Source organism: Paenibacillus woosongensis (genome assembly GCF_030122845.1).
In the GTDB taxonomy this organism is placed as follows: domain Bacteria; phylum Bacillota; class Bacilli; order Paenibacillales; family Paenibacillaceae; genus Fontibacillus; species Fontibacillus woosongensis_A.
Genome location: NZ_CP126084.1, coordinates 1 through 57,671, shown reverse-complemented (window position 1 = coordinate 57,671; position 57,671 = coordinate 1). Strand labels below are relative to the sequence as shown.

51 protein-coding genes, 3 rRNA genes and 2 riboswitches (1 of these 56 running past the window's edge) are annotated in these 57,671 nt (G+C 50.0%); of the genes, 4 read left to right on the top strand and 50 right to left on the bottom strand.

What is annotated here, in order from left to right:
• From QNH46_RS00270 to pth, 15 genes are all read right to left on the bottom strand, one after another.
• On the bottom strand, window positions 1-744 hold the 5' end (the start) of the coding sequence (locus QNH46_RS00270; RefSeq protein ID WP_283926446.1) for a methyl-accepting chemotaxis protein. 1,020 nt of this gene lie to the left of the window's left edge; only the first 744 of its 1,764 coding nucleotides appear in the window; it begins with the start codon at window positions 742-744; its stop codon lies off the left edge, out of view.
• Window positions 745-934: 190 nt separating this feature from the next.
• Window positions 935-1,023: riboswitch (cyclic di-GMP riboswitch) on the bottom strand.
• A 188-nt stretch (window positions 1,024-1,211) separates the two neighbouring features.
• The gene (spoIIE, locus tag QNH46_RS00265; protein WP_283926445.1) at window positions 1,212-3,713 is read right to left on the bottom strand and encodes a stage II sporulation protein E; all 2,502 of its coding nucleotides are present in this window, start codon (window positions 3,711-3,713) and stop codon (window positions 1,212-1,214) included.
• Window positions 3,714-4,088: 375 nt separating this feature from the next.
• A complete protein-coding gene (locus QNH46_RS00260; protein WP_155613550.1) occupies window positions 4,089-4,568 on the bottom strand; it encodes a S1 domain-containing RNA-binding protein in 480 nt (159 codons plus the stop codon).
• Between the two features lie 115 nt (window positions 4,569-4,683).
• Window positions 4,684-5,043 carry an FtsB family cell division protein gene (locus QNH46_RS00255; protein ID WP_283926444.1) on the bottom strand — a complete coding sequence of 120 codons (360 nt, stop codon included), beginning with the start codon at window positions 5,041-5,043 and terminating at the stop codon, window positions 4,684-4,686.
• A 13-nt stretch (window positions 5,044-5,056) separates the two neighbouring features.
• Window positions 5,057-5,632, bottom strand: coding sequence for a spore cortex biosynthesis protein YabQ (yabQ, locus tag QNH46_RS00250; RefSeq protein WP_283926443.1), 576 nt, complete (start codon window positions 5,630-5,632; stop codon window positions 5,057-5,059).
• Window positions 5,629-5,910 carry a sporulation protein YabP gene (gene yabP, locus QNH46_RS00245; RefSeq protein WP_155613553.1) on the bottom strand — a complete coding sequence of 94 codons (282 nt, stop codon included), beginning with the start codon at window positions 5,908-5,910 and terminating at the stop codon, window positions 5,629-5,631. The genes yabQ and yabP overlap by 4 nt, the downstream gene beginning before the upstream one ends.
• Before the next feature lie 118 nt (window positions 5,911-6,028).
• On the bottom strand, window positions 6,029-6,301 hold the full coding sequence (locus QNH46_RS00240; RefSeq protein WP_283926442.1) for an RNA-binding S4 domain-containing protein: 273 nt from the start codon (window positions 6,299-6,301) through the stop codon (window positions 6,029-6,031).
• Window positions 6,301-6,573 (bottom strand): HU family DNA-binding protein, encoded by a 273-nt coding sequence (locus tag QNH46_RS00235; protein WP_155613555.1) that lies wholly within the window; start codon window positions 6,571-6,573, stop codon window positions 6,301-6,303. Before QNH46_RS00235 ends, QNH46_RS00240 begins: the two co-directional genes overlap by 1 nt.
• A gap of 183 nt (window positions 6,574-6,756) precedes the next feature.
• Window positions 6,757-8,259, bottom strand: a complete 1,503-nt coding sequence (gene yabN / locus QNH46_RS00230) for a bifunctional methyltransferase/pyrophosphohydrolase YabN (protein ID WP_283926441.1) — start codon at window positions 8,257-8,259, stop codon at window positions 6,757-6,759.
• A 228-nt stretch (window positions 8,260-8,487) separates the two neighbouring features.
• Entirely contained in the window at window positions 8,488-10,173 is a 1,686-nt protein-coding gene (locus QNH46_RS00225) for a polysaccharide biosynthesis protein (RefSeq protein ID WP_430691866.1), read from the bottom strand.
• A gap of 242 nt (window positions 10,174-10,415) precedes the next feature.
• Window positions 10,416-10,958, bottom strand: a complete 543-nt coding sequence (gene spoVT, locus QNH46_RS00220) for a stage V sporulation protein T (RefSeq protein WP_283926440.1) — start codon at window positions 10,956-10,958, stop codon at window positions 10,416-10,418.
• Between the two features lie 354 nt (window positions 10,959-11,312).
• Window positions 11,313-12,458, bottom strand: coding sequence for a peptidylprolyl isomerase (locus QNH46_RS00215; RefSeq protein ID WP_283926439.1), 1,146 nt, complete (start codon window positions 12,456-12,458; stop codon window positions 11,313-11,315).
• Window positions 12,445-15,969, bottom strand: coding sequence for a transcription-repair coupling factor (mfd, locus tag QNH46_RS00210; protein WP_283926438.1), 3,525 nt, complete (start codon window positions 15,967-15,969; stop codon window positions 12,445-12,447). The genes QNH46_RS00215 and mfd overlap by 14 nt, the downstream gene beginning before the upstream one ends.
• A gap of 149 nt (window positions 15,970-16,118) precedes the next feature.
• Window positions 16,119-16,349: an anti-sigma-F factor Fin family protein gene (locus QNH46_RS00205; protein WP_213595351.1), complete on the bottom strand. Its 231-nt coding sequence runs from the start codon at window positions 16,347-16,349 to the stop codon at window positions 16,119-16,121.
• Between the two features lie 105 nt (window positions 16,350-16,454).
• On the bottom strand, window positions 16,455-17,015 hold the full coding sequence (gene pth, locus QNH46_RS00200; RefSeq protein WP_283926437.1) for an aminoacyl-tRNA hydrolase: 561 nt from the start codon (window positions 17,013-17,015) through the stop codon (window positions 16,455-16,457).
• A gap of 102 nt (window positions 17,016-17,117) precedes the next feature.
• Between pth and QNH46_RS00195 the strand changes: the two genes are divergently transcribed.
• Window positions 17,118-17,393, top strand: a complete 276-nt coding sequence (locus tag QNH46_RS00195; protein ID WP_283926436.1) for a hypothetical protein — start codon at window positions 17,118-17,120, stop codon at window positions 17,391-17,393.
• Between the two features lie 203 nt (window positions 17,394-17,596).
• Here QNH46_RS00195 and QNH46_RS00190 read toward each other — a convergent pair whose 3' ends face one another.
• From QNH46_RS00190 to QNH46_RS00130, 13 genes are all read right to left on the bottom strand, one after another.
• Window positions 17,597-18,550, bottom strand: a complete 954-nt coding sequence (locus QNH46_RS00190; protein ID WP_055105514.1) for a ribose-phosphate diphosphokinase — start codon at window positions 18,548-18,550, stop codon at window positions 17,597-17,599.
• A 210-nt stretch (window positions 18,551-18,760) separates the two neighbouring features.
• Window positions 18,761-20,161, bottom strand: coding sequence for a bifunctional UDP-N-acetylglucosamine diphosphorylase/glucosamine-1-phosphate N-acetyltransferase GlmU (gene glmU / locus QNH46_RS00185; protein ID WP_283926435.1), 1,401 nt, complete (start codon window positions 20,159-20,161; stop codon window positions 18,761-18,763).
• 123 nt (window positions 20,162-20,284) lie between these two features.
• Window positions 20,285-20,569: a septation regulator SpoVG gene (spoVG, locus tag QNH46_RS00180; protein ID WP_110930526.1), complete on the bottom strand. Its 285-nt coding sequence runs from the start codon at window positions 20,567-20,569 to the stop codon at window positions 20,285-20,287.
• Between the two features lie 183 nt (window positions 20,570-20,752).
• On the bottom strand, window positions 20,753-21,580 hold the full coding sequence (gene purR / locus QNH46_RS00175; RefSeq protein WP_283926434.1) for a pur operon repressor: 828 nt from the start codon (window positions 21,578-21,580) through the stop codon (window positions 20,753-20,755).
• Window positions 21,581-21,652: 72 nt separating this feature from the next.
• A complete protein-coding gene (gene ispE / locus QNH46_RS00170; RefSeq protein ID WP_283928302.1) occupies window positions 21,653-22,507 on the bottom strand; it encodes a 4-(cytidine 5'-diphospho)-2-C-methyl-D-erythritol kinase in 855 nt (284 codons plus the stop codon).
• Window positions 22,508-22,700: 193 nt separating this feature from the next.
• Window positions 22,701-22,877 carry a small, acid-soluble spore protein, alpha/beta type gene (locus tag QNH46_RS00165; protein ID WP_283926433.1) on the bottom strand — a complete coding sequence of 59 codons (177 nt, stop codon included), beginning with the start codon at window positions 22,875-22,877 and terminating at the stop codon, window positions 22,701-22,703.
• Between the two features lie 161 nt (window positions 22,878-23,038).
• Window positions 23,039-23,317: a biofilm formation stimulator Veg gene (veg, locus tag QNH46_RS00160; RefSeq protein WP_155613568.1), complete on the bottom strand. Its 279-nt coding sequence runs from the start codon at window positions 23,315-23,317 to the stop codon at window positions 23,039-23,041.
• A 261-nt stretch (window positions 23,318-23,578) separates the two neighbouring features.
• Entirely contained in the window at window positions 23,579-24,478 is a 900-nt protein-coding gene (gene yabG, locus QNH46_RS00155; protein ID WP_213595343.1) for a sporulation peptidase YabG, read from the bottom strand.
• A gap of 93 nt (window positions 24,479-24,571) precedes the next feature.
• Window positions 24,572-25,456, bottom strand: coding sequence for a 16S rRNA (adenine(1518)-N(6)/adenine(1519)-N(6))-dimethyltransferase RsmA (rsmA, locus tag QNH46_RS00150; RefSeq protein ID WP_283926432.1), 885 nt, complete (start codon window positions 25,454-25,456; stop codon window positions 24,572-24,574).
• Window positions 25,457-25,462: 6 nt separating this feature from the next.
• On the bottom strand, window positions 25,463-26,017 hold the full coding sequence (rnmV, locus tag QNH46_RS00145; protein WP_283926431.1) for a ribonuclease M5: 555 nt from the start codon (window positions 26,015-26,017) through the stop codon (window positions 25,463-25,465).
• A gap of 114 nt (window positions 26,018-26,131) precedes the next feature.
• A complete protein-coding gene (locus QNH46_RS00140; RefSeq protein WP_283926430.1) occupies window positions 26,132-27,268 on the bottom strand; it encodes a resuscitation-promoting factor in 1,137 nt (378 codons plus the stop codon).
• Between the two features lie 254 nt (window positions 27,269-27,522).
• Window positions 27,523-27,737: riboswitch (cyclic di-AMP (ydaO/yuaA leader) on the bottom strand.
• Between the two features lie 214 nt (window positions 27,738-27,951).
• A complete protein-coding gene (locus QNH46_RS00135) occupies window positions 27,952-28,719 on the bottom strand; it encodes a TatD family hydrolase (protein WP_283926429.1) in 768 nt (255 codons plus the stop codon).
• A gap of 19 nt (window positions 28,720-28,738) precedes the next feature.
• Window positions 28,739-30,025 (bottom strand): HD domain-containing protein, encoded by a 1,287-nt coding sequence (locus QNH46_RS00130; RefSeq protein ID WP_283926428.1) that lies wholly within the window; start codon window positions 30,023-30,025, stop codon window positions 28,739-28,741.
• A 341-nt stretch (window positions 30,026-30,366) separates the two neighbouring features.
• Between QNH46_RS00130 and QNH46_RS00125 the strand changes: the two genes are divergently transcribed.
• Window positions 30,367-30,621 carry an AbrB/MazE/SpoVT family DNA-binding domain-containing protein gene (locus QNH46_RS00125; protein ID WP_019640040.1) on the top strand — a complete coding sequence of 85 codons (255 nt, stop codon included), beginning with the start codon at window positions 30,367-30,369 and terminating at the stop codon, window positions 30,619-30,621.
• Window positions 30,622-30,778: 157 nt separating this feature from the next.
• Here QNH46_RS00125 and rsmI read toward each other — a convergent pair whose 3' ends face one another.
• The 10 genes from rsmI to QNH46_RS00075 form a co-directional block, all read right to left on the bottom strand.
• On the bottom strand, window positions 30,779-31,672 hold the full coding sequence (rsmI, locus tag QNH46_RS00120; protein ID WP_283926427.1) for a 16S rRNA (cytidine(1402)-2'-O)-methyltransferase: 894 nt from the start codon (window positions 31,670-31,672) through the stop codon (window positions 30,779-30,781).
• Complete coding sequence (locus QNH46_RS00115) at window positions 31,672-32,442, bottom strand: tRNA1(Val) (adenine(37)-N6)-methyltransferase (protein ID WP_283926426.1); 771 nt, start codon at window positions 32,440-32,442, stop codon at window positions 31,672-31,674. The genes rsmI and QNH46_RS00115 overlap by 1 nt, the downstream gene beginning before the upstream one ends.
• A gap of 65 nt (window positions 32,443-32,507) precedes the next feature.
• Window positions 32,508-32,885: an initiation-control protein YabA gene (locus QNH46_RS00110; protein WP_155613575.1), complete on the bottom strand. Its 378-nt coding sequence runs from the start codon at window positions 32,883-32,885 to the stop codon at window positions 32,508-32,510.
• A 45-nt stretch (window positions 32,886-32,930) separates the two neighbouring features.
• Entirely contained in the window at window positions 32,931-33,731 is an 801-nt protein-coding gene (locus QNH46_RS00105) for a PSP1 domain-containing protein (protein WP_155613576.1), read from the bottom strand.
• A gap of 126 nt (window positions 33,732-33,857) precedes the next feature.
• Window positions 33,858-34,832, bottom strand: a complete 975-nt coding sequence (gene holB, locus QNH46_RS00100; protein ID WP_283926425.1) for a DNA polymerase III subunit delta' — start codon at window positions 34,830-34,832, stop codon at window positions 33,858-33,860.
• A gap of 59 nt (window positions 34,833-34,891) precedes the next feature.
• On the bottom strand, window positions 34,892-35,335 hold the full coding sequence (locus tag QNH46_RS00095) for a YaaR family protein (RefSeq protein WP_213595329.1): 444 nt from the start codon (window positions 35,333-35,335) through the stop codon (window positions 34,892-34,894).
• A 58-nt stretch (window positions 35,336-35,393) separates the two neighbouring features.
• Entirely contained in the window at window positions 35,394-35,723 is a 330-nt protein-coding gene (locus QNH46_RS00090; RefSeq protein WP_019640047.1) for a cyclic di-AMP receptor DarA, read from the bottom strand.
• An 82-nt stretch (window positions 35,724-35,805) separates the two neighbouring features.
• Window positions 35,806-36,450, bottom strand: a complete 645-nt coding sequence (gene tmk, locus QNH46_RS00085; RefSeq protein ID WP_283926424.1) for a dTMP kinase — start codon at window positions 36,448-36,450, stop codon at window positions 35,806-35,808.
• Entirely contained in the window at window positions 36,440-37,972 is a 1,533-nt protein-coding gene (locus tag QNH46_RS00080) for an aminotransferase class I/II-fold pyridoxal phosphate-dependent enzyme (protein ID WP_283926423.1), read from the bottom strand. The genes tmk and QNH46_RS00080 overlap by 11 nt, the downstream gene beginning before the upstream one ends.
• Window positions 37,973-38,170: 198 nt before the next feature.
• Window positions 38,171-38,356 (bottom strand): sigma factor G inhibitor Gin, encoded by a 186-nt coding sequence (locus QNH46_RS00075; protein WP_155613580.1) that lies wholly within the window; start codon window positions 38,354-38,356, stop codon window positions 38,171-38,173.
• A 286-nt stretch (window positions 38,357-38,642) separates the two neighbouring features.
• Here QNH46_RS00075 and QNH46_RS00070 point away from each other — a divergent pair, with 286 nt between their 5' ends.
• A complete protein-coding gene (locus tag QNH46_RS00070; RefSeq protein ID WP_430691864.1) occupies window positions 38,643-39,110 on the top strand; it encodes a hypothetical protein in 468 nt (155 codons plus the stop codon).
• A 164-nt stretch (window positions 39,111-39,274) separates the two neighbouring features.
• Here QNH46_RS00070 and QNH46_RS00065 read toward each other — a convergent pair whose 3' ends face one another.
• The 6 genes from QNH46_RS00065 to gyrA form a co-directional block, all read right to left on the bottom strand.
• The gene (locus tag QNH46_RS00065) at window positions 39,275-39,703 is read right to left on the bottom strand and encodes a hypothetical protein (protein WP_244996894.1); all 429 of its coding nucleotides are present in this window, start codon (window positions 39,701-39,703) and stop codon (window positions 39,275-39,277) included.
• Between the two features lie 794 nt (window positions 39,704-40,497).
• Window positions 40,498-40,614, bottom strand: a 5S ribosomal RNA gene (rrf, locus tag QNH46_RS00060).
• Between the two features lie 138 nt (window positions 40,615-40,752).
• Window positions 40,753-43,680, bottom strand: a 23S ribosomal RNA gene (locus QNH46_RS00055).
• A gap of 367 nt (window positions 43,681-44,047) precedes the next feature.
• Window positions 44,048-45,603 (bottom strand): 16S ribosomal RNA (locus QNH46_RS00050).
• The 16S, 23S and 5S rRNA genes sit together here, the layout of an rRNA operon.
• A 283-nt stretch (window positions 45,604-45,886) precedes the next feature.
• Complete coding sequence (locus QNH46_RS00045; RefSeq protein ID WP_283926421.1) at window positions 45,887-46,996, bottom strand: HD-GYP domain-containing protein; 1,110 nt, start codon at window positions 46,994-46,996, stop codon at window positions 45,887-45,889.
• Window positions 46,997-47,428: 432 nt separating this feature from the next.
• Window positions 47,429-49,993: a DNA gyrase subunit A gene (gene gyrA, locus QNH46_RS00040; RefSeq protein WP_283926420.1), complete on the bottom strand. Its 2,565-nt coding sequence runs from the start codon at window positions 49,991-49,993 to the stop codon at window positions 47,429-47,431.
• 340 nt (window positions 49,994-50,333) lie between these two features.
• Here gyrA and QNH46_RS00035 point away from each other — a divergent pair, with 340 nt between their 5' ends.
• Entirely contained in the window at window positions 50,334-51,113 is a 780-nt protein-coding gene (locus QNH46_RS00035; RefSeq protein ID WP_283926419.1) for a YheC/YheD family protein, read from the top strand.
• A gap of 85 nt (window positions 51,114-51,198) precedes the next feature.
• Here the strand turns inward: QNH46_RS00035 and gyrB are convergent, their stop codons facing one another.
• From gyrB to dnaA, 6 genes are all read right to left on the bottom strand, one after another.
• Complete coding sequence (gyrB, locus tag QNH46_RS00030) at window positions 51,199-53,112, bottom strand: DNA topoisomerase (ATP-hydrolyzing) subunit B (RefSeq protein ID WP_283926418.1); 1,914 nt, start codon at window positions 53,110-53,112, stop codon at window positions 51,199-51,201.
• 50 nt (window positions 53,113-53,162) lie between these two features.
• A complete protein-coding gene (gene remB / locus QNH46_RS00025; protein ID WP_155613242.1) occupies window positions 53,163-53,411 on the bottom strand; it encodes an extracellular matrix regulator RemB in 249 nt (82 codons plus the stop codon).
• 16 nt (window positions 53,412-53,427) lie between these two features.
• A complete protein-coding gene (recF, locus tag QNH46_RS00020) occupies window positions 53,428-54,540 on the bottom strand; it encodes a DNA replication/repair protein RecF (RefSeq protein ID WP_155613243.1) in 1,113 nt (370 codons plus the stop codon).
• A 66-nt stretch (window positions 54,541-54,606) separates the two neighbouring features.
• The gene (gene yaaA, locus QNH46_RS00015) at window positions 54,607-54,822 is read right to left on the bottom strand and encodes a S4 domain-containing protein YaaA (protein ID WP_155613244.1); all 216 of its coding nucleotides are present in this window, start codon (window positions 54,820-54,822) and stop codon (window positions 54,607-54,609) included.
• 67 nt (window positions 54,823-54,889) lie between these two features.
• Window positions 54,890-56,032, bottom strand: a complete 1,143-nt coding sequence (gene dnaN / locus QNH46_RS00010; RefSeq protein ID WP_283926417.1) for a DNA polymerase III subunit beta — start codon at window positions 56,030-56,032, stop codon at window positions 54,890-54,892.
• Window positions 56,033-56,324: 292 nt separating this feature from the next.
• A complete protein-coding gene (dnaA, locus tag QNH46_RS00005) occupies window positions 56,325-57,671 on the bottom strand; it encodes a chromosomal replication initiator protein DnaA (RefSeq protein ID WP_213591803.1) in 1,347 nt (448 codons plus the stop codon).

Sequence of the window (57,671 nt, the reverse complement as noted above, 5' to 3'; positions counted from 1 at the left end):
GCTCAGCTTGTCCAGCGCGGCCATCAAATCCTTCACCGGGGCAAAGGTTCTTCTCATCAGGACATATTGCAGAGTAAGGATAACCAGCAGGGTTGCTCCAAGAGCTATCGACGCGTATTTAAGCAAACTCTGCTGTCCTTGCATAATCAAGCTTGCATCGATGTCCATTCCCATGTAAGCAATGACATTTCCTTGTCCGTCCTGGAACGGAAACAGCACCGTCAGCCATGTTCCATAATCGTCTTTATACGGCTTCGTATAAGTGATTGTCTTCGTTTGCATCATCTCGCGGACGCCCTGCACATGAAAATCCGGCTGTTCCAGCAAATCCCCCAAATGAAGGCCTTCCTCCGCAAACATATCGAGGATGAAACTAGGGAAAGCAATCATTAGCGTCTTATTGCCATCCACCAGTTCGGAACCGAATATATATCCTTGAGCGACATTCGGATGGGTGGCCGACAGTTCATCGAACAGGAGCGTCAGCTTCTCTTGAACAGGCGATTTGGGGTCTGTATTGCCCATGGCTTCGGCCACCTCGTCGGCGGTTACCTTTTTGCTCCAGGCTTCCATAACTTTAAGGGAATCGTTTCTTAACTGGTCCGTCAGAACTCCGCCTTGAATGTAGAAACTGGAGGCGATTAATATGACTCCCGTCAATATGATCGATAGACTCGTCAGCAGCACGTTTTTGGAAACAATGCTCAATTGTGTTAACTTTCTTAAAAAACTTGGTAGCTTCATGGCAATTCTCCTTCTCCTTCTCTCTGGATAGATCGATTAGATGTCCTATTTCCTTGCTTTAAAGCAAAAAGTGAACTACAGCGTAAAAGCAACCATAGTTCACTCATTTACCGCAGACACCTGCATGAAAAGCTGCCCTCGCTGACAAGGAGCATGAGAGCTCCTGCAGAGGGCCAATTCTGGCTTTTCTTATTGCAGCTGGCTGACATTTCTCCGATTGGAGAGTAAGTCCCTATAGCTTTGCGTCACTACCTTTCGATAGCTTTGCCGAAAAAATAAGAATATGAGATTAAGTCCTTTAGATGGAATATACCCAATAATAAGGTCGATATTACTATATAATTCAATACTTTTCCATCGAAAATAGCATTTTTTACGCATTTTTTACAAAACTAGTTCTTTAGACCCCCTACCTTTTCTCACGAAAAGTTCATATTTATACCATTCTCTGAAATGCATTCTCCTTTTCAGCTTACTGTCCGAGGCCGCTCTAGCCGGCTAATGCCTGGAATATGCAGTGTTGACCACTGCGGGCGTAAATGCTCTATTTGGGCTACAACGACGGTCATGTCGTCATGAATTACATTTTTCTGGTAGCGAATGACGGACTCGAGCAAATGATCCGCCATTTCCTGCGGGTCCTCCGTCTTCATCTCCAAAATAAGCCGCTTCATCCATAGTTCCTTGTTAACCGCGTAACCCGGCGCGTCATAAATGCCGTCCGTCATCATAATAAGCGTATCTCCGGGATGAAGCTGGACCGTTACCAGGTCGATGTCGATCTCTTGAATAATCCCAATGGGTAAATTGCTTGCCGATACGGGAATTACCTCATTGCCCCGTTTGATAAAGCTAGGCGAAGAGCCAATCTTCATAAATGTCGTCTTGGCCGTATATTCATCGATCAGCGCCATATCCACTGTGGCATATACTTCGTCCGGGGAACGCAGCATAAGTATCGAATTCACGGACTTAATGGCAATGGTCTCATCCATGCCGGATTGCAGAAGCTGTTCCAAAATATTGAGAGCCGTGCTGCTCTCCTGCCTTGCCCTTTCCCCATTGCCCATGCCGTCGCTGATGGCCACCGCAAAGGTGCCATTGCCCAGCTCCATGGCGCTGAAGCTGTCCCCGGACAGCAGGTCACCGCCTTTGGCCGTTCCCGCTACGCCGGTGACGATTTCATATGTTTTCGCCGACCCGAACGTTACCGTCGCCAGTCCCTCCTTGGCCCTGTATTCCGTTTCTCCGGTCACTGCAATATGCTCGCCCAATATATCAGATAACAGCGGAGCGATAATCTTGCGGCACTCGTCGAACCCACGGGTATAGGCATGCACGATTTCGATCTCCACATTCCCCTGGTCGAGATTGATGATATCGATGCTATAAATGGACAGCCCGAGCTTCTCCAAAGCCTCACGGATTTGCTCCTCCTGCCGGTACATCGCTTGTCCCTCCCGTTTAATCTCCTTGGCCAAGTCCTCCATCACTTGGGAGACGCCCGATAATTGCTCCGCTACGAGCTGCCGGCTGTCGTATATTTGCCGTTTCCACTGCATATCATGTTGATACAGATCGTATTCCCGCTTCATGAGCTCCAGTACTCGCTCCGTCTTGGAGCATAGTTTACTCCAGTTCGCCGGCAAATCCCGTTTGCTTAAGTCCGGCTTCTCCTCCACGGCAGTCATCATTTCCGTCATAAACTTGTAAGTTTGATAGAATTTCCCGTCCCAGCAGGCATTTTTGCGAAAACAAGAGGCACAGGCTCCCTCGGTGACGGCGTTCATGAAATGGTCGAGCTCCTCGTTCCGCTTCGCCATGTCGCCCGAACCGGCTGCTTGTCCAAAGCTACGGGACAGCTGCTTGAACACTTTCGAGAACTGCGTAACCCGTTCCGCTGTTATATCCCGCACCCGTTTGGCGTACTCATGCTGTGTTTTGGTATGATCCTGGGTGCCCGGCACATACCTTGCGATCATCTTGAAGACGCTGCCCGGCGTCAACAGAAACAGCAGCACGGCCGCACAGCTCTCCCAAGTCGAAGCGATAATATCCTTGGAACCAGTCAAGTACACGGATAGTATGGAGGAGCCAAGCAGCATGCCAAAGCCGACTGCCCACTTGCGCCCCTCCCGCAGCATGCCCGCCAGCATGCCGGAAAAAGCCAGCAGACTCATTTGGTACAGCGCCGCCATATTGGCCAGGCTTAGTATGAGCCCCGTGACGACCCCAACGGATGCTCCTAGCGAGGCTCCGCCTACCAATGCGAACAGCAGGATTAAATATCTGGATAGAATATGCTCTGCCGATAATCCGTAAATCTCCCATCCGACGAGTCCGGTCATGACCGAGGCCAGCATAATGACGAGACATAATATTTCTTCGTTGCGCAGCTGATAGCTTTTTTTACGGAAAGTGAACAGGGGAATCGCCTGCATAAATACCAGCGTCAGAACAAAGCTTAATACCGCATCCATAACAGTCATCGTTAAGGCATACCAGGTTAGCGATGGACCGATTACGGTACCGAACAACCCCACGATAAAGGTTGAAGTGAACACCATCAAAGGCGCATAAGTCAGCTCCGCCCGCTCGAAGGCTTCCATCCCCCGAAAAACCAAGTAAAAAATCAGCAGCTCCGCAGCGATACTTATAACATGATCACCAGACCCGAACAGGGCTCCCGCAAGGATGGAAGAAGCAATGAGAATCGCGGCATCCCGGCGCAGGAATATCATTACAGCAAAAAAAGCGGCTGCAAACGGAGACAATTCGTCCAAAATCGCCGCCCTGCCGAGCAAAAAACCCATCGTCAGCATCAGCAGCAGCCAACGGTTTGCCGCAAAGAATTCGCCTGCTCTGTTCAGTCCGGGAATTTGTCTCCATTCCCTCCACCAAGGTTCCTTCACCTGCTCTTTCATCCTTCTCGTTCCCGGGAAAGCGATGACATTCCATTTTCCTCTCATCCTGGCACCACCCTTTCTAAGTTTTTAGGTATGTCCCATTATAGGGAGCCGTCCTCGGAAAGTTTGTCACATATCGGAGCGGATCAAAAGAAATTTCCGACAAATTGAGAGGGATTTATAAAGCGGCGCGAATGTAGGCCCATCCTAAACTTGCGGCTCTACAGGGGTTCCTATGTTCGCACTTGGGCAGCGAAACGGAGAGCCTATCATCTAGCGATTCCTCATGAGATAGCTGGAAAAGGGTAATAACCTGTCGGTAAAAAAATGAAGACGACAAAAAAACTGCTCTTGCCCGCGAGGGAAAAGAGCAGTTTAAAAATAAAAACCGCAGGCTATCCTTCCGCCTGCGGTATACATCATTCATTTTCAAGAAAACTACATACGCTTGGCTCCGCGGCCTCCGCGTTTGCCCTCGGTGTTCTTCTTTAACGAAGAAATGCGCTCTTCACTATCTTTGAGGAAGCGGGACATTTTATCTTCAAAAGAAGTTTTGCCGGCTGGGGGCTTGAATGAACGCCCTCCCCGTTCACGGTTAAATCCGCCGCCGGGACGATCTCCCTCTCTTCCGCCAGGACGATCCGGACGCGGTGCGCGAGGTGGTCTTTCTGCCTCTACCGGTTTGTCCACGGCCTGTTTAATAGAAAGGCCAATCTTACCGTCCTTGTCGACGTTAATAACCTTGACAGTTACAGCGTCGCCTATCTTCAGGTGATCGTTAACATCCTTGACGTAATTGTCGGCGATTTCTGAGATGTGAACGAGACCCGTGACACCTCCTGACAGATCCACAAATGCTCCGAAATGCGTGATGCCTGTCACTTTTCCTTCTAACTTGGTGCCCACTTCAATTGCCATAAAATAAAATGATCCTCCCTTAAAAATATACAGCCAGGCCTCGAAATCATGACTGTGGTGATTTGATTATACCGAATGACGGAAACAAGGTCAACAGACGTATGTCCTGCAAAAACTAGTCATTTTCCGGAGACGATTCGGAGACCCGAACCGGGATTTCACCGGGTTTATAAAGCCCGTATTTCTTCATAGCGATTTGTCCAATATATTCGGGGTCTTGGAGACGACTGATTTCGTACTTCAATTGCTCCAAGCTCTGCGTGGCGGCGTTCATCGAAGCTTGGCGTTCCTCCAGCTGCTGGGATTTGGCATTGATTTCGCTCGACTGGGAAAAAAATGTATACGCTGCCCAGCCCAGAAAAATAATCATAAACCCCATCCAAATCCGGAGTCGCCGTCGTGCCCCAGCCATTTGATGGGTAGCCTGACCCTTGGACTGATTCTTGGAATTTGTGGACATAGCTGTTCTGCGCATAGGGCACCTCCCTCTAATCTTCTTTTTTGCCGAACCAGCGCTTCCATATCGATGTTATACGATCGCGAACCGATACCGCCAACTCTATGATTCCGAGCTTCCTGATCAGCGGCCTAAGGGCCCAGACGAGCAGCTTCCAAATCGGTAGCAGTGTGATCCGCCCCATAAACAGCAATATGACCCAAACAAAGCCTAATAACAGCTTGATTCCCTTCAATAACCATATTATCGGTGCAATAATGAAAATACTGAATATCCGTACCGATATGAGGTAAATCTTTTTAACTATTCTCATTAACATTACCACAAAACGCGCCGTTATAACACTTAGGAACAAAAAATAAATCCAAACGCCTATAAACAATCCCAAAAAGACATAGAAACGCAGTTCACCCTGATTACTGTGATACAGCATGCGGAATACGAATAGCGAGGCTGCGACCCAATACAGCAGATCCAGGGCATGTACACTCCACCGGGGAAAGCGGAGTTGCCCCGAAACGACACGGTAGCTGTCAAAGGCGATGCCCAATATCCCCCCGGATACAGCCATCCATAAGAGCGTCGCCCATTGAACCTCCAAATTCATCGGAACAGCTTGCCGAGCAGCCCTTTGCCGCCGGAATGGGAGCCGGGATCAATGTAGGACAGGGAATTGACAAGACCCTCGATGCTGACGAGTCCCTGCTCCAAATTCAAATTTTTAATATGTAAATTCTGGCCGCGAATCGTTAAATGACCCAGCTCCGTCTGAAGCAAAAACTCCTCGCTATCGAAGCTCTCTACATTTAGCACGCCTGTAATTTCAAGCAGCTTGCGCTGGAATAGTCGAACTTCCTGATGCTTTCCCTTATTGAGATCCACCATGGCATGTACCCCTCCTTCTAAAAATAGCTTATGGAAAGAGGGATCGGTTTAGAACTGCTAAAAAAACGAAAACGGCGCCATGACGGCGCCGTTATTTGTTCGTTATCATCCTAATCGTTCATAGAAAGTTGTCCTTTGGAATCGGCTCTTCCTTCACCAGCGTATACAGCGTGGAGGCCTCCTCCTTACGCGTTGTCTCCGCCAGTCGTTCGACTCGTACGGTTACCAGCTTCTGGCCGAACTGAATCGTGATTTCATCCCCGACCTTCACGGCGGTACTCGGCTTGGACTCGCGTCCATTGATGAGAACCCGCCCCTGATCGGAGACGTCCTTGGCCACCGTACGCCGCTTGATCAACCGCGACACTTTCAGGAACTTATCAAGACGCATTATTTTACAGCTTCTTTAAGTTTGTTGCCCGCTTTGAAAGCTGGAACGTTGGATGCGGGAATTTCGATTGTTTTGCCCGTTTGCGGGTTGCGGCCCGTGCGGCCGGAACGTTTACGAGTCTCGAACGTGCCAAAGCCGATCAGTTGAACTTTGTCTCCGCTTGCGAGAGCGTCGGTGATTTCGCCAAGAAAACCATTCAATACAGACTCAACGTCTTTTTTAGTCAAGCCGCTTTTGCTGGAAATGTTGTTGATCAGATCTGTTTTGTTCATCAATAATGCCTCCCAATAATTAAAGAAATGATGAAATACGGCAGCACAATGGAGTGAAATCTCCGAATAAGTCGCCATACCTTTGTAAGAGTATTCTTGCTTAATTCTAAAAATCCTGCCCGATATCGATAATTTTTTTATTTTTTTCCCAAAAAGCACCGCTATTTAGACAAATTGGCCATTTTACAGCTGGCGTTCGAGCTCTTTGGCTTCATCCCAATACTTGTCCATCTCCGCAAGGGAGCTCGTGGCCGGCGTCTTGCCCGCTTCTTTCAGTCTTTGCTCGACATGCCGAAAGCGGCGGACGAATTTACGGATTGTCAAGGACAGCGCCTCTTCCGGATCAACCCCGATGAATCGGGCGGCATTGACGACAGAGAATAGCACGTCGCCCAGCTCCAGCACCTGTGCTTCGGCATCCTCGCCCTGCCCAACCGATGCTTTAAGCTCGGCAAGCTCCTCTTCGATTTTGTCCCAAACTCCGGAGATGTCCTCCCAGTCGAATCCGGCTTTTGCAGCCTTCTTCTGAATTTTATAAGCCTTCATCAATGCTGGCAAGTCGCGAGGGACGCCGCTAAGCGCGGATTGCTCCTCCGGCTCGATTCCCTTGCTGCGCTTCTCCTCCGCCTTCATGGCTTCCCAATTGCTAAGCGCTGCCTCCGCATCCTCGGCATTCAGCTCGCCGAAGACGTGCGGGTGACGGTAGATCAGCTTCTCATTCAAAGCCTGAATTACATCATAGGCAGTAAAGAGTCCTGTCTCTTCCTCCATTTGCGAGTGCAGCATCACCTGCAGGAGCAAATCCCCAAGCTCCTCCCGCATATGATCGGGGTCATCGTCATCGATCGTCTCCAGCACCTCGTACGTTTCCTCGATCAGATTCTTGCGGATGGAGCGATGGGTCTGCTCCCTGTCCCACGGACAGCCTTCCGGGCTCCGCAGAATCGCGACGATTTCATGCAGCCGCTCAAAGCTTCTGTTGCGCAGCTGCTCGTCCCGGCTTGCCGGAATGTAGATTAGCGATAAATTGCCGTACCCGGTCACATGATCGAGCTCATGCAGCGGAACGCGCAGGATCTGCTCCTGGCCTTCCACACCGAGGGCATGACAGGCGACCACTTCATGGTCATCGGGGTATATCTCCATCAGGCCAAGTTTAACATCGGATGCTGTAAAGGTATCATATACCTGGCCAATCAATGTATGCATGCGCGGATCAAGCTTTACTGTGCCTACATCGGATGCGTCGAGCAGCGCAAAACCCTCGATCGGGTCGAAGCCTAACCGGACGAAAGCCTGATCCAGAAAGCTCTCTCCGCCCCGCACCTCTAGCTGAATGCCTTCCTCCGGACAGCGTCGCCGCAAAATTTGCACAGTCGCTTCGGCCACCATCGGGTGGCCCGGAACAGCATATAGAATGACCCCGCTGTCATCAGCGCTCTGGGCCCTGGCCACCAGCCTATCCGCGATCTCCTCGTAGACGGACGGAAAATCCTCGTGCTCCTCGTAAACCGAGTCAAAGGATTCAAACCGGATGTCCTCTTCCGATTCAAGCCAGGCTACGACGGGATGATCCTTCGTGCGGACGTAGCGCTCCGTCGCTGACTTCAACTGTTTTATGATTCCTAGCGTCAATTGATCCGGATCCCCCGATCCGAGCCCAACCACTATGATCGCTCTGCTCATATCGCTATCGTCACACTCCTGTTCTAGCATCATGTCCTCTACTATAACGCGATTTACGGGGATGGAGCAAGCGGTCCGTCGGCGAGACGCGCAGCGGTACCGTGATCACGGCGGCGCCATGGCAACGCTGAACTCCGTGGCGGTCACCCTAGAAGCTAGGGTGTAGAGCCGAGGAGCAATAGCGGATGCCGAAGCAGGCGTGGACGGCGAGCTGGTGCAGCTGCGCCGCTAGCGCACCAGCCGCAGCCGGCGCAGCGCCGCCACCAGCCGCGGCGAAACGCGCGGCAACGCCGCGAGCTCGGCGGCGCTCAGCAGCCCGGTGCGCAGCACGGCTGCCGCGAACACGGCGGCGCCCACGGCCACGCCGAGCAGGCTCTCGGCGAGCGCCGCCATGCGCCCGCCGCCAAGCGGCAGCGCGCCCGCGCCCAGGCGCACGAGCAGCACGGCGCCCGCCATGGCGACGAGCGCCGCTGCAGGGCGCTGCAGCCGCGCCAGCGCTGCGCGGGCGCCTCGCCGGGCGCGGCCGGTGCGCCGGGCAAGCAGCGCCAGGTTGACTGCTGCTGCAGCGCCGTAGGCGGCGATGCCGGCGAGGGCGGCGCCCGTGATGCCGAGCGGCGGCACGAGCAGCGCGTTCAGCGCGGTCTTGAGCGCCGCCGCGGCGAGCAGGTGCAGCGCAGGGGCGCGCACGTGGCCGAGCCCCTGCAGCAGCGCTGCGCTCACAGTGACCATCGCGCCGGGGGCCGCCGTCCAGGCGATCCACGCCAGCGTCGCGCTGCCGAGGTCGTCCTCGTACAGCATCACGTTGATCGGCTGTGCCAGCAGAGCCAGTCCAGTTGATGCGGCGAGGCCGATCAGCCAGAACCAGCGCAGTGCCAGCGTCGTCTGCCGCTGGATTCCTACCGGATCATTCTTCATTCGCAGCTCCGTCAGCGCAGGAATGAACATCACCGACAGCGAGGAAGCCAGCATCGTTACCAATTGAACGAGCGGGACACCGCGGTTATATATGCCAACCTCCACCATGGCCTGCAGTTCATCAGCTCCCCTGCTTTGCAGCAATCTCGGAAGCGTGAAGGTGTCTACCAGACTAAGGAGCGGAACGGCGAGGGCTGCCAGGCAGACGGGAATCGCATAAGCCAGCATGCCCGCGAGAAGCTTCGTTCCCCTCTCTTCTCCAGCGCCTTTCGCCCGGTCAGGGATATCGATTTGTGAAGCGGCACCAAGCTCCCGGCTAGGTGCCGCGCTCTCCCTTTGCCCGGAGCTGCGGCGCCAATATACAAGCATGACCAGAAGCCCCGCCATCCCGCCGGCGGCTGATCCGGCAAAAGCCCCTCCCGCGATAACATCATCCGCGGCGCCAACCCCCGTCCAGTATAAGAGCAGGACGATCATTACCGTTACGCGGACTGTTTGTTCTGTCACCTGGGAGACTGCCGTCGGCACCATTTCCTGCAGTCCCTGGAAGTAACCCCGCAGAGCGGCAGTCAGCGGGATGAATAGCAGGGCTGGAGCCGCGTTGCGCAGCGCTGGCAGCAGCTGGCTGCTGCCAATGGCACGCGACAGCAGCGGGGCCCCAAAATACAGCATGGCAAAACCGGCCACCCCGAGCAGTCCCATCATCAGGCTGGCCATCCGCAAAACGGACCGCTTGCCGTCCTCTTCGCCCAGCACCTGACGCTCCGCAATGAATTTGGAGACCGCTGCTGGAAAACCAGCTGTGGCAAGCGTAACGATCATCATATAAAACGGGTAGACGGTATTATAAATGCCGAAAACCCCGTCCCCTCCGATGTTTTGCAGCGGAATCTTTTGCAGCGTTCCCAGCAGCTTTGTCACTACAGCGGCCAGCGCGAGGACTGCTGCCCCTTTAAGCAGCTTGGATGGCCGGGGTTCGGTAAACTCGTCTTTCATCATAGGCACCCTACTTTAAAGTTCAAAATATGCATCAGGTACCATTATAAGACGATTTTGCTCCCCGTTAAAGCAACGGCAGATCATGCAGCTCAATAGCTCTGCCATTACCCTAGGACATCACCCGTACTTTTTAAACGGCGCAGTACGCCCTCCATACATGTCCCCACAAACAAACTCCCGCCTGCCAAAACGTGACCAAACCGTTTCGCGCAGCGGGAGACCTTCAGTTATTCAACACAAAATTACTGCTCCATTTGCTTGCCGAGAAAACCTGCGGCCGTCTCTGCCATCTTCGATTCCAGATCCGACATTTTCACGGACTCATCCTTATTCAACAATATTACGGTACCGATCGGGTCGCCGCCTGAAATGATCGGAGCGATAACATAAGAGGAAATAGTCTCAGGATGATCCTTATTAATTTCATAACTTCCCGTGTTCGTCTCCAGCAAAATTTTGCGGCCGTCCATACTGCTTTCCAGCAGGGAACTAATTTGCTTGTCCAAGTACTCTTTCTTGGAGGCTCCAGCCACCGCGATCAGCGTATCCCGGTCTGAAATAAGGGTAATATGACCTGTACTCTCATACAAAGACTCAGCGTATTCCTTAGCAAAGTCGCCCAGCTCGCCAATCGGGGAATACTTCTTCAGAATCACTTCACCGTCGCGATCCACGAAAATTTCCAGTGGGTCCCCCTCGCGAATCCGCAGCGTGCGGCGGATTTCCTTAGGGATAACCACCCGTCCAAGATCGTCAATACGTCGTACAATTCCAGTAGCTTTCATATCACATGTTGCCCCGCTTTCTTAAGAAGTTTTGACTACTGTCTGATGAATATTCCTTACCCTTTGTTACGTTCACTACAAAAGTCCGCGACGACTGCAGACGATTTGCCTCACCTTGCTTGAAGCAAGATTAGCTGGCGATTTGTGTATATGATAAAGGGATCTCGGCTTCTGTGATTCTGACCATAGTATTCATCCCTTTCCAGCACCTTATTCATTCGTTTTGTCCTTGAAATCCGCTTTACACCCCAATTGGGAAAAGAAAGCAGCGCGAAATGATTCGCGCTGCCGCCCAGAATGGTAAGTCGGAAAAACACCTGGTTTTCTCCCTAATTTACAAGAAACCTGAATTCCTTACTTCGTATTGCCTGCATTTCCGTCGGTTTTCTCGCTATTGTTCGCTCCAGCATTTCCGCTGTTGCCAGATTCCTTGCTTGTTCCTTGCGAATCTGTCCCTGCGTTGCCTTCGCTCGCCGGTGGCGTTGCAGCATTGTTGTCAGTTTCTGTGTTGTTTTCCACCTTAGGCAGGTCGATCTTCTTGATGATCTTATCCAAATCCTTGTCCATGAACTCGTCCAGCTTGTTGGAGCCGACCAGGTTCTTAATCATGTCTTTCTCCTCTGCGGTCAAGTCCTCATACTTCTTCTCGGTACGCGATTCCACCCGCATGATATGGTAACCATAATCCGTCTCTACAGGCTCGCTGATTTCGTTGATCTTCAACGTCCGCGCTTTCTCTTGGAACTGCGGCACCCATTGTGTCACTAGCGCATCTTCATACAAGCCGCCATTGTCCTTCGAGCCAGGGTCATCGGAATATTCCTTGGCCAAGGCCGCGAAATCTTCCCCTTTATCCAGCTTGGCCTTGACTTCGTTCGCCAGCTTCAGAGCGTCTTCCTTGCTGCGCTCCTTGCCCTCCGCGTCCGTCAGGCCGATCAGAATATGCCGAACCGTTGCTTTCGTATAATCCTCTTTCGTCGCTTCGAATTCCGCCTTAATGTCTTCCTCCGTAATACCGGCCGTTTGGCTGGCAACTACTGTGAAAATACGGACCATATAGTTCTTCAATTCATCTTCGGTGATGGTTTGAGCATCCAGCATTTGTTTAAATGCATCATCGCCCATTTGCGTTTTGATCGCCTTAAGCTGATCCTCTGCTGTTTTCTTGCCTTCCTTCTTCGCCTTATCATCGGCTTTTCCAGACAAGTATTCATAAGTGATGGCCTGCTTCACCAGAACTTCCCGGAAGTCGTCCAACTCCAGCAGTTGTGCCATTTGAGGCTGAAGTGTTTTCATGATGCGCAGCTCAAGATCAAATTCGTTCTCAGTGATCTCCCCGCCTTCATAGGTGGCCACCACTTTGCCCGAGCTGCCGTTATTTGCTGCTTCTTTGCCTTTATTGTCATCTTTCTTGCCGCATGCCGCTAACATGGAAATCGTTAATACCGCAACCAGCGCAATAAAAAGCGTCTTCCAGGAACGTGCTTTACTTCGAGACATCTTGTAGTTCCCCTTTCAATTTGAACGAAACCTTCAGGGCCTCAAGGAATTGCTCCAACAAACCCATCAATGCTTTATCGTCCAATTCCTTGGTTTTGATTCGGATCAGCATCGCCGAACCCTGATTAAATTGTACACGCCTTCCGAACAGATTGCCAACTTCCGCAAGCTTGGCTGGAAGAATATCCTTCTCCCGCCCATCGAGGAACTTGATGACAGTCTCGTCTCCGCGCCGTGTAATGGATTCGATTCCATAAAGCTTGCCGTAGAGCTTCACCCGGGCCACGGAAAGCAAGTTTTCCACAGCCTCCGGCAATTCTCCAAACCGGTCGAGAAGCTCGTCCTCCAGCTCGGCAACGTCTTCGAAAGCGGCGGCCGAAGCTGTTTTTTTGTAAATCTCGATCTTTTGAATACTATCATAAATATAGTCAGAAGGTAAATACGCATCAATTCCGAGGTCGATGGTCGTATTCCAGGCCGTATCCTCAGGCGACTTTTCGCCTAACATCTCTACCTTCCGCTTCTGGATTTCTTCAGCCAGCATTTGAGAGTACAGGTCAAAGCCTACCGACGCGATAAATCCGTGCTGCTCGGCGCCAAGCAAATTTCCTGCCCCGCGTATGGACAAGTCTCTCATCGCAATTTTGAATCCGGAACCAAGCTCCGTAAATTCCTTGATGGACTGAAGACGCTTCTCTGCCACTTCCGTCAAGGATTTATCCCGCTGATAGGTAAAATAAGCGTAAGCGATCCGATTTGAACGGCCGACGCGTCCGCGCAATTGGTATAGCTGGGATAGGCCCATTTTATCCGCATCATGAACGATAAGCGTATTTACATTTGGGATATCTACCCCGGTCTCGATGATGCTCGTACTGACCAGTACGTCATACTCGCCGTCTAGAAAATCCAGGATGGTCTTCTCCAGCTCTTGCTCAGACATCTGGCCATGCCCAACCCCCACTCTGGCTTCAGGAACCAGCATCGAGATTTGTGCGGCCATCTCCTGAATGCCTTGGACACGGTTATACAGGTAATAGATCTGCCCGCCCCGCGCCAGTTCCCGTTCAATCGCCTCGCGGACCAGAGCCTGACTATGCTCCACGACGTAGGTCTGTACAGGGAACCGGTTCTCCGGTGGTGATTCGATGACCGACAGATCCCGCACGCCCAGCATAGACATGTGAAGCGTTCTAGGTATCGGCGTAGCGGTCAGCGTTAATACATCAACGTTCGTCTTCAGCTTCTTGAGCTTCTCCTTATGGGTTACGCCAAAACGCTGCTCCTCATCGACGATCAGCAGTCCCAAATCCTTGAATACTACGTCCTGGGACAATAGGCGATGCGTCCCGATAACGATGTCGACCGTCCCTTGACGGACACCCTTGATCGTCTCGTTCTGCTCTTTCCGGCTGCGGAAGCGGCTTAAGGTCTGTATGTTGATCGGATAACCCGAAAATCTCTCGCGAAATGTCTCGTAGTGCTGCTGTGCCAGGATCGTCGTCGGCACTAGAACAGCGACCTGCTTCCCTTCAATCGCGGCCTTGAAAGCAGCCCGGATTGCGACCTCTGTCTTGCCGTAGCCAACATCGCCGCATAACAGGCGGTCCATAGGGCGGGACAGCTCCATGTCCTTCTTGATTTCCTCGATCGCCCTGATCTGATCCCTTGTCTCCTCATAGGGGAACATCGCTTCGAATTCCTGCTGCTCGGGCGTGTCTTTCTCAAATCCGTAGCCAGGCGATGCCTGACGTTCAGCATACAGCTTGATGAGGTCGTCAGCGATATCCTGTACGGAGGAACGGACCTTGTTCTTGACCCTCGTCCATTCGTTTCCGCCCAGCTTGTATACTTTGGGTTCCTTATCTTCGGAGCCTACATATTTCTGAATTAAATCAATCTGCTCGATCGGTACGGACAGCTTATCTCCGCCCGCATACATAATATGCATGTAGTCTTTGTGAATGCCGCCGACTTCCAACGTACCGATGCCAAGATATTTCCCGATCCCGTGATTCTGGTGAACTACATAATCGCCAACTTTAAGCTCCGTATAGCTCTTTATGCGTTCGGCATTATCCATGCTCTTCGTAATTTTACGGGCTTTGCGCTGCTTCTTGGAGAACATTTCTCCTTCCGTAATCACGACCAGATGCACCGAAGGCAGCTCGAACCCCGACTGCAGATTCCCTTGCAGCAAGGTTGGCTCTTCAATGCCATAGTCAAGCAGCACCCGCCGCATCCGTTCGATACGCTCCTCGCCGCCAGCTAGCATAATCACGTTGGCTCCGCTTTTCTTCCAGCGGTCCATCTCCGCCTTGAGTACGTTCATTTGGCCATGGAAATCCTGCATCGCCCGGCTGACGAAATTGATAATGTTTTGCGGCTGTACATGAGGCACCTGCCTGAGGAAGAGCGATAGGAACAACGTCTGAAACGGCCGACGGTAAAGAACCTGATCCCCCTCCATCGCAAGCGGCAGATCAGGCAAGCTTTTGCCATTTTGGAACAGATGCATATGCCATTCCGCTTCATCCCGCTCCAGCTGTTTAGCCGTCTCCAGCAGCCTGGCTGGTTCGTCCAGGATCAGCAAAGCGTCTTCCGCCATAAAATCATACAGCGTTTTATTCTCAGGATAGATCAGCGAAATGTATTTATAGTTTTCCGGAAAATACACCTGCTCACGCAGCAGTTCAATTTCCCTGGAAATTTCCTCTTTCAGTTTTTGCTTGGCCTGACGATCGGTCATTTTCTCCAGCTGCTGCTCCAGCCGCTCCGATACAATTTGTGCTGCCTTGGTCAATCGCTCCTTGGAGGCGATAAGCTCCTTGCATGGAGGGATCGATACATGCTTCACCTGATCGATAGAACGCTGATCCGCCGGATCAAACGTACGGATCGAGTCGATCTCATCGTCGAACAGTTCTATCCGGTAAGCGAGCTCCGCAGTCAGCGGATAGAAATCGATGATTCCCCCGCGGATGCTCATCTCGCCACGTGATTCTACCCGTTCAACTCTCTCATAGCCAAGCTCGACCATTTTGCTTAAAAAATGATCCAGCTGCAGTGTACCGCCAAGTGTAATGTCCAGATGCGCGGCAGCCATCGTCTCCGGTGACGGAATAAATCTGCGAATGCCGGAATAAGGCACCACGACAACGCCCCGGAATCCTTGGGAGCATTTGAGCAGTACCTCGATGCGCTGCGCCAGCGTCTCGGGACTTGATACCGCCGATTCCGCCGCGACAAGCTCGTTCGCCGGATACAGCAGCACCTCTTCGGCCGATAGCGCTTCCTGCAAATCCTCTGCAATTTTCTGAGCTGCGAACATATTGTGGGTCACGACGAGAAGGGGACGGCCGGTTTCCCTGTACATCGCGGCCAGCATGATTTGTTTAGACGATCCGGATAAACCGGAGATCAATTGTTCTTTCATTCCCGAATTTACGCCTGCTACGGCAGCCGCAAAATCCGGATCTTTCGAAAAAGCTTGTATAAGTGCTTGTAGCAAATGAGGCACCTCTCTTAAAATACTTACTGAAAATCTATATTACCCGGGTTACGGCCCGTAAACCCGAAGCAAAAAGGAGCCTCAGCAACCGTGCCAAGGCTCTATTCTATCTCCATCGATGTATACCTGCGCTGTTTGTTCCGCCTGGTTCATTGCAGCGGGCTGTTAAGCAAGGTCAGCTCCGGATGATTCGTTAGCGCCTCGGCGCAATAATCGCACGTTACGCGAACCGTCGTATCGCCGCTCGAATCATACGCTATTATATCTCTCCGCTCATCGGGGGTCAAGAAATGGAAGCCGAGCTGCACTTCGGATACGCCAGCCGATTCAATCCGGCCAATTTGGGCGCGGCAATGTCTGCATACATAGTTTATTGCCATCATATGCCTCCTGAAAGATCTTTATACCTTCAGTATGCCCCGAATCGACGTCGTTTAGCCCTTTATTGCCAGCGTTTGTAACATCGTGATCTGTCGGTTTGTCCATCAGCGATTGAATTTAGCCATCGTTTGCTCAAAGGTATGGTCCAGGCTGAATTCCAGTGCATCGCATGCCTCCTCGATCGATTGCTCCAGCAAGGGCTTCTCTTTTTTTGCAAAAGAAGACAGGACATAATCGACAATCGCATATCCGGGCTCAGGCCTGGATATCCCCATGCGGATCCGGTTGAACGTTTGGGTCCCTGTATGCTGGATAATTGACTTGATCCCATTGTGGCCGCCGGCACTTCCTTGGTAGCGAAGACGGTTTCTGCCTATTTCGGTATCCAGGTCGTCATAAACGACGATCATGTCCTCCAGGCTGACTTTGTAGTAGTCCATGAAGGCCCGAACTGCTTCCCCGGACAAATTCATATAAGTCATCGGTTTGATGAGCGCTACTTTTTTTCCGCCGATGATGCCGTCGCCTACCAGGGCTTTGCATTTACTCTGACGGATATCGATGCCATGCCTCTTAGCCAGCTCGTCCAGCGCCATGAATCCGATGTTATGTCTTGTTTTCTCATATTGGGCTCCCGGATTACCGAGGCCTACGATCCATTTCATGAGGTATGGTGTACTCCTTTCATTGAATCTCAACCCTCCCAAACCCTCCCTTACCGTAAGGGAGGGCCCCCAAGGGCTTGGCAGCCCTCGGGACTCCCGCAAATGGGAGTAACGTGGGAGGTACACAAGCGCTCCTGCCCGCTGTCCCCTTCGGGGATGCGCTCTACTTCGGTGCGTGGAACGCTTTTCCCCCTTCGGGTACGTCTTACTTTCAGTTCACCCGGGCAACCTGGAAAACATCCTGCGGGAGGCGCTCTCCCTTCGGGATTCGCTTTGCTTCGTGATCTTCTTCGTGCTTTTATGCGTGACTTCCTGCGGGAGGCGCTCTCCCTTCGGGATTCGCTTTGCTTCGTGATCTTCTCCGTGCTTTATGCGTGACTTCCTGCCGGGAGACGCTCTCCCTTCGGGATTCGCTTACTTCGTGATCTTCTTCGTGCTATTTCTGCGTGACTTCCCTGCTGGGAGACGCTCTCCCTTCGGGATTCGCTTACTTCGTGGGTCTCTCTATATAAACGTAAATACGCCGATAAGGGTTACATCCTCCGTGCAGGAAGATGTAACCCCCGAATAACAAGGAATCCTTATTCGATTTCGAACAGTTTGCTGATAGAGAGCTCTTCGTGAACGCGAATAATCGCTTCTCCCATCAGCGGAGCGACCGACAACACTTTAAGCTTGCTTGTTGGATTCGGATGCGTAATTGGGATCGTATCAGTAACCACAACTTCCTTCAGCGGAGAGTTTTCCAGACGTTCCATCGCCGGACCAGACAGCACAGGATGCGTACAGCAAGCGTAGACTTCTTCAACGCCACCTTCTTTTAAGGCATTAGCGCCAAGAACGATCGTACCGGCCGTATCGATGATGTCATCGACAAGGATGGCTGTCTTGCCCTCAATGTTACCGATGATGTTCATCACTTCACTGACATTCGGTTCCGGACGGCGCTTGTCGATAATCGCAAGCGGCGCATTCAGGAAATCCGCCAATTTCCGGGCGCGTACAACACCGCCATGGTCTGGGGATACAACGACCGGATTCGGAATTTGCTTGGAACGGAAATATTGGGCCAAAATCGGTACTCCGAGCATGTGATCGACCGGAATATCGAAGAAGCCCTGAATCTGCATCGCATGCAGATCCATTGTAATTACACGGTGCGCGCCTGCCTTCTCGATCAAGTTCGCCACCAGCTTCGCCGTGATCGGGTCACGTGAGCGGGCCTTCCGATCCTGACGCGCATAACCGTAATACGGGATAACCACGTTAATGCTCTTGGCTGATGCCCGCTTCAAAGCATCCACCATAACAAGTAGCTCCATCAGATTATCGTTGACCGGCGCGCAAGTGGATTGCACGATGTACACGTGGCAACCTCGAACGCTTTCGGACAGCTTCACTTGGATTTCTCCATCGCTGAAGCTGGTCGTTTCCGAATCTCCCATAGGGATGCCGATATAATCAGCGATTTGATGCGCCAGTTTTGGATTAGAGTTACAGGTGAATATCTTCAGTTTAGAATCACAATAAGTCATAAAATAAAAACCCTCCGTGCTGTTATCGATAGTTCAAATCGATTCTGGTCATTAAAATGGTTACTGCGTCTAACATCCTTTGCCGTTGTTGTCATGCCTTTACTGCCTTACATCCAGATTCCTCGGCTTTACTTTTGAACGCATACTTCTATATTACACTATCTTGCCTTAACATTACTAATAGAGCTTGTTCACTTTCGTGAACAGGAGTTAAGATTGTTTTTCTTTATCGCGTTTTGCCTTGGCTCTGCCACGGAGTTTCTCCGCATATCCCGCCTTATTCTCCTGCCGGTTTCTGGCGATGGCCAGGTCATTATCCGGAACGGAATGGGTGATGGTAGAGCCTGCAACGACGTATGCGCCTTTGCCGATCTTCACCGGTGCGATCAAATTGACATTGCTGCCTACGAACGCATCATCCTCGATTTCGGTAATAGACTTATTATAACCATCATAGTTAACGGTTATCGCACCGCAGCCAATATTTACATTCTTGCCTACTTTAGCGTCCCCGATGTAGCTCAAATGGGACACCTTGGAGCCTTCGTCGATGGAAGCGTTCTTGATCTCTACAAAATCCCCGACTTTGACATGCGCTCCAAGCTTTGCTCCCGGACGCAAATAAGCGAAAGGTCCAACGGTAGTCTCGCTGCCTACTTCAGCATCCATGAGTACCGACTGCTTCACCTTCGCCCCATTGTGAATTTGGCAATTATTTATTTCCGTCCCTGGCCCGATCACGCAGTCCTCGCCAATGACCGTATTGCCCGCGATCGAAGTTCCCGGATAAAGGATCGTATCCGAGCCGATTTGCACGTCCGCTCCGATATACGTCGATTGAGGATCGATAATGGTGACCCCATTTAACATATGTTTCCGGTTAATTCTTTCCCGCATAAACTGCTCTGCTTCGGAAAGGGCTAACCGGTCGTTGACTCCGATCGATTCCGCATAATCCTCGGTCATATAGCCTTCAACAGTTTCCCCGGAATTGACAAGAATACCAATGACATCCGTCAGGTAATATTCTTGCTGGGCATTGTTGTTCGTAACTTTGCTAAGAGCAGCAAACAGCTTCGCATTATCAAAACAATAAGTGCCTGTGTTGAATTCCTGCACGGCATCTTCTTCCGGAGAACAATCCTTCTGTTCTACGATTCGCACAACAGAACCATTCTCCCCCCGGATCACTCGGCCATACCCCTGAGGGCGTTCCGTCCAGGCTGACAGCACGGTAGCCGCTGCACCGCTCTTTGTATGCAAAGCGATGAGCGATTCCAGTGTCTCCGGCTTCACAAGCGGGGTATCTCCGCAGATGACAATGGTAACTCCTTCTTCATCCTTGAACAGCGGCTCTGCTTGTCTTACAGCATGGCCCGTGCCGAGCTGCTGCTCCTGCAGCACATATTCTGCCGATGTTCCGAGATAAGATTTCACTGCTTCTGCACCGTGGCCTACCACCACAATACTTCGTTCACAATTGATTTGCTTTACCGTGTCCAGGACATGCCCGACCATCGGTTTGCCGCAAACGGGATGGAGCACTTTATAAAGCTTGGACTTCATGCGCTTCCCCTGTCCTGCAGCAAGAATAATCGCTAATCTTTTCAAGGCCCCGGCCTCCTTCTCTTGAACTCATTACTGAATATATCTTATTTAACACAAAAAGAAAAGAGAGCCATGTATCATGGCTCCCTTTTCTTCGAACCCCAATTGGTTAGACAAAACCAGTACTTAAGCCCCTTCTTCAATAACTTCTTCCTGGTCAGCAGCGCGCTCGTATTCAGCCAATACTGCGGCTTGAATCTTCTCGCGTGTGCCGGAAGAAATTGGATGAGCGATATCCCGGAACTCCCCGTCCGGTGTTCGCTTGCTTGGCATTGCTACAAACATTCCATTATTTCCGTCGATGACGCGAATGTCATGAACAACAAACTCGTTATCGATGGTAATGGATGCAATTGCCTTCATTCTGCCTTCCGAGCTGACTCGGCGGAGCCTTACATCCGTAATTTGCATATGTGTTCACCACCTTTTTCCATCAGGGACTTGGTGTAATATTCCACATAGCCAACGGAAATCCTCCTTTTTTATGGAACAAAATACCCTAAATTCAGGAATTTTTTTGAAATCATGAGGTTTTCGACATGATTCGTCTATAACATAGCCATTTTTTGATGAATCGACAAAGCTTCAAAACGGTTATTTTGAGAAATAGTTGCCTGGCTCTACTTTGATTTCCTTACCCTTGGCATCGACCACCGTCAACGCGGCCAAGGATACGTAATCCTGAAGCAATCTTTGCTCCGATTCGATCTCACCGGACTCGACCAGGACGCCTACGCCGGCAACCTCAGCATTAAATTCGGCCAATAGGTCTACCATCCCCTGGATCGTGCCTCCGGCCTTCATGAAGTCGTCCATAATGAGAACTCTGGATTTCTCTTTCAGCGCGCGCCGGGACAGGGTCATCGTATGCAGGCTTTTGTGCGATCCCGATACATAATTGATGCTAACGGCCGACCCCTCGGTAACCTGATGGTCCCGCCTCACCAGCACAACTGGTAAATTCAGCTCAGCCCCTGTGGCATAAGCGAGCGGGATTCCTTTCGTCTCCACGGTCATAACACAATCGATTTCACGGTCAGCGAAAGCAGTCGCAAATAATTTACCGGCCTCGTTCATAAGCGCAGGCTGACCCAATAAATCAGACATATACAAATAACCGCCCGGCAAAATGCGATCTGGCTGCGATAGTTTCTCACACAGCTGATTGATAAATGTAAGAGCATGCTCTTGGCTCACTTTAGGAATATACTTTACCCCGCCTGCAGCCCCGGCCAAAGTATGCAGTTCTCCCATGCCTTCGCTTTCAAATACTTCCTTAATAATCGCCAGATCCTCGCTGATCGAGGATTTGGCCGCCCCGTAACGTTGTGCAAAAGTGGTAAGTGGTATCAAATGATGGGGACGTGACAATAGAAATCGCGTCATTTCCACCAATCGAGCGCTTCTCTTTAATTTTTTCACGAAGTACCCCTCTAAATCCGAATATTTTAATGAAAATATTACACGATTGTACGCCTTTATTCAAGTCTTCCCTTAAGTCAGCAGGCGCACAGCGTAAACTTCTTTGCAAAAGCCGCGCAGCCCGTTATAAATCCGGAACGCCTTGGATTCCTTGGAAACCAGGCCGAATACTGTAGGCCCGCTGCCGGACATGAGTACGCCGTCGGCCCCAAGCTTCAGCATCGTTTCCTTCAGATGCGCTACCTCTGGATATAACCTCAGGGTCACTTCCTCCAATACGTTCCCTAATTCCTCGCATACCTCAGGAAAAGAAGATCGTTCAATCGCCAGTCGCATGCGATCGGCAGAAGGATGCTCCTTCACCTGATCACTGCGGAAGCGCCCGTAAATTTCCGCGGTCGATACATTAATAGGCAGCTTCGCTAGCACAACCCAGCACTGCGGCGGATTGGGAAGAGGGGTTAACTGCTCCCCTCGGCCAGTCGCAAGCGCCGTTCCGCCCGTTATGCAGAAAGGGACGTCGGACCCCAATTCAGCACCAAGCTGCTTCAATTCCTCTACAGGGATGTTCAGATCCCATAACCGGTTCAAGCCGCGAAGGGTAGCTGCCGCATCGCTGCTGCCGCCGGCAAGGCCTGCAGCTACCGGGATATTTTTATCCAAATGAATATACACGCCGCTGCGGACGTTGTACCGCTCTTTAATCAGCTTAGCCGCCTGGAAGGCCAGATTCTTCTCATCCAGCGGGATATAGCCAGCCTGGCTTGAAATAATGATGGTATCCCGGGACAGGGCTTCCATTTCTAAACGATCGGCTAAATCCACCATGGTCATGATCATTTCAACCTCATGATAACCGTCCGGCCGCTTATGTAATACATCCAGCATCAAGTTGATTTTCGCTGGAGCTTTCTCGTAAATCTTCAAGGCGTACACCACCCTCAGCATGTCCATGGAATCTTTTCTTGCGCGTTATGCAAGCACTAACGTTTACCATATTATAAATTTAACTGCGGCCTGCGTCCATTGCAGACGGTCAAATACCTGCCGAATGTACGCTTAATTCTCAATATGTTAACAAACAAGGGGCCTTCCCGAGTCAGGAAAGCCCCTTGTTGATTTATTGCCGTGCAGCCGCACGTTCTGCCAGTTCGATGGCTCTCTTCACCATATTTCCAGCATCCTTGGCTTTAATGCCTCCCCAGCCCTCCTGCTGAACGGTGTCGTAGAACCCCAGTTCCTTCGCAAGCTCCATCTTCAGCTCTTCCGACATTACACTACGCCGTCTCCGCGCCATGGCATGTCCCTCCTTACAGAATGATGGATATTGGATAGTATGCGCCGCTGGCAGCTCATCATACGGCGAAATACCTTCCAGGGATGCGCTTCTCGCCAATAAAGAAAAAAACGGCGCCGCGCAACGCGGACAGCCGTTTATTTAGCTCATCATGATGCTCACTATTTAATATACGTAATCCGCATCTCGTTATCGCTGCTATCGTCACAAATCATCACTTCAACGGATTCGGTAAGTATATCGGCATAACTGTAAGACACTCGCTTAAAAGTCTGTTGCTCTTCATCCAATTTCACGATAAAGACAGATGGATATGTCTCTTCCAATACACCGGTACGTTCGACGGTCTTACGGCGACCACCGTTCGCACGCAGCATAATTTTCTGTCCTACGTAAGCGTCGAGACTATGCTTAATTTCCGACAGCGTATTTTTAGCCATTGCCTGTGACCACCTTCTTTCTTTGTCCATTATACAAGGAAGGAAGTCATTTGTCAAACTGAAATAAATAATTATATCAGGGAGAAAAAAGTATTGTCAACGATTTTTTTTCGACATCTTTTTATGAGGAGATTTATTTGCCATAAATCCGGGGTAAACTGCATAATTCGGCGTTTTTCGGCGGATTGTAGTTCCTTCCCAAAAAACAAAAGAAGCACCTCACGGTGCCGCTCACAAACCATAATATATGAAAATAAAACCTTACATGGATGGAACTACCTTCAGGGTAGTTAAATCTTTGAGCTTAGGCAGACCGATCCGGTAGCTTCCTCGTGTTTCAATCCCGCCGACGCCCTGCGTCCCGCTGATCGTATTATTCAAAACATCCATCATACTGATTGTATCGCGGATCGACGTAAAGGATATCTTTGCGGCAATGTAGACCGGGTCAAGCGCGTGAATAAGCACGCGGGAAGGCGAGCTGGCAAAGTTCGCCCCAGCTTGCAGCAAAGCTTCAAAATGGGACTGGCACGCCCCAGCGACGACCGTTAACGCATCAAAGTTGCGCTCATACTGTCTAGCGGTCTGTACTGCCTCTACAAAATGGCTGGAGTTCTTGTAACTCGTCAAATTATACAGATCCGCATGCGGCCGGTTCTTAAGTACGCCATCATGCCCCGTTATGACCACGATGTCCGGGTGGATGCTCGGAAGGAGACGGTACAAGACGCTCGCCATTTGCGACTCCGCCACATAATAGCCATGGACGGGAACGCGAAGCTTCTCATACAGCTCCAGACTCTTCTTCAAGTACCTCTCGTCTCCGTCCAAATGCAGAACCTTGCCTGGGACCTCGAAATAGGACGGCTCGTTCTGCGCGTACCACAATGGATTCCCCAAGCTGGCCTGATTGCGCTCGGTTTGCTCCTGACGATCACGATGCAGCCGTTTTAACGACTCCGTGGCCTTAATGCGCGCTCTTCTAGCCTTCTCGCTTGGAGAGGCTGGGTCAACCTTAACGAGATCATGCAAAGGAGCATCGGCCAGCAGCCTAAACTCCGTCCCCTTAATCATCGCTTCATTCCGCTGTATGCTTTCCACCCGGAAAGTCACGTCCCCGCCGTACGACTTCCGGACTACCAAGTCTCCCAAGTTCGTCAAATAAATCACCTCTACCCTAAGGTATGGGCGAAAGCGGGGATTGGTTACAGGACCGGTTATTAAAAAAGCCCTCTTTTGACCACGAAGCAGTTATTAATGCTTCAAGCCTGCAGCTAACAATACGTTGCTAAGCACGGCATACTCCTGCAGAGACAGCGTCTCCGCCCGACGGCTCGGTTCTATGCCTGCCTCGGCAAGAAGCTGCTCCAACCGTTCGCGGCCTTCCTTCGGGAAGAAGCGGCTCTTCAGATTATTGGCGATGGTCTTCCTTCTTTGAGCAAAGGACGCATGGACAACATCGAAAAAGAAGGCCTCGTCCTCCACCGATACCGGGGGCTCCTTCCGAACGGTTAAACGGATTACGGCTGACTCCACATTCGGCTGGGGAATGAACACCGTATGCGGCACGATACAGACGAGCTCCGGCTCGCTGTAATACTGCACGGCGATGCTGAGACTGCCGTAAGCCTTGCTCCCAGGAGAAGCCGCCATACGCTCAGCAACCTCCTTCTGAATCATTACGACGATATGCTCGAGCGACAGCCCTTCCTCCAGCAGCTTCATCAAAATCGGCGTGGTAACGTAGTAGGGCAAATTGGCCACGACACTTACGCCGGACACATCTTTGAACTGCTGTTCAAACAGCTCGCGCAAATTTAGCTTCAGCACATCTCCATGCACGACATCAACATGCGGATAAGGCTCCAGCACTTCCTCCAGAATGGGGAGCAGCCGCTGGTCGATCTCCACGGCGGTTACCTTGGCGGCCTGCTGAGCCAGCTTCTCCGTGAGGGCCCCGATGCCGGGTCCGATCTCCAAAGCCCCCTTGGTCTTGTCTAGGCCTGCCGCTTCGATGATGTTGGCTAATATATTCTGGTCGATCAGGAAATTCTGACCGAGGCTTTTCTTAAATGAGAATCCATGCCGCTGAATAATTTCCTTTGTGCGGCGCGGCGTTGATATATCTTCTCTACTCATGGCACTTTATACCCCTTTGTCCTCCAATTGAGCCAGCGCAGCCAGAAACTCCTCCCGACTAATCCGAAATACGTTAAGCCGTTTGTAAAGCTGCTTGCCGTTGCAATAACCGATGCCAAGCAATTCACCGATCAAGCGCCTTCTGGCGGCGGCTGAAGGGTGAACGATCAAGCCGGCGTCTATTAAGTCTTCCCAATCGATGAGCGTGTCATCAGCCTCAACTGCTTCCATCTCGGTATGCACACGTGCCAGCGCTTCCCGAATGGCTTCGGGAGAGGCATTCTCCACACCGATATCACCGCGCCGCGTAGCATCGGCCTCCCGCAGGAAAGCATGCTTGCAGCCCGGTACCCGGCCTGCGACAATTTTGCGGATTCGCTCGCCAGCATGGTCAGGATCAGTCAAAATGATGACCCCGCGCCGCTCCTGCGCCAGCTCAATCTTGCGCAGCACGGTCTCGTTGATGGCCGAGCCTCCGGTTTCAATCGTATCGGCCTGCACGGCCCTTTTGACGGCAACGGTATCGTCCCGCCCTTCCACGACAATAACCTCTTTAATCATGGGAACAAACGACCCTCTTCCTCATACGCAAAAAGAAGAGGACTTCTCCTCTTCTTTCCATACCTTTTTCATTTATCTATAGTATCTTATTCCTTTTACAAAGTAAAACAGGAATTAGTTCAATTCTGGTTTGTTTGGACCGATAACATACACCGTGCGTCCCTTCTTGCGCCCGAAGTTCTTCGCCGATTGCAGGCTATCGAAGTAAACGTCCATTTTGTTGCCCTTGATGGCGCCACCTGTATCCTCGGCTCTGCGGAACCCAATGCCTTCGATATATACCCACCAGCCCATAGGAACAACGTTCTTGTCTACGGCGATCGTTCTGCCTTCCGTTACGCGTGTCCCGGAGGCGGTCTTCGTACCGATGCCATCCTCTTCGGCGGAATAGGCGGTTAGTGTGACGTCTTTAAGCACTTTTTTATATTTAAATGAGACGCCGCCTTTGGTTGTCGTTCCACTGATATCCACTTTATCCGCAGTGCGGGTAATATTAGCGGCGAGCACAGCCTCGGGCTTAGGCTTCGTACCTACAGCGACTACCTTGTCCTGAGCCTTCGTCTCGATCTCTTTGCTCAGCCAACGCTTGGATACGAAATTTCCGTCTTCATACACTTTTTCGATGTGATGTACAACTACTCCTTCGCTGCCCTGCTGCAGCACCTTCGTCTGCCCCTTCTCCAAATTAGGATCCGAGGTTTTGACGACGGCAAATGGCACGGTCTCTTTCGTCTGTACTGTTTGCTTGGATACGCGCACCACTTTGATCTGAAGATCGGAAGTAACTTTGCTGCTTAAATCCGGAGTGATCTTGTCATCCGGGTTTACGGTAATGCCAAGCTCGTTGATAATGCCCTGTACACTGGATTGAGTCGTTAGATGCGACTTTGTCTTGCCATCCACGTTGACTTGCACCGGAACCGCCCTTACGATAACGATCCGGTCCCCCTTCTTCAGGGAGCTCTCAAGCGGCCGTGATATGCTATCACCCTGGCCCAGCACGATGGAATGTTCATCCAGTACTTGATTCACTACAGATTTACGGGTCTCGATCTCCTGGATCTTCCCGTCTATCACCAAGTAAATGTTCTTGCTGTTGCCGTTCAGCCAAATCAGAATAACGATGATCGCTGCAACAGTTAACAACGTGACGACCGATATCTGACGTAGGTTCTCATGCTTCCATCGCAATGCGTAAGACATACTGGATGAGCGTGATTCATGGGTCTCTTCTTTCTTGAAAATGCCCACTTTCCGTCCTCCTTCATAGTCCCGCCCTAGGTCAATGCATGATGAGATGTTGACGTGACTATTCCCGTTTTTTACGGAATGCTAGAACTGCAGCATTCCGCATCCTACCCCAGTCTGGTCGGCAATTGTCACCTCCTGTTTTACAACAGTATGATGACCCTATTACAATTATTCAAAACAAAAGAAGCCGGAAGAAAGAGTTAGAGCAACTCTTTCGTGGCTCCTGTAGGTCTTGGTGTAATAGGATGCACGAAGTTGCCTCTCTTAACACGCTTACGAGGTTAGCTGTCGGGTTCGGACGAAGAGAGCCGCCCTTTCTCGGTTCATTCGCTCATGGCGCAATGACCTTGAATTCACCCCAAAGATCCTGCAAAGAAATCAAATACGGCAACGTTGTAAATGAAAACATTTCATCAAGCCGTATCCGGTTCCCCCGTTCTCCTCTACGGAGACTCAGCGAGACTGGTTCTGGAACATGATTCGATGGCCATAGGCAATACGCCAAACTCGGCCAAATCGATCACTGAAAAGATTCTATCCTGTTTCAATGCATGTTGTAAAGGACGAATCAAGAACGTTTTCTTAAGAAAAAGGTTAAAAAAATGTAATAGACTCGGTGTTTTAAATTAAAATGCATTAATCTTTCCAGAAATCTCTTCTTTTCACCGCTTTTCCTCCCGATTTCACCGAATGGAAAATAGTTCCAGCGCATTGCGGGTTGTGATTTCTGCAATTTCTTGGAAGGACAACCCTTTTAATTCAGCGGCTGCCTCTGCCACTAAATGGACATAGGCGGACTCATTTCTCTTTCCACGATAAGGATGCGGAGTCAAATAAGGGGAGTCTGTTTCAATCAATAACCGGTCGAGCGGTGTTTGTTTCAACACCTCTTTAGGCTGTTTTGCGTTTTTGAAGGTAATCGGGCCCCCGAAGGACAAATGAAATCCCAAGTTCAGACATAATTTGGCCGTTTCCCAGCTCCCCGAAAACGAATGCATTACTCCTCCGACTTCATGGGCTTTCTCTTCCCGCAAAATACGCACTGTATCCTCATGAGCATCCCGGTTATGAATGACGATTGGCATTCCAAGCTCCCGAGCCAGCCCGATCTGCTTGCGGAATACGGCATGCTGGACATCCTTGGGTGAAGTATCCCAATAATAATCAAGACCAATCTCTCCAATGGCAACTACTTTCTCATGGCGGCATAATTCAGCAATCCAGTCCAAATCCTCTTCCTTCATCGTGATGGCGTCCTGGGGATGCCAGCCGACGGCGGCATATATGAAGTCGTAGCTCTCGGCCAGCTTCATTGTGGTAGGAATCGTTTCCCGATTAAAACCGATGTTGATCATGCGCGTAACTCCCTGTTCCACCGCGCGAGAAATCGTTTCCTCGCGATCCTCGTCAAACTGCTCCGCGTCCAAATGCGTATGTGTATCCACTAACATGGCGATAACCCTCCTGTAATTAAGTTTCCTGTCCAAAAATACGAGCTAAATCGGCAGGCAGCTGAGAACAGACCGCCTGTAGTTTATTGTCTGGAAAGTACAAATAAAATTTACCCCGCTGTATGCCGCTAATCGACCGGACAATATCGGAAACCTCCGATATTTCCACCAAGCGCTCCTGCTTGTCCAGCAGCAAAATTTGCTTGCCGCGAAGTTCTTCGTCAGGACGAGACACATCATAAGGCAAGTCCGTCGGAAAATCAATGATCAGATCATAATCCGGATTTAAGCCCAATTTTCGGAATTCTTCGCGAATTTCCCTTATTTTCTCCAAATCGAGCGAATCCAGTTCAACATATTTGTACAATTTACGATCCATAAAACGGGTGCAAAGATCAGCGAGCAGGGGATCAGCCTCATGTTTCCACTGCATAAAAGCCGTTTGAATTAAAGCTTCATCTAATAGCAAATATTGCTGCACTGTCAGTTCAGAGTTGAACAAGCCTGGTAAAGGGTTGGGAAGAAAGGAAAATGAATACCCCTCCGCATATAGCTCCTTGGCCCGTCGAAAAATTTGCCGCAAAATAATTTCCGAGCTCCGCGTCACCGGATGGAAATAAATCTGCCAATACATTTGATAACGGGACATCAAATAATCCTCTACCGCATGCATGCCGGTCTCTTTCACTACAATCCGTCCCCGGTATGGCCGCAGCATCCGCAAAATCCGATCCATATCGATCGTACCGTAATTGACGCCGGTGAAATAAGCATCCCTCAGCAAATAATCCATACGGTCAGCATCTAGCGGACTTGTCACCAGATTTACGACAATTTCATTGGGATAGTCCTTCCGTATAACAGAAGCTACTTTCTCCGGGAAGTCCTCGCCCATTCGCTTTAGAACATGCCCTACTTCCGTATCGCCAAGCAAAATGCGGCAGGTCCAGTCCTCATGATTCATGTCGAAGGCTTGTTCGATAGAATGGGAGAAGGGGCCATGCCCCAGATCATGAAGCAGCGCCGCGCAGAGCGCAACAAGCCGCTCCTCCTTCGGCCAGTCCGGATAATTATTTCGCTCGAACTGGGAAATGATTCGCCGTGTGATCTCATATACTCCTAAAGAATGAGAGAATCTGCTGTGCTCTGCACCATGAAAGGTCAAATAAGAAGTGCCAAGCTGCCGAATCCGGCGAAGCCGCTGAAATTCCTTCGTATTAATAAGTAACCAGATCAATTCATCCTGAACATGAATATAATTATGAACAGGATCTTTGAATACCTTTTCTTCGCGAAGGTTATGCATGGCCAATTCTCCTTGTTTTCAATTTATTTTGAAACTACAAGAATTTAACTTCACAGGTCATGTCGAGAGATTCGACAAAGCTTGTCGAATTTTGACTAATATAGTCATGTTAGATGTCAGAAGTTTGTCGAATGCTTAAAAAGCCCGGTATAAAAGCAGTTTTTCAAAACCACTCGTACATTTATATCTTTAATTTAGTAATTTAACTGAACTCTACCATAAATAGGTTGACTGTTTTGGGAAACGTTGGTATTATAAATATCATAAAAGATAGAAGTTTGTCGAATAATGACGCTTTTAAAAGTTTTGTTAAAATTTCCGCGAGAGGGGTATCATCAGTCATGATGAAATCAACAGGTATTGTTAGAAAAGTAGATGAGCTGGGTCGTGTAGTTATTCCTATCGAATTGCGTCGTACGCTCGGAATCGGAGAGAAAGATGCGCTTGAGATTTATGTAGACGGCGAGCGTATTATGCTGAAGAAATACGAGCCTGCCTGCATCTTCTGCGGCAACGCTGAGAACGTAACATACTTCAAAGGTAAAATTGTTTGCCATGAATGCCTCACAGAAATTCCAACACCTGTGACAAATTAAGAATTATAGTATATAATAGACTTACTGAATCTGTTAATTCTAACCTTTTTCATATCTCCTTGGTGCCTTCTTCGGCTTGAACCCGGCCGAATGAAGGCCCCCTTTTTTTGTGCTCCCCTATTTTTTGCCTATATTTTGGTCATTTTGCCACCCATCGCTATATCAACGACTGATAAATATCCCTCTTGGATACCCCCCGATCCTGCGCGGTCTTCTTCATTGCCTCCTTTCGGGATAACCCTTCCTCTTCGTAGTGTAACACATGATCATGGATAGATAGAGATTGCCACCAGGCGTTCCGCTTCTCTTCAAGCTCCCCTGGGTCAGCTCCGTCCACTACAATGCAATATTCCCCCATCGGCGGATGCTCCTCCAGCCATTCTAGACATGCCTCGACCGTTCCCCGGGCCATTTCCTCAAAGCGTTTCGTCAGCTCACGAGCCAGAACTACTCTCCGGTTCCCTAGAACAGCGAGCATGGATTCCAGAGTTTTGATCAGACGATGCGGGGATTCGTAAAATAACAATGTGCTCTGTTCCTCCTGCTGCATATGAAGTATTTCATCCCGCTCCCTCTGTTCCCTGGGAAGAAAGCCAATAAATTTGAAACTGTCCGTAGGCAGACCGGAAACGATTAAGGCCGATAAAGCCGCATTTGCTCCCGGCACAGGTACAACGGATATTCCCGCCTCGATCGCCAGCTTCACCAGGTCGCTCCCAGGGTCGGAAATGGCAGGCAGACCGGCATCGCTGACGAGAGCCAAATTTTTTCCTTCTATTATAAAGCGTATCAGTTCCGGTCCACTAGCCACCCGATTATGATCATGGTAACTCAGCAGCTTGCCCGGCGTAATTTCGAAATGGGACAGCAGCTTTCTCGTCTGTCTCGTATCCTCTGCCGCGATAATATCCGCTTCCCGCAGTATGCGCACTGCCCGATAAGTCATATCCTCCAGGTTACCGATCGGCGTGGCGACCAAATAGAGCGTTCCACAGCCGGATAGTTGACCCTGCTGCTGCTCGGCGAAGCTTCTCTGCACCTTTACACTCATCATTTTCCCTCTTTTGACCCGTAATATATTTCGTATATTTCTTTGCAGTATTCCCCATTCTCCTCATATACGATCAGCGGCGGCAGTACCCTTACATCCGGCTTGCCATCACGCAGTGCTTCAATAAGCACCATGTTCGCCTCCATGCCTGCCCGCGGATGAACGAAGCGAATAATCTTAGGCTCAAGTCGATATTGCCGTAGAAGCGTCATAATTTCACCTAGCCGCTGGGGCTTGTGCACCATCGACAGTTTGCCCCCGGTTCGCAGCAGTCTCATGGAGGAGCTGATGACCTCCTCCAGCGTGCAGTGAATCTCATGCCTGGCAATGGCTTGATGCCGATTCAGCTTCAAATCCCCGCCGGTCAGCGGCATATAAGGCGGATTCACCGTCAGTGCATCGTACGCACCGTGCCCTGTCTGTTGTACAAGCTCCCTCAGGTCTCCCTCACGGATGGTGACCCGATCCTGCAGAGCATTCAGCTGTATGCTGCGGCGCGCCATATCCGCAAGCCGGGGCTGTATTTCAATTCCCTCGATCTGCGCCTCCGTACGCGTGGACAGCAGCAGTGGAATCACGCCATTGCCCGTGCATAGATCAATGATTTTACCCCGCTTCGGTACGGCTGCAAACCGGGCCAGCAGTACGGCATCCATAGAGAAGCTGAACACCTCGTCACTTTGAATAATCCGTAAATGATGCGTCAGCAGATCATCCAATCTTTCTTTTCCGTATAAAGGTATTTCCATCGGCAATTGGCCTTTCGTCATTATATACTCGCCTTTCTTTTGAACAGGTGATTGAAAAAAACCGTAGGAAGCTCCTACGGCTTTGCTTATTTATTCAGAAAAGACAAACAGAACAGGCAATCGCCTTCCGTTCGTAAATGTCCATAATACACGTTGCAAATATGGAATCCCTCATGATACAGACGTGCGAGATTGTCATACCCTTCCCCGACAATATCAATCGCTTCTGGCGGCTCCTTGCCTTCTGGCAAGGTGGATTCGCCTTGGTCTGGAGATAACGGAAGGCGCCCTTCGGTGGACTCCCGCTTTAAAATCTTGCGTAATTGCTCATTCTCCAGTCGAAGCTGCTGATTCTCTTCCACTAGCTTTTTCACCTCGAGCATCAGCTTGCTCAATTCGCCGTGAACGGTTCCCATTTGTGCATCCAGCGCCTGCATATGCGTAAAAATATCTTTATTCTCCAAGTTCCCACCCCAGAGTCATCTCTAAAGTTCTATCATGAAAACTCATTATTTAACGACAACATCATCTAAAGGAAGTTCCTTGACCTTACCTATTTCAAATAATTGCACATGAACCGAACGCGAGCCCGCATTCAGCCCCACGACTTTCCCTTCACCAAGCGAAGTAACGACCATCTTGCCTACCGACGGCAGCTCTTCCTTCACACTCTCGTAGTTATCATGCTCAAATTTCAAGCAGCACATCAGTCTTCCGCAAAGCCCGGAAATCTTTGTCGGGTTCAGCGACAAGCTCTGATCCTTAGCCATCTTGATCGATACGGGCTCAAAGTCGCCCAGCCAGGACGAACAGCATAGGATGCGTCCACATGGACCGATCCCGCCGAGCATCTTGGCTTCATCCCGGACTCCGATTTGGCGAAGCTCGATCCGCGTACGAAAGATACTGGCCAAATCCTTAACGAGTTCACGGAAATCGACCCGGCCTTCAGCCGTGAAATAAAAAATGATTTTGTTGCGGTCAAATGTAAACTCGACATCGACCAGCTTCATTTTGAGATCATGATCTTTGATTTTATTTAAACAAGTGGCAAAAGCATTCTTTGCCGCAAGCTTGTTCTCTTCCACAACACGGGCGTCAGCATCGTCTGCAATCCGAATGACCTTCTTCAGCGGAAGAACGACATCCGTTTCTCCAACCTGCTTCTTCCCGACGACAACCTTGCCGTACTCGATCCCGCGCGCCGTCTCAACGATGACGCTCTGTTCCTTCTCAACCGGAAGCTCCAAAGGATCGAAATAATATATTTTGCCCGCTTTCTTGAAACGGACACCTACTACAGTGTACAAAAACTTACCCCCTCGTCTAGCACTGGCACTAATAAATATGTGACCTTTCAAATAAATCCCTGTTATTGCATGGGAGAAAGTTTACTGCAAGTTCCGGCGTCGTCCATCAGGTCTGTATCTCTATAATTATCCTTCAACGCCAATTAAAAACTGCTCTACGCAAAGCTGGCCATTCATATTCTGTCTTAGCTTCTTCCGGCTCTCCGCCGCCAGCGCCATGGCCTGAATCCAATGCTCCTGACTACGGCTGGAAGCATGCCGATTGATGAAATCCAGCTCATCTATGAAAACAATCCGGTCATGCCGGCGATAGAGCGCATGGAGCATGTCCTTAAACCACAAATGGAAAAGATTAAACAACATGTCCAAATGATCGCTGAGGCCAGCCTTGAAAATAGTCTGCTGCGCTGTAATTAAAGGAGTCCCTCCACGTCCTGAGGCTTCCTTCCCTAATTGTAACACTACGTTTCTAATTTCTGCAAACCAATTCTGCTGTAGAAGCTCGCGGCATGGACCCAGTCCTGCAGCCAAATGAACGGCACACCTCACCAAAGTGGGCGGAAACCCCTCGTTTGATAAAATCTGGAGCATTTGTTCCGGATCCAGCGGCGTAAATGGCACCCACTGTGCCCGGGATTGAATGGTCGGAAGCAGGGCCCGTCCGTTATCCGACAACAAAATGGCCACGGCCGGAGACGGCGGCTCCTCCAGAAACTTCAACAAGCTGTTCGAAGCCTGAACGGTCATTTTCTCCGACTCGTCGATAATATAAACCTTCGGATTCCCGCCTTCCGAACGATATGAGAAAATCCGCTGTAAGTCGCGGATTTGATCAATCTTGATGGTCGAGCCCTCAGGAGCGATATAATGGAGATCGGGATGATTGCCATGCAATACTTTACGGCATTCCAAGCATTCCCCGCAAGCATCCTCGCCGTCCTCCGTGCAGAACAGCGCCTGTACGAATGCCATCGCCATCTCCTTCTGTCCGCTTCCCGGGGGCCCGCTGAATATATAGGCATGCGATATCTGGTTGCGGCGAAGACCACTTTGCAGCAGTGCCTTAGCCGTATCCTGCCCCAAAATTTGCTCAAATGACATTTGCGATTTCATTCCTTATTAAGTCGATTCACATCTTAATTATGCTTCTTGTTAAGAAACTAAAAACAAAGATTGATCAGCATGCCTCTGATCTCGCCCATTTTCTGAAGCAGCTCAATTTTCCCCTGCTCCGTCTCCAGAAGCTCATCAGCCATCTCCAGCAAAGCTGCGTCGATTTCGTCCAGCAGCTTATAGCGCTTGCCTCGACCGCGGCGATCCCAGCCCCTGGAATCCTTCATGCCTACGCCGCGCCGTACCGTGTCTTCCATAAATCTTTTGACAAGAAGACGATATGCCTTCAGCTCGCGAATGGTCATGGACCGGGCCAGGCGGTCACCCTGAAGCTGAATCTCCTTAAAGCGGCGATTCAATTCCTCCTGGGAGGCTCGCTCGCCCTGGTGCTGCATGACGTCGGAGAATGATTTGGATTGTACCGGTTTTGCAGTATTGTCATTGATTCCAATGCCATTGTTCAGCGGCCTGAATCCCGGACCTATCTTCATTACATTCACAGCCTATCTTCATTTATTTCAATAATGGTCTTTAAATCTGGAGCCGCCTCTAAAAATGTTCGAAGCGGTCTACCGGCAGTACGAAGACGGTGGCCCCACCAACCTGCACCTCAACCGGCAGCGGCAAATACGAATCGGTCGTTCCGCTCATCGGCGTCACTGGCGTGACAAGCTGTTCACGGACTTTGCAGCTGCTGCGGATGACATTCAATACGGATTCAACCTGATTGTCATCTACCCCGATCATAAACGTCGTATTCCCTGCCCGCAAAAATCCGCCGGTACTTGCTAGCTTCGTCGCCCGATAATTTTCCTTCACGAGCGCACTGGATAGACGATTGCTGTCTTTATCTTGGATAATGGCAATGATCAGTTTCATTGCAGCCCCTCCTCGTATTTTAGAATATCGCAAAATTGGTTCGCATCCGGCTTACGAAACCGAATACATTTATATTTGACAATCATACTGCAAATTCCTTTAATGCTGCCAAAAGATAGCTCTTCATTTCCTCGCTGACCTCCTGCAGCGTCCTGGAGGCATCGATCGTGATGATCCGCTGTGGATACATCTGTGCGGCTATGCGGTAGCCCTCCCTCACTTTATGGTGGAATTCCAGGCTCTCCAAATCCAACCTGTTAACCTCGCGTCCTTCACCTGCAGCGATTCTTGCCAATCCTTCTTCCGGCTGGATATCCATGTAGAATGTCAGATCGGGAAAACGGCCGCCGGTCGCAAAGCTGTTGATTGCCAGCACCTCATCAATGCCAAGGCCCCTGGCATAGCCTTGATAAGCCAGACTGCTGTCGATGAAGCGGTCGCATAGCACGACGGTTCCCTCATCGAGTGCAGGCTCCACCTTCTCCGCCAAATGCTGCCTCCGGGCCGCCGCATAGAGCAGTGCTTCGGTTCGTGCATCCATGGCCGTATGCTCCGGCGCTAAGATAACCTCGCGAATTTTCTCGGCAATCACAATTCCGCCTGGCTCCCTCGTTGTCAGACATGGAATGCCTTGCTCCTTGAGCAGCGAGCTGAGCAGCTGCAGCATCGTCGTTTTGCCTGAGCCTTCCCCGCCCTCTAGCGTAATAAACAATCCTTTACTTTTCATCGGTATTCCCGCCTTCTGTTTGCTCTTTATGGAGATGTTTATAAACCAAAATCGTATTCAGCTGAGAATCCGCAGCTCCCTGACATTTAGCCCCGGATTGCCGCAGCCCTTGTAAGCGCCGCAGCGCTTTCTCCGAAATGGCCTCTCCCGGATAAAACAGAGGAATGCCCGGTGGATAAGGAATGATCATTTCCGCTGCGATTCGGCCCAGACTATTCTCTACTACTACGGCTTCGATTTCTTCCTGGGATCGCGGCTGGATCGTAAATGGCACTGGATTGGACACTCTGTCTCCCAGGTCGTTCGCAATGTTCCACGTGGAAACAGGGGCCAAGGTAAAAGACTCCTCTCCCGCCATGCTCTGCAGCGCATGGTATAAGCGTTCAGTATCCTCTCTTGTTGTCCCCAGACTCAGCGCCAGAACCACATATCGTTCATCACTCATTTCCGGGATGCAGTTCGCCGCCTCTAGCTTCGCCTGCAGTTCGTAACCGCTCCAGAATCCGGCTGCATCGTAAAGTACAAGTTTGAACGGATCTTGTGTAGTATATGCAGCATCTTCTCCGCTGGCGCCCGTCTGTACGATACCAAAGCGGGGCAGTTCAGATTGGATCGCCTGGCGCAGCCAGTCCGCCGCTGATAGGCCTTCGCTAAATGCGGCGTGCCCCTGCTGCTCCAGCAGATGGCGGCTCAGATCAAGCGATGCCATGATCGGATACGAAGGGCTGGAGCTCTGCACCATCGCAAGCCGCTGACGCAGCAGGCTGCGATCAAGCAGGCAGCCCTGCACGTGCAGCATCGCGCCCATCGTGAGGGCGGCGAGCATCTTGTGCGTCGACTGCACGACGCCATCGGCGCCCTGGGCTAACGCGGACACCGGCAAGGCCGGGTGCAGCCCATAGTGGGCGCCGTGTGCCTCGTCGACGAGCAGCGGCACGCCGTGAGCGTGGCAGAGCTTCGCCAGCTCTGCCAGCGATGTGCCCATCCCGTAGTAGTTCGGGTGCGTGACGAGCAGCCCCTTCGCGCCGGGATACCGGCGCAGGGCCTCACGCACCGTCTCTACGGACGGGATGGTAGCGAGCCCGCTTGCGCCGTGCAGCTGCGGCGCAAGGAACACCGCTTGTGCTTGCGCTAGCATCAATCCGTGAATGACGGATTTATGCACATTGCGCTGCACAAGCAGCACGTCGCCTGGAGCGGTGCACACGCTCAGGATGAGTGCCAGATTGCCGGCTGTACTGCCGCCGACAAGGAAATACGTCTCCTCGGCTCCGAACAAGGAGGCAGCCCTCTGCTGCGCCTCCTTGATTACTCCCTCAGGGTGATGAAGATCGTCCGTTCCGGTAATTTCCGTCACATCAATTTCCATAACCTGGGCCAGCTCCACCGCAGGATTACTGCTGCCGACTCTGTAGGCTTGGCCATCTTTATGGCCCGGGACATGAAAAGAAGCAAGCTTCGCCTCTTTGTACCGAAGCAGGGCCTCGTATAAGGGAGCACCTTGCTTCACACTGTCAGACATATATATCTGGTCCTTCCGAATAAATTGACTTTACTTACCCTTTGATAAGGCAAGGTGAAACCCGTACCCATTAACAAAACATCATACCTTCGGATTTCTTATTTACAGGGTATCACTTCATTTTAACGCTTCTCTTGCGCTTAGGGCAACATACAAAAGGACCCGCCACACACTTCAGCAGGTCCTTAACTATGAATACTATGCATTCTTCTGCACCCATATCTGCTTCATTCGATGGATGAAAAAGTGATATTTCTCCTCTTGAACATCTGTGTGGACCATTTCCGCCTCACAAGCATCGCATATGAATTCCGACACAATATGAATACCTTCCGATTTATGCTCACCGCATATTATGCATGTATGATGCGCATGTTCATCCATCCGCAATCCCACCTTGATTTATTTTACTATCAGTATGACACATGTTCTATTATTTTAAACCCTTTCATAGTACACTTCTTACTATATATGTATATGCAAAGCTTGATGCAGTGGTGTTTGTACGCCACAAACATAAAATATTCTTTTTTTCTGCCGATATATTAGTAAGAGCATGCCTCTTTGAAGGCTTATCTATTTACTTTTTTCCCAAGGAGGGTTGAATATATCGATGCCCGCTGAATCCGGCACGAATGCAACGTTTTACCACTATAGACTTCTCAAGAAATTGGTAATACCCAAAACCCTGGTCTATAGTCTGATGACGCTTCCATTGATATGGCTTGCGGCAGAAATTGTCCTCTTCACTTGGACGAGCATATTTTTCTTCCTGCTGGCAATCCCAATTGCCCTTTGGATTCAATATGTAATAGCCCGATCCGTACTTGTCATTCAACATAGCACGTACCGCAAACGCTGGCGTTTTACCCGACGTTTGCCCTGGATCGGTTATATGCCGGATCAATATGTCTCCTACTCGGTATATCGACGGGTACAAATTCATACCTCGTGGATCGGCCTAGTCATAATCGGTATTATGATTCCTTGGTCTCCGATATCTTTTGTATTTTCTTTGTTTTTCTGGCATGCATGGAGTACAGCACCGCGGCTTTATCCCCTATTTGGCTTCAACAACCAACCTAAAGAAGGCATGATCAAATTTAACGAAGAAGACATTTCCTACTACATGCCTTAGAGCAATTCTCAATGGCTTTACATATATACCATGTTGAAATCCACTCATCATTATTCTGTTTACCTCGATAATAAAAAAACCTGTTTCCTGCAGTGATGCAGGAAACAGGCCGATACGCCAACTCCTATATTTCATATGCTTCATCCTGCCGGATTATAAAGCTGCTACTGACTGCTCTCCAGACCTTGTATTACGGTCTTCCTATCCTGCTTCGGCACCAGCACGGTAAACGAATTATCATGAATTGTTAGTTGAACGATAACTTTATCTTTCTTGTATACATGAGTCGTTCCTGAATTCTGATCCTCTTGTTCCGTCCAACCCCATTCACTAATCGCCTGCTGATACTCCGCCGGCACGCTATCGGACTCTTTAATTCCCGATAACGAATAATGGACGTAATCCATTCTGGAATTATTAAGCGCTGTTTCCGTAATACTGGCTTCCCCAGGAACAGGGAAGCTCTTCTCGACAACCGAGCCTTCAAATTTCGTCCAAGAAGGTGTGGAAGATGCACAGCCTGTAATGGTGAGCAGAATCACCCAGACTAACCCCATGAAGCATAAGGAATATCCTCTTCCTCTTAGCCGCATGTTTTTTCCTCCTTACCTGACCTAACATACTATATTACTCGGATAATATTGATATTTATGGAACATAACAATTGCAAAAGATAGGCTAAATTTCCTAGGCGATAATCTACCATTCTCATTATAACGCCAGTCTGTACCTTGTCGGTAACAAAAAGGTTACATTAAAACGAACAATTAAATGTGAAGAAGCCGGGATTTTTCTTAATTCCTATATGGGCATCTGCTTTTATTCATTTTTTTGAGTTGATTTCTGGCTCTATTTGGCTTGTCGCCCACCTTTGTGGACGTATCAATTCCCCTGCTCAGGCATCTGTCTTTTGTGAGGGAGCGAATTTGGCGGCTAGATGCAATTTATACAGTTACTTAGCCCCTTTTCCAGAAAAACTCCTACTAATTGCAATCCTACAGTTAGTTAGCCAATTCATTTCAATTCTCGTCATAGTCTACAACTAAATGTATGGTATCCAGTTAGTTATCTCCGATTCGCCTAAATTGAGTGAACCAACTGTATAAAATACATGTAGATACGTAGAAGTTAGTATTAGTACCCACCTTACCCCAAAGGGAAGGACCCTTCATGGAGTACGCTGGAGCTACAGTAGTAATTCAGTTCATGCCCAAAAACCTAATGGTTCTTCTGATCATCAAACTTGTCATCTATCACATTTCAGCCCATAGTTCTCTTTTTATACTAAGAAATACGTTGTTTTCGGCGTACTTCTCTAACAAGTCAGCCTTAAAACACTTAAAAGAAAAAATAAAAACCACCACCGGATGATCGGCAGTGGTTCTTCGCTTGGCGACGTCCTACTCTCCCAGGACCCTGCGGTCCAAGTACCATCGGCGCTGGAGGGCTTAACGGTCGTGTTCGAGATGGGTACGTGTGGAACCCCTCCGCCATTGCCACCAAACGTGCTCAGATGACTTGATCACCTGAAAACTGGATACGAAACTTCATTTGCGTGTTAGCCCTTACTTGGTTCACCGGGGCCCCCGAAAAGTATTCGGTATACTCCTCGAAGCCTCCGCTTCACTTTTTGGGGTGTTATTTGGATAAGCCCTCGACCGATTAGTACCTGTCAGCTCCATACATTGCTGCACTTCCACCTCAGGCCTATCAACCTCGTCGTCTTCAAGGGGTCTTACTAATTGGGAAATCTCATCTTGAGGAGGGCTTCACGCTTAGATGCTTTCAGCGTTTATCCCATCCGCACGTAGCTACCCAGCTATGCTCCTGGCGGAACAACTGGTGCACCAGCGGTGCGTCCATCCCGGTCCTCTCGTACTAAGGACAGCTCCTCTCAAATTTCCTACGCCCACGACAGATAGGGACCGAACTGTCTCACGACGTTCTGAACCCAGCTCGCGTACCGCTTTAATGGGCGAACAGCCCAACCCTTGGGACCTACTTCAGCCCCAGGATGCGATGAGCCGACATCGAGGTGCCAAACCTCCCCGTCGATGTGGACTCTTGGGGGAGATAAGCCTGTTATCCCCAGGGTAGCTTTTATCCGTTGAGCGATGGCCCTTCCATGCGGTACCACCGGATCACTAAGCCCGACTTTCGTCCCTGCTCGACTTGTCAGTCTCGCAGTCAAGCTCCCTTTTGCCTTTGCACTCTGCGAATGATTTCCAACCATTCTGAGGGAACCTTGGGGCGCCTCCGTTACTCTTTAGGAGGCGACCGCCCCAGTCAAACTACCCACCTGACACTGTCCCCGAACCGGATCACGGTCCCAGGTTAGAACTTCGATACGATCAGGGTGGTATCCCAACGGCGCCTCCACCGAAGCTGGCGCTCCGGATTCCTAGGCTCCCACCTATCCTGTACAAATCGCATCAAAGTTCAATATCAAGCTGTAGTAAAGCTCCATGGGGTCTTTCCGTCTTGTCGCGGGTAACCTGCATCTTCACAGGTATTAAAATTTCACCGGATCTCTCGTTGAGACAGCGCCCAAGTCGTTACGCCATTCGTGCGGGTCAGAATTTACCTGACAAGGAATTTCGCTACCTTAGGACCGTTATAGTTACGGCCGCCGTTTACTGGGGCTTCGGTTCACAGCTTCGGGTTACCCCTAACCGCTCCCCTTAACCTTCCAGCACCGGGCAGGCGTCAGCCCGTATACTTCGCCTTACGGCTTCGCACAGACCTGTGTTTTTGCTAAACAGTCGCTTGGGCCTTTTCACTGCGGCCCCCTCGTGCTATTCACACTACCGGGGCACCCCTTCTCCCAAAGTTACGGGGTCATTTTGCCGAGTTCCTTAACGAGAGTTCTTCCGCGCGCCTTAGAATTCTCTTCTCGCCTACCTGTGTCGGTTTGCGGTACGGGCACCTTCTCCTGGCTAGAGGCTTTTCTTGGCAGTGTGAGATCATGACCTTCGGTACTGTAAATTTTCCCTCCCCATCACAGCCCAGCCTTACGATGTGCGGATTTGCCTACACATCAGCCTCACTGCTTGGACGAGCATCCATCAGCTCGCGTCACTACCCTACTGCGTCACCCCATCGCTCATAACGGATTACGGTGGTACAGGAATTTCAACCTGTTGTCCTTCGACTACGCCTTTCGGCCTCGCCTTAGGTCCCGACTTACCCTGAGCGGACGAACCTTCCTCAGGAAACCTTGGGCTTTCGGCGGATCAGATTCTCACTGATCTTTTCGTTACTCATACCGGCATTCTCACTTGTATGCAGTCCACCAGTCCTTCCGGTCCAACTTCAATCCGCATACAACGCTCCCCTACCCCTGATGCAAAGCATCAAGCCATAGCTTCGGTGGTGTGTTTAGCCCCGTTACATTTTCGGCGCAGAGTCACTCGACCAGTGAGCTATTACGCACTCTTTAAATGGTGGCTGCTTCTAAGCCAACATCCTGGTTGTCTGTGCAACTCCACATCCTTTCCCACTTAACACACACTTGGGGACCTTAGCTGATGGTCTGGGCTGTTTCCCTCTTGACAATGGATCTTAGCACTCACTGTCTGACTCCCGGTTATAAGTCTATGGCATTCGGAGTTTGACTGAGCTTGGTAACCCTTGGCGGGCCCCGCACCCAATCAGTGCTCTACCTCCACGACTCTATTCACCGAGGCTAGCCCTAAAGCTATTTCGGGGAGAACCAGCTATCTCCGAGTTCGATTGGAATTTCTCCGCTACCCCCACCTCATCCCCGCATTTTTCAACATACGTGGGTTCGGGCCTCCAGTGCGTGTTACCGCACCTTCACCCTGGACAGGGGTAGATCACCCGGTTTCGGGTCTACGTCCACGTACTCAATCGCCCTATTCAGACTCGCTTTCGCTGCGGCTTCGGCTCTTCACCTTAACCTTGCACGGGAACGTAACTCGCCGGTTCATTCTACAAAAGGCACGCCATCACCCATAAATAGGGCTCTGACTTCTTGTAAGCACACGGTTTCAGGTTCTTTTTCACTCCCCTCCCGGGGTGCTTTTCACCTTTCCCTCACGGTACTGCTTCACTATCGGTCGCTAGGGAGTATTTAGCCTTACCAGATGGTCCTGGCAGATTCATACGGGGTTTCACGTGCCCCGCACTACTCGGGATCCGTCTCGGAGGGAACAGACTTTCAATTACAGGGCTTTTACCTTCTATGGCCGGCCTTTCCAGACCTGTTCGTCTAATCGGTTCCTTTGTAACTCCGTGTGAGACGTCCCACAACCCCAGAGAGCAAGCTCTCTGGTTTAGGCTAATCCGCGTTCGCTCGCCGCTACTGACGGAATCACTTTTGTTTTCTCTTCCTCAGGGTACTTAGATGTTTCAGTTCCCCTGGTATGCCTCTTCACACCCTATGTATTCAGATGTGAGTGACTGCGTATGAACACAGCCGGGTTTCCCCATTCGGACACCCCCGGATCAAAGCTTGCTTACAGCTCCCCGAGGCAGTTTCGTTGTTCGCCACGTCCTTCTTCGGCTCCTAGCGCCTAGGCATCCTCCGTGTGCTCTTAGTAGCTTAACCATAATGCTTCGGTTTTGCGCCTGGCGCTCTGTTGTTCGCCGATTTCTTGATCAAGTAAATTCATACAAGGTAGAAATCGTCTCACAAAGGATCTTCAGTCTCAAAACCTACGCTAGCCACTTTTCACTTACTTGTTTAGACACAAGTTTCAGCTAAAAGGAATTTTCTAAAACGCAAATTTCGTTTCGTTATCCAGTTTTCAAGGATCAATCTCGTTTACTTTCGGATCGTTCACGAACCGTGTTGACCTAAAGTAACGAGGTGTTTGAGAGTTGAACTCTCAAAACTGACCAACGAGTGAGCATCCGGCGACTTTCGTCGTCCGTAATATTTGAATGTCTTCGTTACAGAAGACGATTCTCCATAGAAAGGAGGTGATCCAGCCGCACCTTCCGATACGGCTACCTTGTTACGACTTCACCCCAATCATCTACCCCACCTTCGGCGGCTGGCCCCTTGCGGTTACCTCACCGACTTCGGGTGTTGTAAACTCTCGTGGTGTGACGGGCGGTGTGTACAAGACCCGGGAACGTATTCACCGCGGCATGCTGATCCGCGATTACTAGCAATTCCGACTTCATGCAGGCGAGTTGCAGCCTGCAATCCGAACTGAGACCAGCTTTGATAGGATTCGCTCCACCTCGCGGTTTCGCTTCCCGTTGTACTGGCCATTGTAGTACGTGTGTAGCCCAGGTCATAAGGGGCATGATGATTTGACGTCATCCCCACCTTCCTCCGGTTTGTCACCGGCAGTCGATCTAGAGTGCCCACCTTCATGTGCTGGCAACTAAACCTAAGGGTTGCGCTCGTTGCGGGACTTAACCCAACATCTCACGACACGAGCTGACGACAACCATGCACCACCTGTCTCCTCTGTCCCGAAGGAAAGGCACATCTCTGCGCCGGTCAGAGGGATGTCAAGACCTGGTAAGGTTCTTCGCGTTGCTTCGAATTAAACCACATACTCCACTGCTTGTGCGGGTCCCCGTCAATTCCTTTGAGTTTCAGTCTTGCGACCGTACTCCCCAGGCGGAATGCTTAATGTGTTAACTTCGGCACCAAGGGTATCGAAACCCCTAACACCTAGCATTCATCGTTTACGGCGTGGACTACCAGGGTATCTAATCCTGTTTGCTACCCACGCTTTCGCGCCTCAGCGTCAGTTACAGCCCAGAGAGTCGCCTTCGCCACTGGTGTTCCTCCACATCTCTACGCATTTCACCGCTACACGTGGAATTCCACTCTCCTCTTCTGCACTCAAGTCACCCAGTTTCCAGTGCGACTCGGAGTTGAGCCCCGAGTTTATACACCAGACTTAAATGACCGCCTGCGCGCGCTTTACGCCCAATAATTCCGGACAACGCTTGCCCCCTACGTATTACCGCGGCTGCTGGCACGTAGTTAGCCGGGGCTTTCTTCTCAGGTACCGTCACTCTCAGAGCAGTTACTCTCCAAGACATTCTTCCCTGGCAACAGAGCTTTACGATCCGAAAACCTTCATCACTCACGCGGCGTTGCTCCGTCAGACTTTCGTCCATTGCGGAAGATTCCCTACTGCTGCCTCCCGTAGGAGTCTGGGCCGTGTCTCAGTCCCAGTGTGGCCGTTCACCCTCTCAGGCCGGCTACGCATCGTCGCCTTGGTAGGCCATTACCCCACCAACTAGCTAATGCGCCGTAGGCCCATCTGTAAGTGACAGATTGCTCCGTCTTTCAGCATCCCGCCATGCGGCGAAATGATTTATCCGGTATTAGCTACCGTTTCCGGCAGTTATCCCAGTCTTACAGGCAGGTTGCCTACGTATTACTCACCCGTCCGCCGCTAAATTATTTCGGAAGCAAGCTTCCAAAATAATTCCGCTCGACTTGCATGTATTAGGCACGCCGCCAGCGTTCGTCCTGAGCCAGGATCAAACTCTCCATTAAAGTTTGACTTGCTCATTTTGAATCTGACGAGATCAGATTTGCATCTGACTCTATTATTTAGATTTCACTTCCGTGAAACCCGCTCACTCGTTGTTCAGTTTTCAAAGATCAACCTTGTTTCGCGTGTCACCGTTGTTTCAGCGGCAACTCTTATAATATAACACTTGCTGCGGATAATTGCAAGAGTTTTTTTAAAACTTTTTTAGAAGTCTGAAATCTCAACTCTCTCTACTATCTCTGCAGCAAGTATTACTATATCCTATTTCCTATCCTAAAAGCAAGCCTAGGAAAGAACTTCCTCAATATGCAAACTGGTGTCCTGCATCAAATTATAAATTTCACCGTTAACCGATACCATCGGCCGGGTAGGATGATTGCGGTCGGAGAATACAATCTCACCCGTTTTACCGTTGCTAAGAAGCACTTTCATGCCATTATGGAACTGCGTAACCTTTTCGACGAAGGTCTGTACGATACTCGGATCCAGCTTGCCAAATGCTTCGGACTTTAGCTGCTCCAGAACCAAGTATGGGGATTGTGCTTTCCGGTACCTCCGGTTAAGGGTCATTGCATGGAAGATATCAGCTACCGCTACAATCCTCGCATAAATATGTATTTTGTCTCCCATCAAATGAAACGGATATCCGGAACCGTCCATTTTCTCATGATGCTGCAGCGCCGTGAGACGGACCCCTTCATTGATGGCTGACGTTTTTCGAAGTTGTTGATATCCGTACGTCGTATGCATGCGCATTTCTTCGGCTTCGCTCTCCGTAAGGGAATTCGGGTTATATAGAATGAGTGGATCAATCTTCGTGTTCCCGATGTCATGCAGCAGACCGGCAAAGGCGACCTGCATCCAATCCTTTTGCGGCAAGCCGTGCCACTGGGCAAGTAAATAAGACGTCATTGCAGAAAGAATGGCATTATGGTACAGGTAATCATATTCATTCATATTACGCGGCGTAAACGTCAATACTTTATAATACTTCAATTGACTGAGCAAAGCCTCTAACTGACGTCGCAGCTCATAGATGGGAAGCTCGGCAGCCAATACGGACTGGAAGGCACTTTTCGTTAAGTGCAGCATCCGGTCATACTCTTGATGAAGCATGCTGATCGTATGTTCATTTTCTGACTCTGCAGGAGCCGAGGGGGCCTTTTCCGCCTTTGCTCTCGCCTGAGCGGGTTTAGCCGTATTAGCCTCACTCGTGTTCGAGGATTTAAAAGGCTCCTCGATTTCTACCGCCGAAATCAGGAATGCGCGTAAAATATCCAAATCCCTCGGCAACAGCACCTTCCCCTTTTGCAGTAATAATCCGCCTAAGGGACTGTATACGTTGCTTACGATTTTTAACCCGGGCTTCAGTTCTGTCACAGGGATCTTATTCATTCCACACTCTCTCCTCAACTCTCTATTTAGGATATACTCCCTATGTATTTAGTAGAAATTACCAACAAAATAGTACTATTGTCATTATTATAGTATGGCTGAATGGCCCCAACAATCTCCTTTTCATAAAAGATATCTTAATAGGTTAATTATTTAAAATTTATGCTTAACAAAACATGGTTTTCCGCATATATTTACCAAAAGGAGGAAATTACGTTGGTTAAAAAATGGGGCAGATCGTCATATTCCATCGCAAATGTCATTGCCTGCGAAGGGGATGTGGAAGATGGACGCTTATGTTGGAGATTCTCTATTTGGAACGATATTTGTGCAAGTACATGAGAGTTAAATTGTTTTATTGTTTTAAACACAAATAAGCGGCACCCCGTCGGGGTACCGCTTATTATAATTATGCTGCGAGAAGCAGCCTGTTTATTCTTCGGATGAATCCATGTCGCCATTTGTATCTGCTTCGTCTACTTCATCTACCCCGCCATGATCCTCGGCGTTTGCCGTTTCCGGGCTTAATGCACCTTCCAGGCTATCCTCATCATTCTCATGACTGTCCTGCTCTTCGCTCTTGTCCGAGCGGCAGACGGTAGCAACAGCATCGTCCTCGCGAATATTGATCAGCTTCACGCCCTGCGTATTACGTCCCATGGTCGAAATGCCTTCCATGCTCGTACGGATGAGCGTACCGCTGCTGGTAATAATCATCAAGTCCTCATCATTCTTAACAACCTTCAGGCCGACGACTGGACCGTTCTTCTCCGTAACGTTAATCGTCTTGATTCCCTTACCGCCACGGCTTTGAATCCGATATTCGGAGACAGGGGTACGCTTACCGTAACCTTTGGTCGTTACGATCAGGATATCCTGATCAGGGACGATAACATCCATACCGATTAGCGTATCTCCCTCATCAAGCGTGATGCCTTTCACCCCGGTAGCTGCTCTGCCCATAGAGCGGACATCGCTTTCCGGGAAACGAATGGACATCCCTTGGGCCGTCCCCATAATCATTTCTTGCTCGCCATCGGTAAGTCTTACGTCGATCAGCGTATCATCTTCCCGCAGGTTCACGGCGATCAGCCCGCCTCTGCGGATGTTGACATAGTCCTCCAGTGGCGTCTTCTTGACGATACCCTGGCGTGTCGCGAAGAAAAGGTACTTTTCCTCATCGAACTTCTCTACCGGAATAACTGCGTTAACCGTCTCCCCTTGTTCGATCTGGATTAGGTTAATGATCGGCGTCCCGCGCGCTGTCCGGCCGAGCTCTGGAATTTCGTAGGCCTTCAGGCGATACGCTTTGCCTCGATCCGTAAAGAACATCAAGTAATGATGCGTATTCGTTACGAACAGATGCTCCACGAAGTCATTATCCTTCGTATCCATACCCACGACACCCCGTCCGCCGCGCTTCTGACTGCGATAAGTGGTCAATGGCAGACGTTTGATATAGCCGGTGTGTGTAATCGTAATGACAACATCTTCCTGCGGAATCAAGTCCTCATCGAGAATGCTCTCTGCACCGACCGTGATTTCCGTACGGCGCGGATCGGCAAAGCGTTCGCGAATCTCTTGAAGCTCGTCGCTGATGATTTGCAGAACGAGTGATTCGTTCGCAAGAATCTCGCGATACTCGGCGATTTTCTGCAGAAGCTCATTATATTCTTCCTCGATCTTCTCGCGCTCCAAGCCAGTCAGACGTTGCAGACGCATATCGAGAATCGCTTGGGCTTGCTCCTGGCTGAGCCCGAACCGCTCCATTAACCCTGCACGGGCAATTTCCGTCGTACGCGATCCGCGAATCAGGGCAATGACCTCATCCAGATTATCAAGTGCAACTCGCAATCCTTCCAGAATATGAGCACGCGCTTCCGCTTTCTTCAGCTCGAATTCCGTCCGGCGGCGAATAACATCCACTTGATGCTGCAAATAATGATGAAGAACTTCCTTAAGGGTCAGAATCTTCGGCTCATTGTTTACAATCGCAAGCATGTTAATGCCAAAAGTACTCTGCAAGGACGTATGCTTATATAAATTGTTCAGCACGACATTCGGGTTGACGTCACGGCGCAGCTCAATGACTACGCGCATCCCGTTACGGTCGGATTCGTCCCGCAAATCGGTAATTCCGTCGATCTTCTTCTCGCGAACGAGTTCAGCGATTTTCTCAACGAGTCTGGCCTTATTTACTTGGTAAGGAAGCTCGTCCACAATAATGCGTGCTTTATTGTTATTCTCTTCGATCGTCGTTCTGGCACGCATGGTCACGGAGCCGCGACCGGTTGTATAAGCTTGGCGAATGCCCGAGCGTCCCATAATAAAACCGGCGGTAGGGAAATCTGGGCCTTGGATATACTCCATCAGCTCTAGCGAGTCAATATCCGGATTCTTGATCATCGCCTGAACTCCGTCGATGACCTCGCCTAAATTATGCGGCGGAATATTCGTCGCCATACCAACCGCAATACCGGATACCCCGTTGACGAGCAGGTTCGGATACCGTGCCGGAAGCACGACCGGTTCATGCTCTTCACCATCATAGTTTGGCATGAAATCGATCGTTTCTTTATTGATATCGCGCAGCATCTCCATCGCAATCTTGGATAAGCGCGCTTCGGTATATCGCATTGCCGCAGCAAAGTCACCGTCTATAGAACCGAAGTTGCCGTGACCTTCTACAAGCATGTAACGCATAGAGAAATCCTGGGCCATCCGGACCATCGTTTCATATACTGCTGAATCCCCGTGCGGATGATATTTACCAATAACTTCGCCGACGATTCTCGCCGACTTCTTATACGGCTTATCGGGATACATCCCAAGCTCGGACATCGCATATAGAATACGACGATGCACCGGCTTTAAGCCATCCCTAACATCTGGCAGAGCACGGCTGACAATAATGCTCATCGCATAATCCATAAAGGATTCGCGCATTTCCACATTAATGTCCCGATCTATGATTTGCGAAAATTTTTCTTCCGCCATGCTGGACCTCCTTCAAATTCTATCCAAATGCCTATGTTCGGGAAAACCTTGAAAAAACCGGTAAGCCACTAGTACCTATTATATTACTTTCACATTTTAAGCACAATTAAACGTATTTGTTTTCCCGGTAATCTACCCGTTATGACTGAAAAATAGTGATGTGTCCACTCCCATTGCTGCTTTCGTTCATATACTACGGATATAGGCATTTTCTTTACACGCCAATGAACCAACATGATTCCTACATCTCATAATTATATCATTTTTTATCTCTGCTGTCCTATGTTTTCATCCATGAAGAAAATGTACAACAACCTTTCGAGAAAGGAAGGATGATCAATTGGCGATTCAACGAGTTGCAAGCAAATGGGAAAAGACCAAAGCTCTTAACAAAAAAGAACATATTCTGCCTTACATCCCTGATACCCGCAAGTACTCCCTAATCCACCTGCAAGACATGTTAGGCGCCCATAATATGGTGTACATCAAACCGGACTGCGGAACTTATGGCATGGGCGTCATGTGTGTGGAAAAGTGGAAGGATGACCTAGACGAAAACGCTGCCCTATCCTACAAATTGAAGTTTGGGACACGTACGGAGACTTATTCGAGCATAGAAGCCCTTCATCAATCCATTAAAGAGAAAATTGGCCAAAAGACGTATTTGATTCAAAAGGGAATATCACTGTTAACCCATAGGCGCCAAAAATTCGATATCCGTGCCCTTGTGCAAAAAACACCTCACAACACCTGGGAGACTACAGCTTTTATTGGCCGTGTTGCTGCCCCAAACAAAATCGTCACTAATCATCATAGCGGAGGAACAGTTGTGCCAATTGAGGATTTGCTAGGTCCCTATTTAACGCCTTCGCAGTTCTCCGACTTATACAAGGAAATGAAAGCCCTAGGGGTTAGCGTAGCATCACAATTATCGCGCAAGTATCCCCGCCTTAAGGAAATCGGTCTAGATATTGCCGTCGATGAAAATTTCCGGATGTGGATCCTCGAGGTCAATACTAAGCCTGCCCTTTTCCCCTTCAAGTGGCTGCAAGACAAGGGGATTTATAAAAAGGTCCGCCGATATGCAGTAGCCTACGGAAGGCTTAAATCCGCCAAGTAAGGCATGGTAGAGCGGATAATAATCACGACCACCTGTCCACCTAAAAAAGGTGCTGTCCATGATAAGACAGCACCTTGTATTCTGCTTATATATCCAGATTCGTCACGTACTTAGCGTGCTCATTAATGAAATCACGGCGAGGTTCAACGTTATCGCCCATCAGCGTATCGAAGATCGCATCGGCCTGAATCGCGTCGGAAATGGATACCTGCTGCATCGTACGGCTCTCGGGATCCATCGTTGTCTCCCAGAGCTGCTCAGCATTCATCTCGCCTAGCCCCTTATAGCGCTGCACGTTGACTTTGGCATTCTCGCCGAACTCAGCAATGATTTCATCGCGCTCCTGTTCCGAGCCAGCATAGCGTATTGTTTTGTTCCGCTCAATCTTGAAGAGCGGTGGCTGTGCGATATAAATATAGCCAGCCTCAATCAGCTTCCGCATGTAACGGAAGAAGAAGGTTAAGAGCAAGGTACGGATATGCGCACCGTCAACGTCCGCATCCGTCATGATGATCACCTTGTGATAACGGGCCTTGGTAAGATCGAACTCTTCGCCGATCCCCGTCCCTAGCGCCGTAACAATCGCCCGAATTTCCGCATTGCCGAGAATACGGTCCAAACGGGCCTTCTCTACGTTAAGAATTTTACCTCGCAGCGGCAGAATCGCTTGGAAATGCCGATCCCGTCCCTGCTTGGCTGATCCGCCGGCGGAGTCCCCTTCGACGATGTACAGCTCGCTGATCGAAGCATCCTTAGAGGAGCAGTCGGCTAGTTTGCCTGGAAGTGCGCTTACTTCCAGCGCGCTCTTCCGGCGCGTCAGCTCACGGGCCTTCCGTGCCGCCTCGCGAGCTCTTGAAGCCTGCAGCGCTTTCTCCAGAACCCGGCGTGAGACGGCTGGATTCTCCTCCATGAACTCCTGCAGCTTTTCAGCGAATAACGATTCAACGATCCCCCGGACTTCACTGTTCCCAAGCTTCGTCTTCGTCTGGCCTTCGAACTGAGGCTCAGGGATTTTGACAGAAATAATCGCCGTCAAGCCCTCGCGCACATCGTCGCCGGTCAGGTTGGAGTCGTTATCCTTAATCATATTGTTCTTACGGGCATAATCATTGATAATCCGGGTCAATGCGCTCTTAAAACCGGATTCATGCGTCCCGCCTTCATGCGTATTGATGTTGTTCGCGAAGGAGTGAATATTCTCCGAATAGCTGTCATTGTATTGCAGCGCTACCTCCACCACGATCATATCGCGCTGTCCTTCGACATAAATCGGCTCTTCGTGAAGAACTTCCCTGTTCTGGTTCAAATATTTCACGTATTCGATAATTCCGCCCTCATAGTGGAACCGTTCGGATTGTCCCGTTCGCTCGTCCGTCAAAGACAGATTGATGCCTTTGTTCAAGAAGGCCAGCTCGCGAATACGGGTCAGCAAAATATTATAGTCATATACCGTCGTCTCCGTGAAAACCTCCGGATCGGGATAAAATGTCGTCTTCGTTCCGGTATGCTCGCCCGCTTCACCGATGATGCGAAGATCAAACTGCGGTACGCCGCGATGATATTCCTGCATGTATACATGGCCGTCCCGCCGTACCTGGACGATTAGCTTCGAAGAAAGGGCGTTAACAACGGATACGCCGACGCCGTGCAGACCGCCGGACACTTTATAGCCGCCGCCGCCGAACTTTCCGCCGGCATGCAGGACAGTCATGACAACCTCAAGCGTAGAGCGCTTCATTTTCGGATGCTCCCCGACAGGGATGCCGCGTCCATTGTCCGATACGGTAATGCTGTTATCGGGATGAATCGTTACGTCGATTGTATCTGCATAACCGGCAAGCGCTTCGTCAATACTATTGTCCACGACTTCCCACACCAAATGGTGCAGTCCACGGGAGCTGGTTGAACCAATGTACATACCGGGCCGCTTACGAACGGCCTCCAGGCCTTCGAGCACCTGTATCTGACTCTCGTCATACGATTGTTCGTTCATCGTCATGCCTTCATTCACCTACTTCTATAGATTCAAATCCCCGCAAAGCGGGGCAGTTAAATAGCAAAAGATATATTGGCCTTCTTCTTCAGCGTCGCGGAAGAAATTGGCGAATAATAGACCGTAGATTTCGTCACTACGATCGACTTGGCTTCTTCCTCTCCGATGCGCTGCACATTCTTCTCCTTGATCGCGTGGCTAACGAACTGCTTGGAAATCTTCGAGGATTTCTCAATGGAAATATCGAAGATGGCAACCAGCTCTGAAGAGAGAATTACTTTCTCACCACCTAAGTGAATGTACATCTCTTTCCCCCGCCCATTATGAATTGACTTGTCCTTCCTGCACATGAAAAATGCTGGCGTCCTGCAGCCGGCCCGCATTGATGCTCTCAATGCCCGTTGCCGTGATGAACGTCTGCACTTTACTCTGAAAAGTCTCGATCAATTGAGTTTGCCGATATGGATCAAGTTCAGACAACACATCATCGAGCAGAAGGATCGGATACTCCCCAATCTCTTCATGGATCAACTCGATTTCTGCTAACTTTAGCGACAATGCCGTCGTTCTTTGCTGTCCCTGGGAGCCGTATACCTGAGCTTCGTTCCCGTTGATATGAAACGCCAAATCATCGCGGTGCGGCCCGGAAAGCGTCATGCCACGGCGTATTTCCTGATCTTTCATTTGTGATAACTTTATCATAAATTGCTCCATTAGGACAGCTTCATCTTCTTCCTCGGCCTCTCCGAAGGAAGGCAAATAGGATAATTCCAGCTTTTCGAGGCCTCCTGTGATGCCTTCATGAATCTGCTCCGCCCATTTTTGCAGCTTTCTTATAAATTGTTTCCTTCTTTTGATAATTTTAACACCATGCTCCGCAAGCTGTTCATTCCAAATCTCCAGCATTGTCAGCATTTCGGGCCCGGCTCCATAAGCCTGCTTAAGCAAATTGTTTCTCTGCATCAGCACCTTCTGGTACTGCTGAAGATGGAACAGATAGCTTGGCTGAACCTGGCCGATTTCCATATCGAGAAACCGTCGGCGAATTCCTGGCGTTCCCTTGACGATCTCCAAATCCTCCGGGGCGAACATGACGACGTTCAAGGCGCCGATGAAATCACTGAGCTTGCGCTGCTCCAGACTGTTTAGCCTGGCCCTTTTTCCCTGCTGGGACAAGCGGAGCTCCAGGTTCAGCGTGCCGTATTTCTTCTCCACCTCCGCGGCGATGACCGCATGGTCGCTGCCGAAGGCGATCAGCTCTTTGTCCTTCGAAGTGCGGTGCGATTTGGTCAACGCCAGCACGAAAAGAGATTCCAGCAAATTAGTCTTCCCCTGCGCATTGCGGCCGATTAGCAAATTGACATTACCGAAGCCGTTCAGTTCAAGCGCTGTATAGTTCCGGTAATGCTCCAATCGTAGATGATTCACGTACATGCGGTCTTAAGCCCCCTTCCTTCCCGCTGCACCATATGAACGAATATGGCATGCAGTCAAGGGACTTTATTGCTTGGCCACCTGAAACACGCCGCATCCTTCCACATCCACCGTATCCCCGGGATACAGCTTGCGGCCCCGCCGATCCTCCGGTTCGCCGTTCACCTTGACGGCTGCCTCCTGCAGCAGTGCTTTGGCCATGCCTCCCGTAGGTACGCAATCCGCCAGCTTCAGAAACTGATCGAGCTTAATGTATTCGGTCGATATTCCGACTGTCTTCATGTCTAGGTTCTTCCTTTCCCTTAATCGTGCTTGGCGTTAAGACCTTGAAGCCCACCCTGATCAGCCATTAATTCGTCGTGCGGTAAGGAAGGATCAGGTACAGGCTTTGGCTGTCGTCCAAAGGCTTGATAATAATTGGGCTCATGGCGCCCGTAAAGCCGATATGCAGCTGCTGGCTCTCTACCACCTTCAGTACGTCGAGCATATATTTTGAGTTAAAAGAAATCCGCAGCGGGTCACCTTCAAATTTGGCGACGTCCAGCTGCTCCGTAACCTTTCCGAGCTCGGACGAGCTGGAGGAGATTTCGATCGTTCCGTCATCCATCGTTTGCAGGCGAACAATATTCGTCTTCTCCTCACGGGAGAGCAAATAGGCGCGGTCGATAGAATCGCTCAATTTCTTCGTATCGAGAACGAGTTCTGTTTTATAAGTTGTCGGAATAATCTTGGAAGTATCCGGATATGTCCCATCCAAAATACGGGTATAAAACAATATACGGTCGATTTTAAACAGCACTTGATTATCTGCGACGACAATTTCGATCATCGTGTTCTGATCGGGGATAATTTTGCTCAGCTCATTCAGCGTTTTCCCCGAGATGACGATGTTGCTGAACCGGATATTATCAGCATCAGCTAACACAGCTGTGCGGCTGGCGAGCCGATGACGGTCGGTAGCGACGAATTTAAAATGGCTGTCACTTAAGTTCCAGAGTATACCGGTCAAGATCGGCGATGTTTCGTTCGTTGAAATTGAAAAAGCCGTTTGCTTGATCATGTTCTTGAGCAGGTCGCCCGGAATCATGATGACTTGATCCTCTTCGATGCTTGGCAGCACTGGGAATTCCTCAGGATCTAATCCGACCATTTGGATATCTGTGGAGCCAGAACGGATAAGGGTCTGAAAGCCCTCTTTGACCTCCATTTCAATTTCTTCAGAAGGAAGCTTCTTAATGATCTCTACGAAAAACTTAGCCGGCAAAACGACACTGCCCGGACGTTCGATTTGAACGATTTGCTTATCGTGATCTTCGGCTGGAATGAAGGCTTGAATCGAAATATCAGTATCGCTCGCAGTTAGAGTCATGCCTTGAAAATTTACCTCTAACTTGATGCCTGTCAATATGGGAATCGTTGTCCGGCTGGAAATCGCCTTGGAAACGTGTTGAATGGATTCGTTTAATTCATGTTTAAGAATACGGATTTTCATAATTTCAACTCCTAACAAAATTTTATGTAGCCAGTCATGTCATAAAAGTTGTCCCCAAAGCATACATTTCAATATATATCGACAAAAAGGTGAGAATTTGCGGTGCCTTGGTTAAACGTTGAAGTTTTGGCTCTGTTTCGCTTGCGGCTTTAAGCCGCTTATTTATGATGATATATCTTTATAAAATAATAGAAGAAGTAGTAGGGGCACTGAATATGTGGATAACACCCGTACTTATATGAAATGAAGCCTATCCACATGTGCATAGAATGTGCATAGGCTTAAAGCTTATTCAGGATAAATTTTTAATTTTTTCGATCAGGTTGTTCACGATTTTGTACAATTCCTGGTCGGTCTTCAGGGCTTGGGAGATTTTGTCATGCGCATGGATGACGGTAGTATGGTCTCGGCCGCCAAAGGCGTCGCCGATTTTCGGCAATGAGAAATCGGTAAGCTCCCGCGATAGATACATGGCGATTTGCCTCGGAAAGGCGATCGCTTTGGTTCTTTTACGCGCTTTGAAATCTTCGATTTTCAAATTATAGTATTCGCCGACTTTTTGCTGAATGTCTTGAATGGTAATCATTTTGGGACGACTGGATGGGATGATGTCTTTCAATGCTTCAGCGGCCAGATGGGTGGTCACGTCCTGGTTAATCAGGGAAGAGTAGGCAACAACCCGTATTAAAGCTCCTTCAAGCTCCCTAATGTTCGTGTCGATTTGATTGGCGATGTACATCATCGCTTCATTCGGAATGTCTAAATTCTCCGCCTTCGCCTTCTTGCGCAGAATGGCAATCCGCGTCTCCAGATCCGGCGGCTGAATATCAGTGATCAATCCCCATTCGAACCGTGATCTCAGCCGCTCCTCCAGCGTAGGAATTTCCTTTGGCGGCCGATCACTGGAAATGATAATCTGCTTGCGTTCTTCATGCAGTGCGTTGAAGGTATGGAAAAATTCCTCCTGTGTAGACTCCTTGCCCGCCAAAAATTGAATATCGTCAATGAGCAGAATGTCGATATTGCGGTATTTATTGCGGAAACTCTCAGCTCTGTTGTCCCGAATCGAGTTGATGAATTCATTCGTAAATTTCTCCGAGGAGATATAAACCACTTTGCTGCTGGGACTATGCTCCAAAATATAGTGGCCGATGGCATGCATCAGATGGGTCTTGCCGAGACCAACGCCGCCGTATAGGAAAAGCGGGTTATAAGCACGGGCAGGCGCTTCCGCAACGGCAAGGGAGGCGGCATGAGCGAAACGGTTGCCCGATCCAATCACGAAGGTGTCAAACGTGTATTTCGGATTAAGCATGTGGGAAATGGGCTCTTCCATCGCGATCGGTGCCGGCGTCTCCTTCTGCTTCTGGGTCTGCTCTGCAGGGGCCGACTCCTCAATGACAAAGGAGACATCGACCTGCCTGTCGAGATATTCATATACCGTTGTCGCAACCAGCTTGGTATACCGGCTCTCCAGCCACTCTACGGCAAACGTCGTAGGGGCGGATATAACGATCGAGTCGTCGGTAAGAGACACCACCTTCGTTGCCTTGAACCAGGTGTCGAAGCTGGGTTTGCTTAGCTTGGAATTAATAATAGATAAGATATGCTGCCATATTTCGGAGGTATGGCTGTCCAC

Bases quoted from the DNA above. Each gene is read 5' to 3' on its own strand.
- QNH46_RS00125 (WP_019640040.1), top strand. From the start codon at position 30,367: ATGATGAAATCAACAGGTATTGTTAGAAAAGTAGATGAGCTGGGTCGT.
- QNH46_RS00130 (WP_283926428.1), bottom strand. From the start codon at position 30,025: ATGCATAACCTTCGCGAAGAAAAGGTATTCAAAGATCCTGTTCATAAT.
- QNH46_RS00090 (WP_019640047.1), bottom strand. From the start codon at position 35,723: ATGAAACTGATCATTGCCATTATCCAAGATAAAGACAGCAATCGTCTA.
- QNH46_RS00080 (WP_283926423.1), bottom strand. From the start codon at position 37,972: ATGTCTGACAGTGTGAAGCAAGGTGCTCCCTTATACGAGGCCCTGCTT.
- veg (WP_155613568.1), bottom strand. From the start codon at position 23,317: ATGGCTAAAAATACGCTGTCGGAAATTAAGCATAGTCTCGACGCTTAC.
- QNH46_RS00165 (WP_283926433.1), bottom strand. From the start codon at position 22,877: ATGGCGCGGAGACGGCGTAGTGTAATGTCGGAAGAGCTGAAGATGGAG.
- QNH46_RS00045 (WP_283926421.1), bottom strand. From the start codon at position 46,996: ATGAATAAGATCCCTGTGACAGAACTGAAGCCCGGGTTAAAAATCGTA.
- QNH46_RS00190 (WP_055105514.1), bottom strand. From the start codon at position 18,550: ATGACTTATTGTGATTCTAAACTGAAGATATTCACCTGTAACTCTAAT.
- rnmV (WP_283926431.1), bottom strand. From the start codon at position 26,017: ATGATTAAAGAGGTTATTGTCGTGGAAGGGCGGGACGATACCGTTGCC.
- QNH46_RS00065 (WP_244996894.1), bottom strand. From the start codon at position 39,703: ATGCGGCTAAGAGGAAGAGGATATTCCTTATGCTTCATGGGGTTAGTC.
- dnaN (WP_283926417.1), bottom strand. From the start codon at position 56,032: ATGAAAATCCGTATTCTTAAACATGAATTAAACGAATCCATTCAACAC.
- QNH46_RS00225 (WP_430691866.1), bottom strand. From the start codon at position 10,173: ATGATGAAAGACGAGTTTACCGAACCCCGGCCATCCAAGCTGCTTAAA.
- yabQ (WP_283926443.1), bottom strand. From the start codon at position 5,632: ATGAATTTGGAGGTTCAATGGGCGACGCTCTTATGGATGGCTGTATCC.
- rsmI (WP_283926427.1), bottom strand. From the start codon at position 31,672: ATGAGTGTAAAGGTGCAGAGAAGCTTCGCCGAGCAGCAGCAGGGTCAA.
- yaaA (WP_155613244.1), bottom strand. From the start codon at position 54,822: ATGAAGACAGTCGGAATATCGACCGAATACATTAAGCTCGATCAGTTT.
- gyrB (WP_283926418.1), bottom strand. From the start codon at position 53,112: ATGACGATGAACGAACAATCGTATGACGAGAGTCAGATACAGGTGCTC.
- recF (WP_155613243.1), bottom strand. From the start codon at position 54,540: ATGTACGTGAATCATCTACGATTGGAGCATTACCGGAACTATACAGCG.
- spoIIE (WP_283926445.1), bottom strand. From the start codon at position 3,713: ATGAGAGGAAAATGGAATGTCATCGCTTTCCCGGGAACGAGAAGGATG.
- tmk (WP_283926424.1), bottom strand. From the start codon at position 36,450: ATGAAAAGTAAAGGATTGTTTATTACGCTAGAGGGCGGGGAAGGCTCA.
- gyrA (WP_283926420.1), bottom strand. From the start codon at position 49,993: ATGGCGGAAGAAAAATTTTCGCAAATCATAGATCGGGACATTAATGTG.
- remB (WP_155613242.1), bottom strand. From the start codon at position 53,411: ATGTACATTCACTTAGGTGGTGAGAAAGTAATTCTCTCTTCAGAGCTG.
- spoVG (WP_110930526.1), bottom strand. From the start codon at position 20,569: ATGCAAATTACGGATGTAAGGCTCCGCCGAGTCAGCTCGGAAGGCAGA.
- QNH46_RS00115 (WP_283926426.1), bottom strand. From the start codon at position 32,442: ATGACGAAAGGCCAATTGCCGATGGAAATACCTTTATACGGAAAAGAA.
- yabP (WP_155613553.1), bottom strand. From the start codon at position 5,910: ATGGTGGATCTCAATAAGGGAAAGCATCAGGAAGTTCGACTATTCCAG.
- spoVT (WP_283926440.1), bottom strand. From the start codon at position 10,958: ATGAAAGCTACTGGAATTGTACGACGTATTGACGATCTTGGACGGGTG.
- QNH46_RS00205 (WP_213595351.1), bottom strand. From the start codon at position 16,349: ATGGCAATAAACTATGTATGCAGACATTGCCGCGCCCAAATTGGCCGG.
- QNH46_RS00195 (WP_283926436.1), top strand. From the start codon at position 17,118: ATGGGAGTAACGTGGGAGGTACACAAGCGCTCCTGCCCGCTGTCCCCT.
- QNH46_RS00075 (WP_155613580.1), bottom strand. From the start codon at position 38,356: ATGGATGAACATGCGCATCATACATGCATAATATGCGGTGAGCATAAA.
- QNH46_RS00260 (WP_155613550.1), bottom strand. From the start codon at position 4,568: ATGGCAATTGAAGTGGGCACCAAGTTAGAAGGAAAAGTGACAGGCATC.
- rsmA (WP_283926432.1), bottom strand. From the start codon at position 25,456: ATGAGTAGAGAAGATATATCAACGCCGCGCCGCACAAAGGAAATTATT.
- pth (WP_283926437.1), bottom strand. From the start codon at position 17,015: ATGAAATGGATCGTAGGCCTCGGTAATCCGGGAGCCCAATATGAGAAA.
- QNH46_RS00135 (WP_283926429.1), bottom strand. From the start codon at position 28,719: ATGTTAGTGGATACACATACGCATTTGGACGCGGAGCAGTTTGACGAG.
- yabN (WP_283926441.1), bottom strand. From the start codon at position 8,259: ATGAGCAGAGCGATCATAGTGGTTGGGCTCGGATCGGGGGATCCGGAT.
- QNH46_RS00215 (WP_283926439.1), bottom strand. From the start codon at position 12,458: ATGTCTCGAAGTAAAGCACGTTCCTGGAAGACGCTTTTTATTGCGCTG.
- QNH46_RS00235 (WP_155613555.1), bottom strand. From the start codon at position 6,573: ATGAACAAAACAGATCTGATCAACAACATTTCCAGCAAAAGCGGCTTG.
- holB (WP_283926425.1), bottom strand. From the start codon at position 34,832: ATGTCATTTGAGCAAATTTTGGGGCAGGATACGGCTAAGGCACTGCTG.
- QNH46_RS00255 (WP_283926444.1), bottom strand. From the start codon at position 5,043: ATGCGCAGAACAGCTATGTCCACAAATTCCAAGAATCAGTCCAAGGGT.
- QNH46_RS00095 (WP_213595329.1), bottom strand. From the start codon at position 35,335: ATGAAGATAGGTCCGGGATTCAGGCCGCTGAACAATGGCATTGGAATC.
- QNH46_RS00240 (WP_283926442.1), bottom strand. From the start codon at position 6,301: ATGCGTCTTGATAAGTTCCTGAAAGTGTCGCGGTTGATCAAGCGGCGT.